At 58.9% G+C, this 57,671-nt stretch carries 48 protein-coding genes (2 of these 48 cut by a window edge); 26 read left to right on the top strand and 22 right to left on the bottom strand.

The window, feature by feature from the left end:
- Window positions 1–55, top strand: partial view of a lipoyl synthase gene (lipA, locus tag OIS53_RS16455; protein ID WP_413775197.1) — the final stretch only. Its footprint begins 848 nt before the window's first position; the window shows 55 of its 903 coding nt (coding positions 849–903); its start codon lies beyond the left edge, outside the window; its stop codon occupies window positions 53–55.
- Window positions 56–356: 301 nt separating this feature from the next.
- Here the strand turns inward: lipA and OIS53_RS16460 are convergent, their stop codons facing one another.
- Window positions 357–956, bottom strand: coding sequence for a DUF4136 domain-containing protein (locus OIS53_RS16460; protein ID WP_264679666.1), 600 nt, complete (start codon window positions 954–956; stop codon window positions 357–359).
- Window positions 957–1,227: 271 nt separating this feature from the next.
- The gene (gene gcvP / locus OIS53_RS16465; RefSeq protein WP_264679667.1) at window positions 1,228–4,155 is read right to left on the bottom strand and encodes an aminomethyl-transferring glycine dehydrogenase; all 2,928 of its coding nucleotides are present in this window, start codon (window positions 4,153–4,155) and stop codon (window positions 1,228–1,230) included.
- Between the two features lie 211 nt (window positions 4,156–4,366).
- Here gcvP and OIS53_RS16470 point away from each other — a divergent pair, with 211 nt between their 5' ends.
- Window positions 4,367–5,590, top strand: a complete 1,224-nt coding sequence (locus OIS53_RS16470) for an NAD(P)-dependent oxidoreductase (RefSeq protein ID WP_264679668.1) — start codon at window positions 4,367–4,369, stop codon at window positions 5,588–5,590.
- 225 nt (window positions 5,591–5,815) lie between these two features.
- On the opposite strand, the gene OIS53_RS16475 is transcribed toward OIS53_RS16470, so the two are convergent.
- Window positions 5,816–6,643: a DUF1206 domain-containing protein gene (locus tag OIS53_RS16475; protein WP_264679669.1), complete on the bottom strand. Its 828-nt coding sequence runs from the start codon at window positions 6,641–6,643 to the stop codon at window positions 5,816–5,818.
- A gap of 174 nt (window positions 6,644–6,817) precedes the next feature.
- On the opposite strand from OIS53_RS16475, the gene OIS53_RS16480 reads away from it, so the two are divergent.
- Window positions 6,818–8,425, top strand: coding sequence for a hypothetical protein (locus tag OIS53_RS16480; protein WP_264679670.1), 1,608 nt, complete (start codon window positions 6,818–6,820; stop codon window positions 8,423–8,425).
- 69 nt (window positions 8,426–8,494) lie between these two features.
- Here the strand turns inward: OIS53_RS16480 and OIS53_RS16485 are convergent, their stop codons facing one another.
- Window positions 8,495–8,857 (bottom strand): hypothetical protein, encoded by a 363-nt coding sequence (locus OIS53_RS16485; RefSeq protein ID WP_264679671.1) that lies wholly within the window; start codon window positions 8,855–8,857, stop codon window positions 8,495–8,497.
- 274 nt (window positions 8,858–9,131) lie between these two features.
- Between OIS53_RS16485 and OIS53_RS16490 the strand changes: the two genes are divergently transcribed.
- Window positions 9,132–9,551, top strand: a complete 420-nt coding sequence (locus OIS53_RS16490; RefSeq protein ID WP_264679672.1) for a DUF6799 domain-containing protein — start codon at window positions 9,132–9,134, stop codon at window positions 9,549–9,551.
- 153 nt (window positions 9,552–9,704) lie between these two features.
- On the opposite strand, the gene OIS53_RS16495 is transcribed toward OIS53_RS16490, so the two are convergent.
- Window positions 9,705–11,711 (bottom strand): WG repeat-containing protein, encoded by a 2,007-nt coding sequence (locus tag OIS53_RS16495; protein WP_264679673.1) that lies wholly within the window; start codon window positions 11,709–11,711, stop codon window positions 9,705–9,707.
- Window positions 11,712–11,852: 141 nt separating this feature from the next.
- Between OIS53_RS16495 and OIS53_RS16500 the strand changes: the two genes are divergently transcribed.
- Both OIS53_RS16500 and OIS53_RS16505 read left to right on the top strand, forming a co-directional pair.
- Window positions 11,853–12,257 (top strand): hypothetical protein, encoded by a 405-nt coding sequence (locus tag OIS53_RS16500; RefSeq protein WP_264679674.1) that lies wholly within the window; start codon window positions 11,853–11,855, stop codon window positions 12,255–12,257.
- 255 nt (window positions 12,258–12,512) lie between these two features.
- Complete coding sequence (locus OIS53_RS16505; protein ID WP_264679675.1) at window positions 12,513–13,544, top strand: hypothetical protein; 1,032 nt, start codon at window positions 12,513–12,515, stop codon at window positions 13,542–13,544.
- Between the two features lie 9 nt (window positions 13,545–13,553).
- Here OIS53_RS16505 and OIS53_RS16510 read toward each other — a convergent pair whose 3' ends face one another.
- Window positions 13,554–14,075, bottom strand: coding sequence for an RlpA-like double-psi beta-barrel domain-containing protein (locus OIS53_RS16510; protein ID WP_264679676.1), 522 nt, complete (start codon window positions 14,073–14,075; stop codon window positions 13,554–13,556).
- Window positions 14,076–14,858: 783 nt separating this feature from the next.
- Between OIS53_RS16510 and OIS53_RS16515 the strand changes: the two genes are divergently transcribed.
- The 4 genes from OIS53_RS16515 (at window position 14,859) to odhB (ending at window position 20,368) form a co-directional block, all read left to right on the top strand.
- Entirely contained in the window at window positions 14,859–17,774 is a 2,916-nt protein-coding gene (locus OIS53_RS16515) for a 2-oxoglutarate dehydrogenase E1 component (RefSeq protein ID WP_264679677.1), read from the top strand.
- 144 nt (window positions 17,775–17,918) lie between these two features.
- Window positions 17,919–18,242, top strand: a complete 324-nt coding sequence (locus tag OIS53_RS16520) for a nucleotidyltransferase domain-containing protein (protein WP_264679678.1) — start codon at window positions 17,919–17,921, stop codon at window positions 18,240–18,242.
- Complete coding sequence (locus tag OIS53_RS16525; protein ID WP_264679679.1) at window positions 18,229–18,642, top strand: HEPN domain-containing protein; 414 nt, start codon at window positions 18,229–18,231, stop codon at window positions 18,640–18,642. Before OIS53_RS16520 ends, OIS53_RS16525 begins: the two co-directional genes overlap by 14 nt.
- Before the next feature lie 34 nt (window positions 18,643–18,676).
- On the top strand, window positions 18,677–20,368 hold the full coding sequence (gene odhB / locus OIS53_RS16530) for a 2-oxoglutarate dehydrogenase complex dihydrolipoyllysine-residue succinyltransferase (protein ID WP_264679680.1): 1,692 nt from the start codon (window positions 18,677–18,679) through the stop codon (window positions 20,366–20,368).
- Window positions 20,369–20,522: 154 nt separating this feature from the next.
- On the opposite strand, the gene OIS53_RS16535 is transcribed toward odhB, so the two are convergent.
- The 6 genes from OIS53_RS16535 to OIS53_RS16560 form a co-directional block, all read right to left on the bottom strand.
- Window positions 20,523–22,106: a SusD/RagB family nutrient-binding outer membrane lipoprotein gene (locus OIS53_RS16535; RefSeq protein WP_264679681.1), complete on the bottom strand. Its 1,584-nt coding sequence runs from the start codon at window positions 22,104–22,106 to the stop codon at window positions 20,523–20,525.
- 30 nt (window positions 22,107–22,136) lie between these two features.
- Complete coding sequence (locus tag OIS53_RS16540; protein ID WP_264679682.1) at window positions 22,137–25,346, bottom strand: SusC/RagA family TonB-linked outer membrane protein; 3,210 nt, start codon at window positions 25,344–25,346, stop codon at window positions 22,137–22,139.
- 481 nt (window positions 25,347–25,827) lie between these two features.
- Window positions 25,828–26,196, bottom strand: a complete 369-nt coding sequence (locus OIS53_RS16545) for a group III truncated hemoglobin (RefSeq protein WP_264679683.1) — start codon at window positions 26,194–26,196, stop codon at window positions 25,828–25,830.
- A 154-nt stretch (window positions 26,197–26,350) separates the two neighbouring features.
- Window positions 26,351–26,755, bottom strand: a complete 405-nt coding sequence (locus OIS53_RS16550) for a group III truncated hemoglobin (RefSeq protein ID WP_264679684.1) — start codon at window positions 26,753–26,755, stop codon at window positions 26,351–26,353.
- Between the two features lie 66 nt (window positions 26,756–26,821).
- On the bottom strand, window positions 26,822–27,760 hold the full coding sequence (locus OIS53_RS16555) for an EamA family transporter (protein WP_264679685.1): 939 nt from the start codon (window positions 27,758–27,760) through the stop codon (window positions 26,822–26,824).
- 94 nt (window positions 27,761–27,854) lie between these two features.
- Window positions 27,855–28,841: a type VI secretion system baseplate subunit TssG gene (locus OIS53_RS16560; protein ID WP_264679686.1), complete on the bottom strand. Its 987-nt coding sequence runs from the start codon at window positions 28,839–28,841 to the stop codon at window positions 27,855–27,857.
- A 239-nt stretch (window positions 28,842–29,080) separates the two neighbouring features.
- Between OIS53_RS16560 and OIS53_RS16565 the strand changes: the two genes are divergently transcribed.
- The 5 genes from OIS53_RS16565 (at window position 29,081) to OIS53_RS16585 (ending at window position 34,609) form a co-directional block, all read left to right on the top strand.
- A complete protein-coding gene (locus OIS53_RS16565) occupies window positions 29,081–29,929 on the top strand; it encodes a TssN family type VI secretion system protein (protein ID WP_264679687.1) in 849 nt (282 codons plus the stop codon).
- 172 nt (window positions 29,930–30,101) lie between these two features.
- Window positions 30,102–31,235: a hypothetical protein gene (locus tag OIS53_RS16570; protein ID WP_264679688.1), complete on the top strand. Its 1,134-nt coding sequence runs from the start codon at window positions 30,102–30,104 to the stop codon at window positions 31,233–31,235.
- Window positions 31,236–31,271: 36 nt separating this feature from the next.
- A complete protein-coding gene (locus OIS53_RS16575) occupies window positions 31,272–32,183 on the top strand; it encodes a type VI secretion system transmembrane protein TssO (protein ID WP_264679689.1) in 912 nt (303 codons plus the stop codon).
- 18 nt (window positions 32,184–32,201) lie between these two features.
- Window positions 32,202–32,627, top strand: coding sequence for a GPW/gp25 family protein (locus tag OIS53_RS16580; protein ID WP_264679690.1), 426 nt, complete (start codon window positions 32,202–32,204; stop codon window positions 32,625–32,627).
- Between the two features lie 128 nt (window positions 32,628–32,755).
- Complete coding sequence (locus OIS53_RS16585; protein WP_264679691.1) at window positions 32,756–34,609, top strand: type VI secretion system baseplate subunit TssF; 1,854 nt, start codon at window positions 32,756–32,758, stop codon at window positions 34,607–34,609.
- A 117-nt stretch (window positions 34,610–34,726) separates the two neighbouring features.
- On the opposite strand, the gene OIS53_RS16590 is transcribed toward OIS53_RS16585, so the two are convergent.
- Entirely contained in the window at window positions 34,727–37,261 is a 2,535-nt protein-coding gene (locus OIS53_RS16590; RefSeq protein ID WP_264679692.1) for an ATP-dependent Clp protease ATP-binding subunit, read from the bottom strand.
- 345 nt (window positions 37,262–37,606) lie between these two features.
- Between OIS53_RS16590 and OIS53_RS16595 the strand changes: the two genes are divergently transcribed.
- The 3 genes from OIS53_RS16595 (at window position 37,607) to tssD (ending at window position 39,993) form a co-directional block, all read left to right on the top strand.
- Entirely contained in the window at window positions 37,607–38,047 is a 441-nt protein-coding gene (locus OIS53_RS16595; RefSeq protein ID WP_264679693.1) for a hypothetical protein, read from the top strand.
- 58 nt (window positions 38,048–38,105) lie between these two features.
- The gene (locus OIS53_RS16600; protein ID WP_264679694.1) at window positions 38,106–39,479 is read left to right on the top strand and encodes a DUF5458 family protein; all 1,374 of its coding nucleotides are present in this window, start codon (window positions 38,106–38,108) and stop codon (window positions 39,477–39,479) included.
- 109 nt (window positions 39,480–39,588) lie between these two features.
- Window positions 39,589–39,993 (top strand): type VI secretion system tube protein TssD, encoded by a 405-nt coding sequence (gene tssD, locus OIS53_RS16605; RefSeq protein ID WP_264679695.1) that lies wholly within the window; start codon window positions 39,589–39,591, stop codon window positions 39,991–39,993.
- A 33-nt stretch (window positions 39,994–40,026) separates the two neighbouring features.
- Here the strand turns inward: tssD and OIS53_RS16610 are convergent, their stop codons facing one another.
- The 7 genes from OIS53_RS16610 to OIS53_RS16640 form a co-directional block, all read right to left on the bottom strand.
- Window positions 40,027–42,087, bottom strand: a complete 2,061-nt coding sequence (locus OIS53_RS16610) for an RHS repeat domain-containing protein (RefSeq protein ID WP_264679696.1) — start codon at window positions 42,085–42,087, stop codon at window positions 40,027–40,029.
- Window positions 42,088–42,096: 9 nt separating this feature from the next.
- Window positions 42,097–42,399 carry a DUF6531 domain-containing protein gene (locus OIS53_RS16615; RefSeq protein ID WP_264679697.1) on the bottom strand — a complete coding sequence of 101 codons (303 nt, stop codon included), beginning with the start codon at window positions 42,397–42,399 and terminating at the stop codon, window positions 42,097–42,099.
- 134 nt (window positions 42,400–42,533) lie between these two features.
- On the bottom strand, window positions 42,534–43,205 hold the full coding sequence (locus OIS53_RS16620; RefSeq protein WP_264679698.1) for a hypothetical protein: 672 nt from the start codon (window positions 43,203–43,205) through the stop codon (window positions 42,534–42,536).
- Window positions 43,206–43,347: 142 nt separating this feature from the next.
- Complete coding sequence (locus OIS53_RS16625) at window positions 43,348–43,608, bottom strand: hypothetical protein (protein ID WP_264679699.1); 261 nt, start codon at window positions 43,606–43,608, stop codon at window positions 43,348–43,350.
- A gap of 375 nt (window positions 43,609–43,983) precedes the next feature.
- Window positions 43,984–44,454 carry an SUKH-3 domain-containing protein gene (locus tag OIS53_RS16630; protein ID WP_264679700.1) on the bottom strand — a complete coding sequence of 157 codons (471 nt, stop codon included), beginning with the start codon at window positions 44,452–44,454 and terminating at the stop codon, window positions 43,984–43,986.
- A gap of 1 nt (window position 44,455) precedes the next feature.
- Complete coding sequence (locus OIS53_RS16635) at window positions 44,456–46,162, bottom strand: polymorphic toxin-type HINT domain-containing protein (protein WP_264679702.1); 1,707 nt, start codon at window positions 46,160–46,162, stop codon at window positions 44,456–44,458.
- Between the two features lie 13 nt (window positions 46,163–46,175).
- The gene (locus tag OIS53_RS16640; RefSeq protein ID WP_264679703.1) at window positions 46,176–47,993 is read right to left on the bottom strand and encodes a type VI secretion system Vgr family protein; all 1,818 of its coding nucleotides are present in this window, start codon (window positions 47,991–47,993) and stop codon (window positions 46,176–46,178) included.
- A gap of 92 nt (window positions 47,994–48,085) precedes the next feature.
- Here OIS53_RS16640 and OIS53_RS16645 point away from each other — a divergent pair, with 92 nt between their 5' ends.
- From OIS53_RS16645 to OIS53_RS16680, 8 genes are all read left to right on the top strand, one after another.
- A complete protein-coding gene (locus OIS53_RS16645) occupies window positions 48,086–49,132 on the top strand; it encodes a hypothetical protein (RefSeq protein WP_264679704.1) in 1,047 nt (348 codons plus the stop codon).
- 748 nt (window positions 49,133–49,880) lie between these two features.
- Window positions 49,881–50,699, top strand: a complete 819-nt coding sequence (locus tag OIS53_RS16650; protein ID WP_264679705.1) for a hypothetical protein — start codon at window positions 49,881–49,883, stop codon at window positions 50,697–50,699.
- Between the two features lie 119 nt (window positions 50,700–50,818).
- Entirely contained in the window at window positions 50,819–51,289 is a 471-nt protein-coding gene (locus tag OIS53_RS16655; RefSeq protein ID WP_264679706.1) for a hypothetical protein, read from the top strand.
- A gap of 389 nt (window positions 51,290–51,678) precedes the next feature.
- Entirely contained in the window at window positions 51,679–52,191 is a 513-nt protein-coding gene (locus OIS53_RS16660) for a CHAP domain-containing protein (protein ID WP_264679707.1), read from the top strand.
- 4 nt (window positions 52,192–52,195) lie between these two features.
- On the top strand, window positions 52,196–52,891 hold the full coding sequence (locus tag OIS53_RS16665; RefSeq protein WP_264679708.1) for a hypothetical protein: 696 nt from the start codon (window positions 52,196–52,198) through the stop codon (window positions 52,889–52,891).
- A gap of 288 nt (window positions 52,892–53,179) precedes the next feature.
- On the top strand, window positions 53,180–54,586 hold the full coding sequence (gene lpdA, locus OIS53_RS16670) for a dihydrolipoyl dehydrogenase (protein WP_264679709.1): 1,407 nt from the start codon (window positions 53,180–53,182) through the stop codon (window positions 54,584–54,586).
- A gap of 85 nt (window positions 54,587–54,671) precedes the next feature.
- Complete coding sequence (locus OIS53_RS16675; RefSeq protein WP_264679710.1) at window positions 54,672–55,061, top strand: HEPN domain-containing protein; 390 nt, start codon at window positions 54,672–54,674, stop codon at window positions 55,059–55,061.
- Window positions 55,058–55,396 carry a nucleotidyltransferase family protein gene (locus OIS53_RS16680; RefSeq protein WP_264679711.1) on the top strand — a complete coding sequence of 113 codons (339 nt, stop codon included), beginning with the start codon at window positions 55,058–55,060 and terminating at the stop codon, window positions 55,394–55,396. Before OIS53_RS16675 ends, OIS53_RS16680 begins: the two co-directional genes overlap by 4 nt.
- A 181-nt stretch (window positions 55,397–55,577) precedes the next feature.
- On the opposite strand, the gene OIS53_RS16685 is transcribed toward OIS53_RS16680, so the two are convergent.
- Complete coding sequence (locus tag OIS53_RS16685; protein ID WP_264679712.1) at window positions 55,578–56,900, bottom strand: serine hydrolase domain-containing protein; 1,323 nt, start codon at window positions 56,898–56,900, stop codon at window positions 55,578–55,580.
- A 223-nt stretch (window positions 56,901–57,123) separates the two neighbouring features.
- Window positions 57,124–57,671 carry the end of a T9SS type A sorting domain-containing protein gene (locus OIS53_RS16690; protein ID WP_413775198.1) on the bottom strand. The gene runs 781 nt beyond the window's last position, so 548 of the gene's 1,329 nt are visible here — the last part of the coding sequence; its start codon lies beyond the right edge, outside the window; it ends in the stop codon at window positions 57,124–57,126.

Here is a 57,671-nt window from a genome sequence, read left to right on the forward strand (position 1 = left end):
CCCACTCGTGCGCAGCTCCTACCACGCCGAGCGCCACGTCAACGTGCCGATTTAATTTTTCCTAAGTATCACTACTGATGGAAAAGGCACTGAAACAAAGGATTCACGAAGTAGTAGACCAGCTGCCAGCAGATTCCATGCTGGATGATCTAATGTTGCAGCTCTACGTTTTGCGTTCCATAGAACTGGGTTTGGCAGACCAAGCAGCCGGGCGGTTAATTCCCCACCATCAGGTCAGGGAGTACATAGATAAACTTCGCCGTAAGCAGTGATGGACAGACCTGATACTAGTCAACGAAAAAGCCCTTTCCTACTACAGGAAAGGGCTTCTTTGTGAGTTGAAGTCAAGGGCAGCCTTACCGGCGGGCTTGCTGATCGTGGGGCGGGTAGTTACCCAGAATGCTGTTGACGATGCGGTGCACTTCAGTTTCCGAAATGGTTTGCTCGTCGAGTTGGGCTTGGCCCTGGCCGCGCCACGCTAGCTCCTTGCGGCGGGCATCCACCAAGTCGATGATGACCGTGCCGGCTTTGTAGTCGGTGACGGGGGGCAGGCCGCGGCCGTACCAGCCGCCGTAGCCGTACCAGAACGGGTAGCCACCGAAGGCGCCGGGGTTAGCCCGCTGCTTGTCTTCCACACGGGCGCTGTAAGCCACGTACACGTCCGGGTTCTTGTCGGTGAAGGTGAGGCCCTTCTGTGCCAGCTCCCGCTCTACCGCCGCCCGGATGCGCTTGTCCAGGAACGACTGGTAGCCCTGAGCCGGGCCGCCTTCGGTGTCAGTGGGCTGCTGGGGGTACCAGGCCCAGGTTTTGTAGGTGCGGAAGTTGACCGAGTGGTCGAAGTCTGTATTCACTCCCACGCGGGCCGTGGAAGCGCAGCCGCTCACGCCGAGCAGCAGCGAAAGACCCAGCACTGACAACGCCAGCGGCCGAGCCAGAAAACGGGAAATGCGGTTCATATAAGAGGGAAATCAGTGAATGAAAAGCCAAGCGGCAGCAGACGCTAAGTGCTTCGTTTGGCGTCGTGATAAGAACAGTGGCGCCTGGGCCGTCGTTCCCGAAAATACGCGGCATGACGAATAATTTTGCTGCCTGTTTGACCACCGAAAAAGCCTTGGGAAGGGGCCAATCTGCACCACAAAAAAGGCCCCGCAACCATCGTTGCGGGGCCTCTGTGCTTTTGAGAAGTAGGGCTAAAAATCTAACTTCTCATGTCTCACTGTCTAAGCTCTAATACGAGGGGCCTTTGTCGGTTTCGACCAGCTTCTCCTCGGCGTCGGCGTACTGTTCGATGGGTGTGCAGGCGCAGATGAGGTTCCGGTCGCCGTAAGCGGAGTCAATGCGTGACACTGAGGGCCAGAACTTGTTGGCGCGCACGTAGGCGGTGGGGTACACGGCCTGCTCGCGGGAGTAGGGGCGGGTCCACTCGTGGGTGAGGGCAACGGCGGCGGTGTGCGGGGCGTGCTTGAGCACGTTGTCTTTCTGGTCGGCGCGGCCGGCTTCCACCTCGGCAATTTCCTGGCGGATGCTGATCATGGCCTCAATGAAGCGGTCCAGCTCCTCCTTGCTTTCCGACTCGGTGGGCTCCACCATCAGCGTGCCGGCTACCGGGAAGCTTACGGTGGGGGCGTGGAAGCCGTAGTCCATCAGGCGCTTGGCAATGTCCTCGACTTCGATACCGGCCTTCTTGAACTGGCGGCAGTCTAGAATCATTTCGTGGGCGCAGCGGCCGTTCTGGCCGGTGTAGAGCACGGGGTAATGCGCCTCCAGGCGGGCCTTGATGTAGTTGGCATTCAGGATGGCGATGCGCGTGGCCTGGGTCAGGCCTTCGCCGCCCATCATGCTGATGTAGGCGTAGGAGATGGGCAGGATGCTGGCCGAGCCCCAGGGAGCCGCCGACACCGCGCCGGCCGTGCGGCCATCGGCGTCTACCACGGCGTGGCCGGGCAGATAGGGCGCCAGGTCGGCTACCACGCCAATGGGGCCCACGCCGGGGCCACCGCCGCCGTGCGGGATGCAGAAGGTTTTGTGCAGGTTGAGGTGGCACACGTCGGCGCCAATGGTGGCCGGTGAGGTCAGGCCCACCTGGGCGTTCATGTTGGCGCCGTCCATGTACACCCGGCCGCCGTGCTGGTGGATGGTCTGGCAAATGTCGATGATGGTTTCCTCATACACACCGTGAGTGCTGGGGTAGGTCACCATCAGGCAGCTGAGCGTGTCGGCGTACTGGGCGGCTTTGGCCTTAAGGTCCTGCACGTCGATGTTGCCTTCCTCGGTGCTTTTCACCACCACCACCGTCATGCCGGCCATGACGGCCGAAGCGGGGTTGGTGCCGTGGGCCGAGGCCGGAATCAGGGCCACGGTGCGGTGCTGGTCGCCGCGGGCGTCGTGGTAGCCTTTGATGGCCAGCAGGCCGGCATACTCGCCTTGGGCCCCCGAGTTAGGCTGCAAGCTCACGGCCGCAAAGCCCGTCACTTCGCACAGCCAGGCTTCCAGGTCCCGGAAAATCTGAGCGTAGCCCTGCGCCTGCTCACGCGGCGCGAAGGGGTGCAAGCCCCCGATTTCCGGCCACGTCACCGGAATCATTTCGGCGGTGGCGTTGAGCTTCATCGTGCACGAGCCCAGCGGAATCATGGAGTGGGCCAGGCTCAGGTCCTTGTTTTCGAGCTGCTTCATGTAGCGCAGCATCTCGTGCTCGGCGTGGTGCGAGTTGAATACCGGGTGGGTCAGATACTCACTCCTACGAATCAGACTGTTAGGCCAGTTCACCGACACTTCGGCCGGCAGCTCCAGTGCGGCCTTGCCTGTGCGGCCCAGCACCTTGCTGAACACGGCCACAATGTCGCGCACGTCTTCGATTTCCGTGTTCTGGTGCAGCGAGATGCCCACGCGCGGCGTGCCGTGCTCCTCGAAGTAGCGGAAGTTGATACCCGCCGCTTCGGCTTCCCGGCGGATGGCCTGTTGCAACTCCGGGCTTTCGAGCTTGATGTCGAGCGTGTCGAAGTAGAACTCGTTGCGCTGGTCGAGGCCCAGGGCTTTCAATTCTTGGTCGAGCACCTGGGTGGCGGCGTGCACGTTGGCGGCAATCTGGCGCAGGCGCTCCGGGCCGTGGTACACGGCAAACATGCCGGCCAGCACCGACAGCAGCACCTGGGCCGTGCAGATGTTGGAGGTGGCTTTTTCGCGGCGGATGTGCTGCTCGCGGGTTTGCAGGGCCATGCGGTAGGCCTTGTTGCCGGTGGCGTCGATGCTCTGGCCGATGATACGGCCGGGAATCACGCGCTTGAACTGGTCGCGGGTGCTCAGGAAGCCGGCGTGCGGGCCGCCGTAGCCCATCGGCACGCCAAACCGCTGGGAGTTGCCCACGCAAGCGTCGGCACCCATTTCGCCGGGGGGTGTGAGCAGGGTAAGGGCCAGCAAGTCGGCGGCTACAGCCACGAACAGGCCTTGGGCGTGGGCTTGACCGATGAAGTCGGTGTAGTCGTACACGGCGCCGTCGGCGGCCGGGTATTGCAGCAGGGCGCCAAACAGGGCCTCTTCCGAGAGGTCGGCGGTGCGGTGGTCGCCTACCACCACCTCAATGCCCAGGGGCGTCGCGCGGGTGCGCACCACGTCGATGGTCTGGGGCAGTACTTGCTCGGAAATGAAAAACTTGGTGGCGTTTTTCTTCTTGGTCTGGGAATGAAACATGTGCAGCACCTCGGCGGCGGCGGTGCCTTCGTCGAGCAGGCTGGCGTTGGCAATTTCCAGCCCCGTGAGGTCAATTATCATCGTCTGATAATTGATGAGAGCTTCGAGGCGGCCCTGGGCAATTTCGGCCTGGTAGGGCGTGTAGGCCGTGTACCAGCCGGGATTTTCGAGGATGTTGCGTTGAATAACGGGCGGGAGCTGGGTGTCGTGGTAGCCCAGGCCGATGTAGTTTTTAAACAGGTGGTTTTGGCCGGCAATCTGCTTGAACTTCGCCAAAAAAGCCCGCTCCGTGAGGGCAGCGGGCAGGTTCAGCGGCTTCTTCAGGCGGATGGCAGCCGGCACAGTTTCGTCGATGAGCTGGTCAATCGACGCCACACCGATGGCGCGCAGCATGTCGGCCACGGCCGCGTCGTCGGGGCCGTTGTGGCGGTCCACGAACACGTCGGCGGGCTTGGTCTTCAGCAACATAAATGAGTGGGTAAGGGTGGCGAGTGGGGCAGCCCGGTGCGGGCTCCTACAAAGGTAGCGCGAAAAGGCTTCACCCTTAAACCGATAAGTGGGCAAATGTTTGGCGTGGGAAGTCCTCCCGAATAGGGAGCACGGGGCGCAGCCGCGCGCCATCAGCAGCATCGGTTCAGTCGGGCGCCTTGCTACCTTTACTGTCCCAACCACCCCCACCATGCGCCCTCTCACCATTGGCCTCATCTGCGAAGGCAAAACCCCACCCGACAAGCGCGTACCGCTCACGCCCAAAAAATGCGTGGAAGCCGAAAGCACGTATCCCGGTTTGCAGATAGTTGTGCAGGAAAGCGCCATTCGGTGCTTCAAGGACCAGGAGTACCGCGACCTGGGCATTACGGTGCGGCCCGATGTGGCGGATTGCGACATTCTGATGGGCGTGAAAGAGGTGCCGGTCAACCAGCTGATTCCAGGCAAAACCTACCTGTTCTTCTCCCATACCGTCAAGAAGCAGCCCGCCAACCGGGAGCTGCTGCGGCAGGTACTGAAGAAGAACATTACCCTTATCGACTACGAGCTGCTGACCAACGAGCAGGGGGAGCGAATCGTGGCGTTTGGGCGCTGGGCCGGCATTGTAGGAGCCTACAACGGCCTGCTGACCTACGGCCGCAAGCATGGCCTCTACGAGCTGAAGCCGGCCTGGCAGTGCGTCGATATGGAGGACATGCAGGAAGAGTTTTTTAAGGTGAAAAAACTGCCGCCCATTAAGATGGCCGTGACCGGTACGGGGCGCGTGGCCCAGGGCGCCGTGGAAGTGCTGAACCGCATGGGCCTGCGGCAAGTAAGCGTATACGATTACCTGTACCACGACTTCCGGGAGCCCGTGTACACCCAGCTGCGCAGCAGTGACTACAACCGCCGCCGCGACGGCCGCGTCTGGGACACGCCCGACTTCCACCGCTACCCCGAGGAGTATGAGTCTACGTTCGGCAAATTTTTGCCGGTGACAGACCTGCTCATTGCCTGCGCCTACTGGCACCCGGCGGCCCCGCGCCTGTTCGAGGAAGCTGACACGCGCCGCCCCGATTTCCGCATCAACACCATTGCCGACGTAACCTGCGACGTCAACGGCTCTATCCCCACCACCAAGCGCGCCAGCAGCATCCCGGCGCCGGCTTACGACTACAACTGCCAGACTGGCGAACTGGAGCCGGCGTACTCGGGGCCGTCTAACATCACCGTCATGGCCGTGGACAACCTGCCCTGCGAGCTGCCCCGCAACGCCTCCCGCGACTTCGGCCGCCAGCTACTCGACAACGTGTTTCCCCACCTGGTGGGCGCCGCCGACGGCCACCTTGACGACGTAGTGGAGCGCGCCATCATTGCCCGCGCCGGCCGCCTCACCGAGCGGTACCAGTACCTGAGCGACTACGTGGCGGAATGAGAAGTGAGAGGTAAGAGGTGAGAAGTGAGATAACGACAGCCTCACCATGTCGATGGTACAACGTCTGTTGAACGATTCAAAGTCCCAGCGGGGCAATACATACAGGTGGTAGTGGGGATGACCGGCTAAGACTTTGCTGTTCTGCTGGCTTAGCCTTACTGCCAACATGCCGCCCCGGTGGGACTAGCTGTCTACTGTCTCACTTCTAACCTCTCATTTTTAAGTTTACACGCCGCGCAATACGGGGTAGCGGGCCTGCACCAGCATATACACGCCGTAGGCCATCAGGCCCAGGGCTACAATGCCCAGCACGGCCGGGCCCATAGTAGAGAGCAGGTCGAAGGCTTGTTCGGTGTCGCCGGCGGCTTGGGCGCTGGAATGGCGGCCGGCCTGCACAAAGAAGTAGCCAATAAGGGCCATGACGATGCCGCGGGCCGTGTAACCCACCTGCCCGGTGCGGTACACGATGCTGCGTTGCGCGGCGGGCAACTCGCTAGCATTCACGTGCTTCTGAAACGAGCCCGAGTAGGCCCGGTAAATCTGATACAAACCGCCCCCAATAATGGCCACGCCCACCAGCAATATCAGCCACTCGCCGGCTGGCCACGCCAGCACTTTAGCTATCAGCGTCTGTTGGCCGTTGCTGGCACTGCTGGAGCCGCGTAGGGCCAGTTGAGCCGCGTACCAAGCCAGACTAGCGTACAGCAAGCCGCTGCCGGCGTAGCCCAGGCGCCGCCCGATGCCTTTAACCCCGGAGCCCTTGCCTTCCGTGTCGCGCAGGGCTTGGGTGAAGCGCCACACGATGTAGCCCAGCAGGCCGAATGCAATGAGGCCCAGCAGCAGCGGTCCGCCGGGCAGGCCTTGCAGCGTCTGCACGGCTTGCTTTTTGTCGGCGGTTTGGCCGCCTTGCTGGCCGGTGGCTGCCAGCAGGGCTAGCAGCCCCAGCAGTATATACACCACGCCCTTGGCAGCAAAACCAAACCGGGCCAGGGCCCGCAGGCCAGAAGAAGCGGTGGCGGGCACGGCGGCCAGCAGCGTATCGGAAGTTGCCATGTTCGACGGTTTAGGTTAGTGAGCTGAATAGGCCGGATACGTGTTCTGGCTTATATAAGGTTGAGTTAGCCGCCTGCCCGCCGCTTTAGCCCGAAGAGAAACTGCCGCTGCTCAGCGGGTGCACCAGCCCGTACAGCCAATGGTATGTGCATAGGAATAGATAATCAGCTATACTTGAAGAAGTTTATCGACTGTTTTGTGATGGATGATTTACGTACGACGCTGGCTACATTTTCCCTAGATGACCGGAAAGAATTTCGGCAGTTTATTCAGCGCCAGCGCCGCAAGGCCAAGGGCCGCATGGACGTGCAGCTCTACGACCTGCTGATTCAGACCCGCGAGTACACCACCGAGCAGCTGCTGGCCCGCCTCTACCCCGATGAGCCCAACGCCGTGGCCTACTACGCCCTGCGCAAGCGGCTCATGCGCCACCTCACCGACTTTCTGCTCTTGCGCCAGCGCCAGCAAGACCCCACGGCGGCTTCCTCCGTGCGGGGGCTGCTCACGCTGGCCCAGTACCTGCTGGGGGCCGGCGTGCCGCGCCTGGCCTGGAGCATGTTGCGCAAAGCCGAAAAGCTGGCCGCCCAAAACGAACAGTACGAGCTGCTCAACGCCGTCTATAACCTGCAAATCACCCACGCCGGCCCCGCCCACGCCGACGAGCTGGACGACATCATCCGGCGCCGCCACCTCAACAAGAAGTACGCCGACGAAGAAGAGCGCGCCAACATTGCCGACAGCCTGATCCGGCAGCGGCTGCGGGCGGCGCGGGCCCGCGGCCGGGGCGGCGAGTCGTTCGACGGCATCTTGCAGGAAGTGCTGCGCGAGTATGACTTGCAGGAAGCTTTTGCCCGGCGCCCGGCCCTGCTCTACCGGCTCATGTCGCTGGCCCGGTCGGCCATGCTGGTGCGCCGCGACTTTGCCACGTTCGCGCCGTTTGTGATGCGCTGCTACCACCTCATGGAAAAGCGCCACGGCTTCCAGCCGGCCCACAACGAAGCCCAGGCCGGCCTGCTCTACATGATTGCCCACGCCCTGTACCGCATCCGGCGCTTTCAGGAGTCGGTGGAGTATCTGGAGAAGCTGCGGGCTGTGCTGGAGGCGGGTCCGCGCCGCCACCAGGCCGATATGCTGCCCAAGCACACCTTTCTGCTGGCCGCCAACTATGGCTTTCTACGCCGCAACACCGAAAGCATTGCCTTGCTGGAGCAGGTGCTGCGCGAGCCGCTCAGCTCCCGCGACCAGCTCACGGCCCGGCTGGGGTTGGGCTTTCATTATTTCGCCGAGGGTCAGTTTCAGAAAACCAACCAGGTGCTGCAAGCCATTGGCCGCTCCGACCACTACTGCGAGCAAGAAATGGGCCTGGAATGGGTGCTCAACCGCAACCTGGGCGAGATGCTGGTGCAGCTGGAGCTGGGCCACCCCGACCTGGCCCTGAACCGCCTGCGGGCTATTGAGCGCATGCTGCGGGAGCGGGCCAGCCCCGATGGTGGCCCCTACGGCTACGTGCTGGCCTACCTGCAACGGGTGCGCGAAATCATCGACGACCCCGCGGCCGCCAGCCGGCCGGCCTTCGCCGAGCGGGTGAGCTGCATGCCGTCGTTTTTGCCCCTGGAGCAGGAAGACTTGCAGGCCCTGAGCTTCTACAGCTGGCTGCGCGCCCGCATGGTGGGGCGGCCCTACTACGAAGTGCTGCTGGAGCTGGCCCACAGCCCGGAGCCGATAGGGTCGCCGGGCACTTCCGTCCACGGCAGCCCGGCCAAAAAACAAGCCCACTCCTGAGCAGGAGTGGGCTTGCAGACTTCCAGCAGCCGGCAACAAGCGGCGGCGCTGGCAATCGGTGCATAATGCTTAGTCTTTCTTGGTAGCAGCGTTCATTTCGGCGGCAGCCTCACCGGTGGCAGCTTCGGTAGCGGCTTCGGCTTTGTTGGCGGCGGCTTTGGTTTCGGCAGCGGCTTTGTCAGCAGCGGCTTCGGTTTTGTCGGCGGCGTTTTCTACGGCGTTTTCCGTGGCCTGGCCAGCTTTCTCGAGGGCGTTGTCGGTGGCGGCGGCAGCGTTTTGGGCTTCGGCAGCGGCAGCGTCGCCGGCGTTTTCGGCGGCGGCTTCGGTGTTGTTAGCGGCAGCTTCGGCGTTTTCTTTGCCTTCCTGGGTGCAGGAAGTGGCGGCAAACGAAACAGCGGCGGCAACAAACAGGGACTTGAAAATGGCTTTCATGGGAAGTCAGATAAAAAGTGAAAAACGGCGGGCAGCAGCCAGCTGCCACTCGGCGCTTAATCGGGCAGGGTGCCAGAAGGTAACCCGCCCGACTGAGCAGGACCGGGCAAAAAATCCTGGCCCCGCCTTTGCTCCAGGGCCAACCTCCCTCCGCCAGTCCGCGTAGCGCGAGGCCAGCGCCCGGAGTGGTTCTGCCTGCATCTGTTACTTTATGGAAGGTTTATACTCCCACTGCCTCGGGCGGCCCCGCCTCGGCGCTGTAGCTTTACTGCTGTTGCTGCTTGTTTCAGCCGGCTCGGCCGCTGCCCAGGCCGACGACGGCTTTCGGCGGGTAGATGGCACCATGTACGTGGTGCGCAACGGCCAGCAGCGGCCCATGACGCGCGACGCCCGCCTGCCCAACGGCCGCACCATCACTCGCGACGGCTTCGTGGTGGAGCGCGACGGCCGCCGCACCGAGCTGCCCGAAGGCCGCGGCTGCACCCTGTTGGGCGAGCCAGTGGCCATTGCCACCGGCCCCGACGGCCGCCTGGCCCTGGCTTCGCCCGAACGCCCGGCTACCCGCCCGGCGCCGGCTGTGCTGGTCACCAACGAATCGGTACTGGCCGAAGTGCAGCGGTGGTGGGGCGGCAAAGGCAAGGGCAAAGGCCGCTACAAGAAGTGGAAGAAGCGCGGCCGCAAGGACGATGACTGAAACCACAGACCACAGATGAAACGGATTTTGAACGGATAGCGCAGATGAAACCATAGATGAAACAGATTTTGAACGGATAGCGCGAATGCGGACCTAAGAAGACGCCTGCATCTGTGCTATCCGTTTAAAATCCGTTTACTCTGTGGTCTGTGGTTACTGTTCTACCTCCTCACCGTCGCGGTTTAGCAGGAAGCTGCGGCCGTTGTGCAGCACCCGGGCGCGGCCCTGGGTGTCGAAGTCGGCGGCGGTGCGGTAGCGGCCGAAGGGGGCGGTGCCTTCCGTGGTATCGGCCAGGTAAGCAGGGCGGATGTAAGTGAAGGTGCCCTGGGTTTTGATTCGGGCCAGGCCCTGGTCAAAGGAATAGGCTTCCTGAAAAATAACCGGTGGCTTGGCCGGCTCATCGGGGCCCGTGATGTAGTGCCAGCCCCGGTGGTCGAGCACGGCGGCATAGCCTTCGGCAAAGTCGCGGGCGTTGTAGTAGTAGGCGCCAAATTCTGCGCCTTGCTCATCCAGAAACGTGTACAGCTTATCCACCCGGGCGCGGGCGTAGCCGCCGGCATACGGATACAGGGCGTCGTAGGCGGGCGGCACCACTTCCTTTCCTTCGGCATCCACGAAGCCAAACACCCCATCCTGTTCCACCACCGCCCGCTCATTCCGGAACTCCCCAATAGAGGCGTAGCGGGCCGGCAGCAGCGTGTCGCCGCCGGACGTGAGCAGGCCCCAGCGTTGCCCTTGCCGGAATGGTGTGGGCGCCTGGTTGGTGTTGCGCAGCAGCAGCCACACCACAAAAACGAGTAGCAATCCACCCAAGCCAGCAAGTAGCGCGGGCCGCGGTACCTGGCCCACCTTGCCTAGCAGCTGAACGAAGCGGTGCCCGAGGCCTTGCACATCTGGCAGCCAGCCGCTCACAGCCTCGGCGGGCCGGCCAATGGTAGCCTTTGGTGGGGAAGAAGGTTGCGGCGAAACGGCGGCCGCCGGGGCAGGCGCCGGGCGCACGGGTTCAGGTGGTACGGCAACTGGTGCGGCGGTGGCAGACGGCATTGCCGGAGCTGCCGGAGCTGGAGCCGCTGCCGGCGTTGCTGATAACCGGTTGATGAGGGCATCAAGCTGCTGAATCTTCCGGTCCAGCTGCTGGTTGCGGGCTTCCGACTCGGCCCGGTAGTCGCGGATAGTGGCTTCTAACGCTTCTTTTTCCTGGTTCTCAACGCTCAACCGGGCTTGTAGCGTGGCCGTTTCGGGGGCGACGGGTGGGGTGGTGGCCAGCTCTTCGCGCAGCCGATAAATAACCAGTTCCCGCTCAGCTTCGCGGGCTTCCAGGGCTTGCAGCTGCCCCGACAACTCAGCCTGTAAGCTGGCCCGCAACTCTTCCAGCTGGGCTTTTTCCTGGTTACGGGCCGCCACATCCGCCACTTCGTAGCCCGTGTCGGTGCGGTCCAGCTCATCGAGGTCTTCGGCCCCCAGCCAACGCCAGAGTTGGCCGGCTTTCTGGCGCAGCAAGTCGGTGGGGCCAGCCGGCACTGGCGCCGTTTCTGGCTCCGTAACGGGAGCTGCCTGGGCCTGGGCGCCCAGCTCGGCGGCCAGCTGGCGCAGGTCGGCGGGGCTCAGGTCAATTTCGGGGGTGGCCAGCTGGGCCAGGCGGCGGGTGAAGCGGCTGGGGTCGGGCAGCAGATGAAACGTGGACGCCGCCGGCACCTCACTCATGCGCGCTTCCACTTCCGGCCCAAACCGAACGGGCTCGGCAAACACCACCAGTCCGCTGATAAATTGTAGGTTGGCCGTTTCGGCGGGCAGCTGCCCAGCCAGCCAGCGGGCCAGCGCCTCGCGCTGGCGCTGAAACTGCTGGTAAGGGTTGTCGTCGGCGCCGTCGTTGGGGCTGGTGCCGGTGAGCGGGGTCCCGGCGAGGCGCCAAGCACTGAAGCGAAAATCGGGGATGTGCAGCAGGCCGCCGCCCGGCACCAGCAGCAGCAGCGTGATGCTATGTGGGCGCAGCACCACGGCATCGAGCAGCACCTGCTGCCCGGCGGCTTCCACGGGTAGCTGGCCCAGCAGCACAGTGTCGGGAGCCGCGGCGTCGGCGGCCAGGGCCTGCGCCAAGGCTGTAAACTGGTGGTGGCGAACCGAATCAGAAAAAGGAGCGGAGAGGTAAGTGTAGAGCATAGGCAAGCCGCCTCGCCCCGCAAGTTTCCGGCCAGACCACGCCTTGCCAACCGCCAAAGCAGGCGGGCTGGGCAGGAAGTCAACTTTTCTGGGGCCGGGCAAGTATAGGCCAGTACGCTCGCCCCCTAATTCTTTGTTTCTATGGATTCCACTGCCTCCACTTCGCCCACCACGCCGCCCGTTCCTAACGTGCCGCTCGACGTAACCGACCAGCAAAACTCAGCCCTGCTCGACGATACCCTGGCCCTGCTCAGCAATGGCGTGCCCGAGAAAAACGACCAGCACGGCCTGCAAGAAATTGAGCGTTGGGAACAAGTGCTGCGCGCTTCTGAGCGTACCGGTCTGGCCAAAATCATTCAGGAGCTGGTAACGCTGCGCGAGCAGCTGACTACCGCCGACACCTCGCCCCACGCCCTAGCCGAGACGCTGGCGACTCTGGGCGCCGAAACCTCCAAAGTAGCCGACGAAACCACCGATGGCTACAGCGGCCCACTAGCTCAGCTCGGCAAACAGCTCATCAAGCTCGGCTCCGCCTTGTCGCGCTAGCCCAAACAACCTGCGGCTTCAATATCAGACCGTCCTGCTCCATCGGGTATCCACTTGCCGGGGCACGACGATTTAATGCTAACGTACTGTAGCTGAGTTTTTTGAACAAAGCTGCAAAACCCCACGCCCTGGTCATTCGCAGCCGGAGCGTGGGGTTTTAAGTGTCTTGCCACAGCAGACCTGCATGTAGAAAAGCAGGCAGCTAGCCGTTTCTGCCGGAGCCGCGCCGTAGCTTTGCAGCCTCAGCTACTCGCCATGCCTGCTCAGCCTCAACCTGCCGCCCACCTTACGCTGTATGACCCGTTCGATACGATGCGGTTTGGCATGCAGCAGTGTTTCCTGTGCGGAGCGCCCACCACGCCGCCCCACGACACGGTGCCCGTGTTTGGAGACTGGCTGATGACGCGCTACCACCTGCACGAGCGGCAAATCCGGCTGCTCGATCTGAGCATTGTCGCGTATCAGGACCTGCGTATTGCCTGCTGCCCGCGTTGCCGTACCCGGCACGTAGAGCCGCTGGAAGCCCAGATAGAAGCCACGGCGGCACGCGGGGTGGCCGGCTTCCGGGAGTTGGATGAGCAGCTGCTGTTTTTGTGGCTGGGAAAAATGTTCTACGGCATCCTGGTCACCGAGCTGCTTCAGGAGCTGACCCCCCTAGCCCGGCCGCAGTATCCATTGGCCGAAAACGCCCAGCTCCTGCGCCGGTTCCAGGCATTTTTCCAGCCGTTGCAAGCCTTGCGCGTACCCATGGAGTACGACGACTTCACGCCCGGCTCCGTGTTCATCCTCGAAACCGACCCGCGCGAAGACGACCTGCCTTTCGCCTACGACGATGACCTGAGCACCCTGGCCTTCAGCATCAAGCTGAACGAAACCGTGCTGGTGGCGTGCCTGGTCGACAACGGCATCATCCGGCAGGCCATGGGCCGGGTGTACCAGGATGCCTACCGGCCCCTGCACCCCGTGCAAGTGGCTGAGTTCAAGGCGCGGGTGTACTACGCCGCCTACCTGCTCAACGTCATTCCCGATTACTTCCCGCGCCCCGTGCGCCCCGGCGACACGCACGTTGTGCTCGACACGTTCATCGACGATATCAACGTCGGCGTGTTCAACCCCTGGGAGAACAGCGCTTATGCGCAGTCGTTGCTGGAAATGTGGAAACGCTGGCAGATTCCGCTTAGCGACATCCTGCGCGACCCGGCTCAACCGCTCACCTTCCTGTATGATGCGGACGGACACCCCCGCACGCTGCACACGTACGGGCCAGAGAAGCCGGAAGCCATGTAGTTCTAGGTATTAGCCGGCGCGCCAGAGCAGCGGCGCCGTAAATCTGGAGAGCTTGATGCCGGTCCAGCGGCCTTCTAAGCCATTTTTGCACTCCCGCTCACTCACCAGCACGTCCACGCAGTGGCGGTGGCGGCGGTTCATGGTGTCGTGGATGATGTATACGCCATCGAGGGCGTCGGAAATGCCGGCTACGCGCACCGTGTCGCCGTAGCGGAAAGGGCCGCCCCAGTGCGAAAGCAAGTCGCGGGAGACGGCCAGCCAGCGGGTTTTGCTGGAATGGCGGGTCGGAATCCGGGAGCCGTCGGCAGTTTCCATCGGCTCCGCATCGGTTTGGCCCGTCTCGGGCCAGTACGTAGTTGCCGTAACGGTATACGACAGGTTCTTGGGGGCCTTCTTAGTAGGCATTACCGGTACCGCAACGGGGACCGGACGGGGGCTCAGGCTGGCAACGGTGGAGGGCAGGGCCAGAGCTGGGGCAGAAATCGTGCGGGGAGGAAACAGGAAGGTCAGCAGGAATAAGGCAATGGACATGAGTTAAGGGTTCGTGAACTCTCGCTTAGCCCGGAGAGGATAGGCAGCCGGCCCGACTCGGCTAATGGGAAGAGCAGCCTGGTAGCCTGTGCTACAGAGTTGCCCCGGTAAGTATAGTTAGTGGCACAACAGCCAGAAACAGCCTGATTTACCGCAAAAACGGGTGTTTAATTTAATAATTATTATAAAAGGTTGTACTTGTAAAATAACGGCGTGTAAGAGGGCTCCAAAGGTAAGGCTAATTTTGGAAATGAATGACTGTGCAGCTTGTGATAGGCTGTAGAATATCCGAGGCGACTGGACACCTCATGTAGCACTGGTATGTGCCTCCGCTAACCAGTCAGGCATGTAAGCGTATAGTCTGGACACGGTGTTCAGCTTACTAATTAAGCCCCGAGTATATATTTCCAGCTTGTTTACCGTCTGTTTGGTACCAACCTATTAAAGGCTACGTGGACGCCAGATGAAGCAGGACGTTCTTCCTTTTGCTGTTTCTAATAGCTGTCCATACAGCCTAGCATGGGTGTTCCGACCATGGCGTTCCAGAACCTAGTTTATAAGCATATTACTGCAAGTTGCAAAGTCTGGCAGGTAGGAGATATTGATTTGATGATAGAAATAGCTTCTGGTTTTATTTAATAGATTGGGGTTCAGCGAAAGGAGACGCCTCTGTATGCAAGCACACGGAGCTGAGAAACAAGTAGATTTGCATATGCGAATGCATAGTTTGGCTTTGCACTTAGGCTGGTTACCTTTACACCTGACTACACCAGTTCCCACCACATGGACAACTACACTTATATAGCCAACGCTGATGTTGCAGCCATTGAGGAGCTGTACCGCAGCTACCAGCAAAATCCGGAATCCGTCGATTTTGGGTGGCGCAAGTTTTTTGAGGGCTATGACTTCTCGCAACAATTTCCGGAGGGCGACGATGCAGCGCAGGTACCCGGCTCGGGAGTGCTGAGCACGCCCGCCAGCACCGATAATGCGCCCGTCATCCGGGCCGTTGACACGGTAGCGGCCGATAAGGAAACTCAAGTACGCAACCTGATTCATGCCTACCGGAGCCGCGGCCACCTCGTGGCCCGTACCAACCCGGTGCGGGAGCGGAAAGACCGGAAAGCACGCCTGAGCTTACAGGACTTTGGCCTGAGCGAGGCTGACCTGGATACTACCTTCAAAAACGGCGAAGTACTCGGCTTGGGGCCAAATGCTACGCTGCGCGACATTGTGGCGGCGCTGCAAAAGATATACACCCGCAGCATCGGCTTCGAGTACATGTACATCCGCGACCCGCAGGTGCTCGACTGGTTCCGCGAAAAAGTGGAAAAGGACTCGCTTAGCTTCAAACCCAGCCTCGACTACAAAAAACGCATTCTGAGCAAGCTCAACGAGGCGGTGGTGTTTGAGAACTTTCTGCACACGAAGTTTCTGGGGCAGAAGCGCTTCTCGCTGGAAGGCGGCGAAACCACTATTCCGGCCCTCGACGCCATGATTCGTAAGGGAGCCGAGCTGGGGGTGGAAGAGGTGATGATTGGCATGGCCCACCGCGGCCGGCTCAATGTGCTGGCCAACATCATGGGCAAAACCTATGAGCAGATCTTCTCCGAGTTCCAGGGCACAGCCGTACCGGACCTGACTATGGGCGACGGCGACGTGAAGTACCACATGGGCTACAGCAGCCAGGTAGAAGCCGCCGGCCACACCGTCAACCTGAAACTGGCGCCTAACCCCTCACACCTGGAAGCGGTGAACCCCGTGGTAGAAGGCTTCGTGCGCGCCAAGCTCGACCACGGCTACGCAGGCGACTACAACAAGGTGCTGCCCATCCTCATCCACGGCGACGCTGCCGTGGCGGGCCAGGGCATCGGCTACGAGGTGACGCAGATGTCGCAGCTGGAAGGCTACAAGACCGGCGGCACGCTGCACTTCGTTATCAACAACCAGGTGGGCTTCACCACCGACTTTGAAGACGCCCGCTCCAGCATCTACTGCACCGACCTGGCCAAGATTATTGATGCGCCGGTGATGCACGTGAACGGCGACGACCCCGAAGCTGTGGTGTTTGCCGTGCAGCTCGCCACCGAGTACCGCCAGCAGTTCCACGCCGATATCTTCATTGATATGGTGTGCTACCGCCGCCACGGCCACAACGAGTCGGACGAGCCCAAGTTCACCCAGCCCACGCTCTACAACCTCATCAGCAAGCACCAGAACCCGCGCGAGGTGTACAATGCCATGCTGGTGGAACGCGGCGACGTAGATGCGGAGCTGGCCCAGCAGATGGACAAGGAATTCCGCGACACCCTCCAGGCCCGCCTCGACATGGTGAAGCAGAAGCCGTTGCCCTACAACTACCAGCCTTTGGAAAACGAGTGGCGCAGCCTGCGCCGCTCCCGTCCCGAGGACTTCGACCAGTCGCCGGCCACCGGCATCAGCGAAGAGGTGGTGCAGCGCGTAGGGCAGGCCCTGACCGCCTTGCCGGAAGGTTTCCGCCCGCTGAAGCAGATTGAAAACCTGCTGAAGGAGCGCCGTAACATGTTCTTCGAGCCATATAAGAACTGGGCACGCCTCTCGGACGAGTGGATGAAGGAGCTGGCTAAGCCCTACGAAAACTCGCGGGTACTGAACTGGGCCGCCGGCGAGCTGCTGGCCTATGGGTCGCTGCTGGCCGAAAACCGCATCGTGCGCCTGAGCGGGCAGGATGTGCAGCGGGGCACGTTCTCGCACCGCCACGCCGTGCTCCACGACGCCGAAACGTCGGCCCCGTACAACTCGCTCAATCACCTGGACGGCGAGCATGAGCAGCTGCGCATCTATAACTCGCTGCTGAGTGAGTATGGGGTGCTGGGGTTTGAGTTCGGCTACGCCATGGCCAATCCTACGGCCCTGGTTATCTGGGAAGCGCAGTTTGGCGACTTCGCCAACGGCGCCCAGACCATGATTGACCAGTTCATTGTGAGCAGCGAAAGCAAGTGGCAGCGCATGAACGGGCTGGTGATGCTGCTGCCCCACGGCTACGAAGGCCAGGGCCCCGAGCACTCCAACGCCCGCCCCGAACGGTTTTTGCAGCTGGCCGCCGAAAACAACATCATCGTGGCCAACCTGACTACGCCGGCCAACTTCTTCCACGCCCTGCGCCGCCAGCTGACCTGGGAGTTTCGCAAGCCGCTGGTGGTGATGTCGCCCAAGTCCATGCTGCGCCACCCGCTGTGCGTGTCGCCGGTGGAAGAGTTTACCTCGGGCACGTTCCGCGAGGTGCTGGGCGACGCCTACGCCGAAGACAAAAAGGTGAAACGCGTGCTGCTGTGCACGGGCAAAGTGTACTACGACCTGCTGGAAGAGCAGCAGAAGTCGGAGCGCCGCGACGTGGCGCTGGTGCGCCTGGAGCAGCTGCACCCCTTCCCCAAAAAGCAGCTCGACGCAGAGCTGGCCAAGTACCCCAAAGCCAAGGTGTACTGGGTGCAGGAAGAACCCGAAAACATGGGCTATTGGAACTTCCTGCTGCGCTTTATGCGCCGGGAGCTGGAAGACGTGATTTCGCGCAAGCCCTCGGCCTCACCGGCTACCGGCTACAACAAAGTGCACGTGAAAGAGCAAAAGGACCTGGTGGCCCGCGCCTTCGACAAGCCCCGCGAAGCCGTAGCCGACGATACCATCAAGGAAACCGCCGCCAACGCCCAGAAAACCGAGTAAGCCCGACCACAGATGAGAACGGATAAATGAACGGATTGTAACGGATATACAAACCGTTGTAAACCCACCTGCTTCCCCTCATCCTTTATTCGGCCGTCTGTAATCTGTTTTCATCCGCTTTACTATCCATTTAATCTGCGGTTTATGATAACCGAAGAGCAAATCCAAAGCATTGTTCGCCGTATCGTGGAAGGCTACCAGCCCGACCGGATCATCCTGTTTGGCTCCTACGCCTACGGGACACCTACGGAGGACAGTGATTTGGATTTGCTGGTTATCAAGGCGGGCATCGGCGAAAGCCGCATGGAGCGTGGTGTAGCGGTGCGGCGGCTGCTTCGGGCGACGGATATGCCTCCGATGGATATTCTGGTGCGCACCCCGGAAGAGGTAGCGGAAGCAGCGGAGGTTCGCTTCACTATTGAAGCTCAAGCGTTGAAATCAGGACGAATGTTGTATGCCGCCGCTTAGCTCAGCTGAACTAGCATATGTGCAGCAATGGCTAGAAGTAGCCGACTTGGATTTAGCGGCGGCTGAGCGTATGTATGTTGATAATCCAGCTGCTTTCGGCTATCCTATTCCCTTTTCCTGCCAACAAGCAATAGAAAAATATTGCAAAGGAGTGCTGCTTGCTGAAGGCAGGGTCTTTCGTAAAACGCACGACTTACCATTCTTACTGCAACAACTGGCACCTACAGTCCCATTTACCGATGTCAAGTTGGATGAAGCTGACTTGCTTTCGGATTACGCAGTAGATGTCCGCTACCCACCTCATACTCGCATAAGCGTACCTGAAATGCAAGAAGCTCTGCGTATTGCTAGATACTTTCAGCTTCGTCTGCGGCCACTCATTTTGGCTGTTTTACCATAATCACCAACCCGCAACCCTTTCAACACTCCCACCTATGGGTCTGGAAATCAAAATCCCCGCCGTCGGCGAGTCCATTACCGAGGTTACCATCGCCAAATGGCTTAAGCAAGACGGCGCGGCCGTGAAGCGCGACGAAGTCATTGCCGAGCTGGAATCGGACAAGGCCACGTTTGAGCTGCCCGCGGAAGCCGATGGTACTTTGAAAATTCGCGTAGCCGAAGGCGAAACCATTGGTATCGGCGCCGTTATTGCCGACATCGAAGGTGCAGGCACCAGTGCAGCTGCCCCGGCCAGTGTACAAAACGACTCCGCAACCCGCGGGGCGCAAGAAGGCGCCAACGGCACTGCGGCGGCAGGTTCCGACCCCATCACTCAAGGCGAGCAAAACCCCGAAGCCAGCAACCAGAGCGGCTATGGTGGCTCCCAGGCTGGCTCGGCTGATACGCCCACGCCGGCTGCCGCTCCGGCCGGTGCCAGTGGCGGTGCTACCGTCGAAATGAAAATTCCGGCCGTGGGCGAGTCTATTACGGAGGTGACAGTGGCCAAGTGGCTCAAGGAGGATGGAGCCCAGGTGCAGCGCGACGAAATTATTGCCGAGCTGGAATCGGACAAGGCTACGTTTGAGCTGCCCGCGGAAGGCACCGGCACCCTGCGCCACGGGGCCAAGGAGGGCGAAACCATCGGTATCGGAGCCACTATTGCCCGCATCGAGGGCGGCAGCGGGGCACCAGCCGCTGCGGCTCTAGTTGCGGCGCCAGTGCAGTCGGCTGCGGTAGCCGCCTCGCCGGCTGCCAGCAGTCAGCAGTCCTACGCCACGGGCACCCCTTCACCGGCTGCCGGCAAAATCCTCGGCGAGAAAGGCATTAACCCCGCCGACGTGCAGGGCACCGGCCGCGACGGGCGCATTACGAAAGAAGACGCCCAGAATGCCCAGGCTCGCCCAGCCGTACCTGCTGCTGCGCCGGCTGCTGCACCCGTTGCCCAAGCCAGCAACCAACAGCCGGCAACCAGTCCGCAACCCGGCAACCGTACCCAGCGCCGGGAGCGGATGAGCAACTTGCGCAAAACGGTGTCGCGCCGCCTGGTGGCGGTGAAAAACGAAACGGCCATGCTCACCACCTTCAACGAGGTGAACATGCAACCCATCATGGACCTGCGCGCCAAGTTCAAAGACAAGTTCAAGGAGAAGCACTCGGTGGGCTTGGGCTTTATGTCGTTCTTCACCAAGGCCGTGTGCGTGGCCCTGCAAGAGTGGCCCGCCGTCAACGCGCAGATTGATGGCACTGACATCGTGTACAATGACTTCTGCGACATCAGTATTGCCGTGTCGGCGCCGAAAGGGCTGGTGGTGCCAGTGATTCGCAACGCCGAGCAGCTCAGCTTCGATGGTATTGAAAAGGAAGTGGTGCGCCTGGCAGGCCTGGCCCGTGACAACAAGCTCACCATCGAGCAAATGAGCGGGGGCACATTCACCATCACCAATGGCGGAGTGTTTGGCTCTATGATGAGCACGCCCATCATCAACGCCCCACAGTCGGCCATCCTGGGCATGCACAACATCGTGCAGCGCCCCGTGGCCGAAAACGGGCAGGTGGTGATTCGCCCGATGATGTACTTGGCCCTGAGCTACGACCACCGCATCATCGACGGCCGCGAATCGGTGTCGTTCCTGGTGCGCGTGAAAGAGTTGCTCGAAGACCCTACTCGCCTGCTGCTCGGTGTGTAGGCATAGGTGTTGTTGACACAAAAAACGGGCTTCTGCTTTTGTAGGAGCCCGTTTTTTGTTGGGAATGGTATTAGAGAAATCTGTCGAAAAGAAAAAGGCCCTGTTGAAGATTCAACAGAGCCTTTTTGCTTGGCTTACAACTGCGCCAATAAGCTTACTTTACGTCCCACCACACCGGGGTAACGATGTCGCCGGGGGCCAGGCCAGTGCTGCTCACATTCGGGTTGCGCTGCAACTCGGAGTCGGGGTAGGGCAGGCGCTTAATAAGGCGGTTGCCACCTATGAAGTTTACCAGCGGTGCGCGCAGCGGAATGGGCGGCTGGCCCGTCGAGCTCAGAATACCGTCGGTGCGGCGAGCTTCCGCCCAGGCCTCAAGGCCGTTGGTGCCATACAGGGAAATCCACTTTTGCCAAATGATGCGCCCTATTCTGTCGGGGGTGGTCGTAACGCCCACCAGATTGAAGCGAGGGTTGGCAATGTAGGTGTTGTACTCGGCGGCGGTGATGCCGTAGCGGCCCATAGCCCAGGCTACCCCGTTGTTGTAGAGGGTAATGGCTTGAGCACCTTCCGTGCTCCAGCCGCGCACGGCAGCTTCGGCGCGCAGGAACAGGCTCTCTTCGTAGGTCAGCAGCAGCGTAGGGCGGGCCTTGGCAGGAGCATCGGTAGCCGGAATGCCCGGAAAATCAGCGGCGGGCCGGTTGTTGGCGTTGGCAAAGTTTTGTCCGAAAAACCAAGGGCCAGGCGTGCTCCAGCGGAAGCCATCAGACGAGCCCGGCTCCCGGAAGAAGAAGTCGAATACAGAAGGGGTGCTCAAGTCCCAGTCGACAAAATACACGCGGAAACGCGGGTCTACCAGGCCCTGAGCCGGGTTGATGATTACCGACGACCCCAGCGTGCGGCTCACGGCCAGCTGATTAGGCAGGCGGGAGTTGGCCTGATAAAACGGGTTTTCGGCACCAGCGTTGGCCGTGTGGTTGAACTGGAAATCCTCGCCGGAGAGCATAAAGTCGGTGGTGGTCAGGCGGCTGAACAAGCCAGCTACTCCGGCCTGGGCTCCCGCGGGGTCTACCTCGCTGGTGCGCAAGTACAGCTTCAGGCGCAGCGTGTTAGCCAGTCGTACCCACCTGTTCATGTCGGCTTCGGTGGCGGCGCGGTAGTGCAAATCGGCTAAGCCGGGGAAGCGGCCCTGCTTCTTGCCAATATCGGCCACGGCCTCGGTCAGCAGCGTGTGCAGGCCGGCGTAAATGTCGCGCTGCTTGTCGTAGGCGGGTGTGATGGTAACCTCAGGCTGCAAGGCCTGCGAAAAGGGCAGGTCACCGTACAGATCCGTCAGCACCTGAAACGTGTGGGCCTTCAGAATCTTGGCAATGCCCACCATCCGCCACTCACCGGACTTGGTGCCCTCCTGGATTACATACTCAAAGTCGCGCAGGGCTCCGGCATACAGAGCCTGAAACTGAAAGCCGTCGAGAGTGCCGGAGCTAAGGTTATACTGGTCGTAGCCACGGTACTGAGCGCCCATGGCGCCCATATGCTGGGCCAGAATCTCGCCCAGAATATTGTACTGCCCGCCCATGATAAAGCTGGCCGTGCCCTGCCCGGAAGGCAGCACCAAGCTTACATCAGCAGTAGCGGGGTTGTTGGGGTCTTTGTTGATATCGAGCAGTTCTTTTTCGCAGGCTGTCGAGCCAAGCAGCAGCCCCAGGGCCGCCACCCAGCGGAGAGTAGTCAATTTCATAGATTGTCTGATACGCAAGGAGATGAATGCTTACAGCGTCAGCTTCAGGCTGGCACCGAAAGAGCGGGTGGTGGGAAACGAGAAATACTCGAAACCCTGGTTGTTGCCCGTGCCAAAGGAGCTAACCTCCGGGTCGATGTGGGGCTGCGACTTGGGCGTCCAGAGCATGAGGTTGCGCCCAATCAGGGCCACCTGAATGCTGCCCAGGCGCACCTGGCGGGCCAGTTCTTCGGGCAGGGTGTAGCTCAGGCTGGTTTCGCGTAGCTTCAGGAAAGAAGCATCGAACAGGGAGTTTTCGCCGGTGTTGGCGTACTGCTGCCAGTACAGCCGGCCGCCATCCCAAACCGAGTTGCCACCGTCAGCAATTTTCGTGTTGGGCGAGTAGGAGCCGTCGGCATTCTGGATAACGGAGTTGGGCACCACAAAGGGCTGTCGGTCGTTGGCAGCGGTTTCCTTAAGCGTACCAACAAAATATCCATCCCGAACAGTCTGGGAGTAAAACTTACCGCCTTTTCGGGCGTCGAACAGCACATTCAGCGCCACTCCTTTATAGCTCAGCGTAGTAGAAACCCCGGCCAGGAAGTCGGGCTGAATGCTACCCAGGGCCTGACGGTTAGGGTCGATACGGGGGAAGCCGGTTCTTTCGTCCACTACAATGCGCCCTTCTGGGTCACGCAGCATCTTGGTGCCAAAAAATGTGCCGTAGGGCTGACCTACCTGGGAGTTCAGGGCTACGTTGCTGCCGCCCAGCCCCCCGATAACGATATTGGAAGTGGTGCTCGATACTTCCGTTACTTCGTTGCGGTTGCGGGTGTAGGTCAGGTTCAGGTCCCAGCTGAAGCCGCTATCCGTGCGCACGGGCGTGGCAGCCACAGCTAATTCAATGCCCTTGTTCTCCATCACGCCGGCATTAACGGCCTGAGAAGTGAAGCCCGTGGTGCTCGACAGCAGCAGGTCGACGTAGATTTTCTTGCTCCGCGAGTTGTAGTACGTAGCGTCGATTCCCAACCGGTTATTAAAGAAACTCAACTCCGTGCCTACCTCGTAGGCCGTGGTTAGCTCGTTCGTCAGGTTAGGGTTGCCGATGAAGTTGCCGACCTGGAAAGCCGGCACCGTGCCGTAGGGGAACTGCAGCTCCCCACCGAAGCCGTCGTCGATGCCGCCGCGCACGAATACAGTCCGCTCACGGTAGGGCTGCACCACTTTACCTACCGAGGCTACGTTGGCGCGCACCTTGCCGAACGACAGAATGCTGTTCTGGATTTTAAAGGCTTCCGTGAAGATAAAGCCCAGGTTGGCGCTGGGGTAGTAGAAGGCCTTACGCAAGGTCGAGGACCGGTCCCGGCGGCCCGTCAGGCCCAGGTAGAGGTAGTCGCGGAAAGACAGTTGTACGTCGGCGAAGTAGCCTAGCAGGCGGGTTTTAGATTCGCCTTTGGTAGTGCGCACACTAAGCGTGTTGCTCAGGTCGTAGAAGTCGGGCACTACTACGCCCAGGCCGTTAGCCGTTGTGCGCTCAATGGCTTGTTGCTGGTAGTCAACGCCGAAAATGCCCTTGGCGGTAATGTCAGGCGTTATCCGATGAACCACATTCGCCAGCAGGTCAGTAGTGGTGTTGCGGCCGTAAATATTGTCCTCGATGTACCGGCCGGCGGCATTGCCAACCGTTCCCTGCGCAATCTGCTGCCGGCGGCGGTCCGAAAAGAAGTCGATGCCCTGGCGTAGGGTAAAGCCCAGCCACTGCAAGGGCTGGTAATTCACCTCTGCCGTGCTCAGCAGGCGGTCCACATTGTCGGTCAGGCGGTTTTTATCGAGCAGGAAGTAGGGGTTGTTCCGGAACCCGGCCAAGTGGAAGTTCTGGAGATTATAGCGCGAGTCGTTGTAATCCTTGGCCTCCGTAATGTCGATATTACGAGGAACGTTTATCAGCGACTGCATAATACCGGCCAGCGACTGGCCCTGAATACCCCGGTCGCCGCCCGACTTGATGTAGTTGACCGTGCCGCTGATGCCGAGCTTTTCGTAGAGGCGTGTGCCGCCGTTCAGGCTTACCGTCGTGCGCTTGTAGTTGTTTTCCGGAACAAACGACGAGGTGCGCGCATCCGCCACCGACACGTAGTAGTTCGACAACTCGTTGGACCCCGCAAACGAGATGGCGTTGTTGTAGGTCACACCCGTTTCAAAGAAGTCACGGATGTTGTCGGGCTTAGCCGATAGCCGCACGGAGTCGGCCGGCTGGCCGGCCGAAAAGCGCTGGCGGAAGGTGCGCCAGTCGGCTACGTTTTGACCCTGAATGCGCGGCCCCCAGCTCCAGTTGGTAGTTGGGCTATACACTTGCCGGCCTGCCAGGGGGCCGGCCGTAATTGTGCTTCCCGCCCCGTAGGTATTCTGGAACTCAGGCAGGCGATTCACGCGCTCAAACGTTACGGCACTGCTCACAGCCACCTGGGGCCGGCCTTTCAGATTCTGGCCCTTTTTGGTGGTGATGATGATGGCGCCCGAGGCGGCCCGCGAACCGTACAGAGCCGCGGCAGCCGGGCCTTTCAGCACCGTAATCGACTCCACAATGTTGGGGTCGATGTCGCCGGCTCGGTTGGTCAGGTCCACGCCGTTGTTCAGGTCGCCGCCGGTGTTGCCCGCCGAGTTCAGGGCCGCGTTGCTGATAACGTTGCCATCCACCACGTAAATGGGCTGGTTGTCGCCGGTGAACGACTGGGCACCCCGGATTACTACGCGCGTAGCGCCGCCCGCTGCCCCGGTAGCCCCGGAAATCTGCACACCCGCCAGGCGGCCCTGCAAGGAGCGGAGCAGGTTCGGCTCACTGGCGCGCGTAATGTCCCTGTTGTTCAGGGTCTCAACGGCGTAGCCCAGCGTCTTGCGCTGGCGCTCAATACCCAAGGCCGTTACAACTACCTGGCTGAGCTGCTTGGTGTCGGCCGCCATGCCCACTTCCATCTGGCGGGCATCGTCCAGCTCGCGCTCCACGTTGATGTAGCCGATAGAGCTGAACACCAGCGTGCCGCCGTTGCCCGGCACTTCCAGTATAAAGGTGCCATCCGAGTTTGTGGAAACCCCCGTGCCAGAGCCCTTGAGCAGCACCGTAACGCCGGGCAAGCCTTCCGTGGTTACCCGGTCAAATACGCGCCCCGAGATAGTGCGGGTTTGGGCGTACGCAGGTGCAGCTAGCAGCACCACCCCAACGGCCGATAACGCTGATACGTTAGAAAGTAACGTTTTCTTCATGCAGAGTATTTAGGCAAGAGTTACACAAGTGAGTAAGCGGCCACGCGAGGGTGCCAGGCAGGAAATTCCAAAATTGAGACGCAAAGAAAGCTATTAAACATATCGTATACAGCTTACCTTCAGAAGCAAAGAAATAAAAATAGAGGGTGTTATCCTCGAAAAATTAAAACTCTCTCAAAAATAGCACATGCCGCCAGCGTAATTACTGCTATTTGACGGCTATACTATAGAAGATGTATATTACTCGGCGAACAAGCCGGAATAGCCGATGAAGCTCCAAGATTTGGAGCCGCTGTCCAAGACTTGGAATACCGTAAGCCGCGGGGTCTACCTGATTCGGTCTAACTGCTTTATGCACAGCGGCCAGCAGTTGAAAGCAGAGCTGGCCGGGCAGCACGAAAAAGCCCGCCGGATTCGCGTCCAGCGGGCTTTCTAATGAGTGGGTGGATGAGGAGAAAAAAGATCGGGGGTGGGAATACAGTTAAGCGCCGCGGGAACGGGAAGCTAGGGTAGCTACTTTATGCTTGGCTTGCTCGGCATTGGAGCCAGCAAAATTCTCTTCCACAGAACGCTCCAGCAAGAAAACCCACCGTTGGAAGTGGGGGCCCTTGGTGGGCAAAGCGGAATGCAAAGGAATCGGCTGTCCTTCCTGGTAGCGGGAGGTACCCAGCAGGGCGCTGCTCCAGTAATCGTAAAGCGAGGTAAGATGGCGAGGCCAATGAATCTGAGCTACCGCGTGGCAGAGGGGCGCCAGCAGCTCATCATCGTTGGCTTTGCTAAAAGCCGAATCAACCAGCTTCTTAATGTCGCCTTCAGTCCGCAGATCAGGCAGGGTCAGGGAAGATGCCATAGCAGGGTGGGATTGGGACTGTAAATACGCAGCGAATTTACGCAGGTTTCAGAAATTTCGCTCTTGTATTCAAAATGTTTTTTAGCCGCCTACTGCCACCTGATTAGCAGAGGCATACCATGAAAAAAACACGTAATGCCGACTTCCGGCTACCTTACAAAACATGGTAAGGATTGTGAGCCTGCTGCACGCGGTACTCGAAGATGGCGGCCAGCGTACCGGCCTTCTGGATGGCCAAATTGGCAGTAGGACCAGCGAAATGGGCATCCACGTTTTCAACAAACAGCGTTAGCCAGTGCCGGAAATGGCGGCTGTCGATGGGCAAGGTCAAGTGCTTGGGAAACGGCCGGCCCCGGTAGCGGCTGGTACCCAGCAGCAGGCTGCTCCAGAAGTCGTACATAGTAGCCAGGTGGCGAGGCCACTCGTTCTGCACCACTGCGGCGAAGATGGGCCCCAGCAATTCGTCGGTGCGCACCCGGCCGTAAAAGGAGTCGACCAGCCGCTGGATGTCGTCTTCGGTGGAAATGTCGGCAGGAGTAGGCGCTTGGGCAGTACACATGATGGAAGGCAGCAAGCAGTAAATGAGAGGGAAATACCTTTTAACCCATCAGCCCTGGTGTACCGTTCACGTCTTCGGCTCGGCGGCCGGCTTGGGGCGCCCGCCCAGCACTACCAGCGCCACGGCCACCACAATGAGCAAAGCCCCGCCGAGCATAGGAGGGCTCAGGGCTTCGCCCAGAAAAGCCCAACCCAGGAGTACGGCTACCACGGGGTTAACGAAGGCGTACGTACCCGCCAGGGCTGGTTCCACCACCCGCAGCAGCCAGATATAAGCCGAAAATGCTACGAACGACCCAAACGTGACCAGGTAAGCAAAAGCCGCCCAGGCCGGCCCGCTGATACTCCGCAGGTGAAAGGCTGCCGCCTCGCCGTGCAGCAGCCCGGCCAGCAGCAGGAAAAACCCGCCGCAGAGCATCTGCATGCCCACTCCCAGAAAAGGAGAACCACTAATCGGGTTTTTCTTGGAATACAACGAGCCCACCGACCACATAAACGCGGCCAGCAGCACCGCCGCCACCCCCAGGGCCGCGTGGCCCGGCACCAGCACGGGCGCGGCGCTGCGGGTACCGACCAGCAGCGCCAGCCCGGCCAGGCCCAGCCCTAAGCCCAGCAGTACCCGGGGTGTGGGCCGCGGGCTGATACCACTCAGCCAGCCCAGCAGCGCCAGAAACATGGGCACCGTAGCTACCAGCAGCGCCGCCAGCCCCGACGGAATATACTGCTGTGCAAAGGTGGTGCCCCCGTTGCCGAACAGCGGCAGGCAGAAACCCACTACGGCCGCCCGCACCCAGTCTTGCCGGGTGGGGGCCGGGGCGCCGCTGAGCCGCAGCATGCCGTACTGCAAGGCCCCGGCTAGTAAGTAGCGCGTAGCCGACAGCAGGAACGGTGGCCACGACCCCAGAGCTATTTTGGTGGCCAGGTAGGTGGAACCCCAAACAAGATACAGCGCCAGTAACGCCAATAGCACCGTAGCCGAAGCGGGGCGGGAAGAAGAAGCAGACATGAACAGGAAGCAGAAACCGATGCAGCCACGAAGCTACGGGCATTTCAGCGCGCACCTGGTTCAGTAGCCGTGGGCTGGCGCGTTGTTTGGCTGCTTACAGATGGGCCGTGGTGTAGCCGAGGATGGCCGTGTCGCCGGAGTCGGACAGCACGAACATGGCCGATGCGGCGGGTTGCAGCTCGTAGCGCAGCACGGTATCGGTTTCAAAAGCCACGAAGTAGCGGCACAGCAGCTGTAGGGCCCGCGCCTGCCAGGTATCGGTAAAGAACAGCTCCAGGTCGGCGGGGGTAAGGTCTTCGAGGGTAACTTCCAGGGCCGGTAGGGTTTCCTGGTAGAGGCCGCCCAGCACGAAGGTGCGGCCCAGCTCTACCCCACCCAGGGTGAGTCCCCCGGCTGCCTGTTGCGGGCTGGCGGAAGAAGGCGCTACCGTAACCGGGTGTTGCAGCGGAGCTATGGTGCGCAGGCGTACGGGCCGCTCCAGCACCCGCTCAAAGCACAGGCGGGTTAGCCGCAGGTCGCCCACGATGCGGTAGGCCAGGGGCAACAAGTAGAGCAAATGCAGCACCTGGGCGGCGGGGAGCTGGTCGTGCAGCTCCCAGAACCGGGTCAGCACTTGGTTGTACCAGTGCGCCGAGAGGTTGGCCAGGTAGCGGCGCTCCTCCTGCTCCAGCAGCACCCGGTGGCGGAAAAACTCCTGCTCGAAGGGCAGAAAAAACAAGCGGGTAGATTTTTCGCGGCGGCGCTGAATCCGGATGTCGGCTACCATGGCGCGGGTGTCGAGACCCGTAATCGGCTCGGTAGGGTGGTGAAACACCTCCTGGGGCAAGGCATCGTACAGGCCTTCGCGGTGCACGTCGATGGCCAGGCGCGGCGAGGACCGGCGGCCCGTGGTGTGCTCCTCGGCCACGGCGCCCAGGTCGCGGCGGTAGCGGCGCGCAAACAAGCCCACTGGCTTCAGCACAAAATCATCGAAGGCATACCCGGAGTCGAGCAGGTCGGCCAAAATAATTTCCAGCCGCAGGTCCAGGGGCTGGCGCCGCAAATAATCGAAGAGTTGGCGGAGAGAAGTGGGAGCAGACACGGCACAAAGCAAAAACAGACGACAACAAGTACGGCAAAGAAGGGCAAAAAAAGCGTGCTGCCGAGCAAAACACGCACGCTGTGGCGGCGGGCTGTGGCATGGTAAGCATTTTTGCGGCAACTTACGCCCTGGTGCGCTACTGCCGCCGGCTCCGCCCCTGGGCGCGAAGCGGGTGGCGGGGGCCGGGCTCCGGCCCACACCCGCATACCGGCCGCCGGGCCGCAACCGTTTTTAGTTTTATGCTCCTACCCGATCCGAAGTCCCACGCTCGTAGCATGGCCTCTAGTGCGTTGTCGAATGCCCGCTCGGGCCTACAGCGCAATCCTACCTTTATCAGTGTGCTGCTCTACCTGCTGGGGTGGGCGGTAGTGTTTGCCCTGGTGGGGCTGGGGGCCGTGTATAGCCCCCTCGAGTTCAAAACCACCTTTCTGCTGGTGCAGGCGCTGCTGCTACTGCTCGGCGCGGTTCATACCCTGACGCTGGAGCAGTTTCTGCCCTGGTACGACAAAGACAACCTGACCCACGGCGGCGTGATGACCGGCCTGACCTGGGGCGCCGGCGTGCTGAGCATACTGGCCTTATTCTGGTGGCGCTGGTTTCCGGCCAACAGCCCGGCGCCGGCCTCGTTTGTGGCGGCTACCTTTCTGTTTCCGCTGCCCTACGTGTTTTGGCAGGCCTGGCAGGCCTGGCGCCGCATTCCGGCGCCGCAGTACACGCTGTGGCAGTACCGCCCCGGCTCCACCGGGCCCGACCTGGCCCGCATGGACCTGAGCAACTTCATGGTGGTGCACTTCTGGATGTCGCGGCGCTTCGGCGAGGAGCTATACCACGACTTTTCTTCCAAAGCCCCCTACGAAATGCGCCTGGGCGACCTGTTCCACATCTTCATTACCGATTACAATGCCCTAAAGCCGGAGCAGGCCCTGCAGTACGTGGATGAGCAGGGGCAATCCTACGGCTGGCTGTTCTACGCCAAGCAGCCCTGGTGGAGACGCCGCCGCTACTACAACCCCGACCACACGTTCCGCGACAATTTTCTGCGGCAGGGCAGCATCATCGTGGCCCGGCGGGTGCCCCTGGCCAGCTAAGCAGGGCCGGGGCCAGAATGTCCGGGGGCTTGCCTAATTTACCGGCCCCGAGAGGACAAGCCACCAACACCGCTCCTCCAACCGTTTCTGTTCTACGTATTTGCGCTTTTTGTTGAGTTAACTACCTATGCTGCCCGAAATCAAACACTATCCTGTCAATTGGGTAGATGGGATGAAAATATCCCGCCGCCACTTCACCGAGTTCGAACAGTTTACTACGGAGCACCTGCGCGACGCTGCGGCCCTGGGCCTGAGCGCCCACCGCTACGGCCTGCTTCCCGCCGACCCGCAAGGCACTCCTTCTCTGGAGCTGCTGCTCAGCGTAGACCAGCAGCAGGGCGTGCAAGTCCGCCTCACGCACTGCCGGGCCATAACGGCGGGTGGGGCCCGCATTGAGCTGGTAAGCGGCAGCGAACCGCTCACCTTCCGCACCAGTCTGTCGGTCCTGCTGGCAGAATTCAACCTGACCCTGACTGAGCAGCTGCGCTTTAGCGTGGTGGTGTCGGTGAACCCCTACGTGCGGGTGCCCGCCGGGCAGCCCGCTCCCGAGGAAATACCGCCCCGCCACCCGTACACCCTGCCCGAGTACCGCCTCAGCGTGGTGCCCACCCAGCAGCTGGCCAGCAATACAATCAGCTCCTACCACCTCGTAATTGGCGAGCTACTTTACGCCGAAGGTGCCCTGCGGCCCGTGAGCCAGTATATTCCGCCCTGCCTGGCCCTGGTAAGCCACCCCACGCTGCTGCGCTGGCTGCACCAGTTTGAGCACGTGCTCCAGGAAATCGAAACCGACGCCTTCAAGGTAGTACACAAGGTGAAGCTGCGGCCCGATAAGAAGTCGGAGCTAAGCGCCCTGGTAATGCAGCTGGCCGAGCACACGGCCTTCGGCCTGGCCCAGCAGTTGCCGGGCCTGCACTTCACGGCCGCCCAGCTGCCGCCCGTGCAGCTGCTCCAGTCCCTGATGCAAGCCGCCAAGTACCTGCGCACGGCCCTCGACTGCCTCACCGAGGCCGAGCGCGAAGAGCTGCTGAAGTATATAGAGCAATGGTCGGAGACGCGGCCGGCCACAGTGCTCAACGCCCTGCGCGAAGCCACTACCATGACCTACGACCACCACCGCACCCACGAGCTGCTGCACCAGCAGCTGGAGCTGTGGCAGCTGGTGGCGGCTATTTTCCGCCAGCTCACCCAGCTGGAGTTTATCGGCAAAAACAAAGAGGGCTGGAAACCCTACATCAACGAGAATCCCCTGGCCGATGCCCCGGCCCAGGAGAAGCCGGCGGCCACCCGCTGGAACCCGTTCTAACGTCCTTTTCTCGTCGTTTCGCCCCGCCTTTCCCCCATGAAGCCCCTTAACCAAGCCGAACGCACCACCAGTCTCTGGAAGTTTACGCTGCTGTACCTCGTTGCCCTGGCTATTCCGCTGGTGGCGTCTTACTTCCTGTTTTCGGACCGGGCCATTGCCGAAGAAAACCGGGAGCTAAAGCGGAAGCTGGACCTCAACGAAATGGAACAGCGGAAGCTGCTGACCCAGCTGGACACGCTGACCAACCAGCTTCAGCGCATCGACGCCAACGACCGGCTGATGCGCACCGAAGCCAACGACGTAGTGCGGGCCGAGCTGGCTAAGCGCACCACCGACAACCTGACCGTAGTAGCCTTCAACCTGAACGAGCTGCGCCGCGACACCGCTCAAATGCGCGTGGCCACCAACAAGCGGATTGCCGGCAACGTGCTGCGCGACTTCGACCTGTTCCGCAACAACCGCAGCACCATTGACTTCCTGCGCGAGGAGCTGGAAAAGCGCGGCATCGACGTGACGAGCCGGGAGCAAATGGCGGGTGAGCTGGCCCAAACCAAGCAGATGCTGGCTACCTACCAGGCCGCCGCGGCCAACCGCCCGGCCCCCATGCCCAGCCTTGGTGGCGGCGGCGGGGGAGGTGGCGGCGGTGGGGGTGGCGGCGGAAGCAGCAGCGCCAAAGTAGCCGACTTGCAGCGCCGCCTCCAGGAAACCCTGAACAACTCGGCCCTGCTGCGGGACCAGGTGACGTTTGCCAATGCCGACTGCCTGCGCCTGCGGGCCCTGGACAAGCCCCGGGACCAGAAGCGGGAGATGCTGGAGCAGGCCCGCAAGGGCTTCGTGGAGATTCTGCAGAATCCTAGCTCCGAAGATATGCGCACCAGCGTCAACCAGATGATTGATGCTATTGACAAGGAGCTGGGCCGCCGCCGCGGCTTGTTCAGCGGCAACTAAGCCAGCGGGCTTTAGCTTATGAGCGACGCATATTACCGCCTGCCTCTCAACTTCGAGGACTTGCTGCAACGCCGCCACCTGCCGCGCTGCTCCGAGCAGGAGTCTATTGCCCAGCACCTGTACCTGATGTTGACCACCTACTTCGGCGAGGCGCGCTTCGACCGGACGTTTGGCTGCGTGGTGTGGGAGCAGGACTTCGAGGCTCTGACCAACCTGCGCTGGCGCGATGCCGTGCAGCGGTCCGTGGAGCGCACCGTGCAAGAGCACGAGCCCCGCATCGACCAGGTGAAGGTAACCGTGGACGTGGAAGACTACGAGCTGCGCGACGGCCACCAGCGTATCCGCAAGCGCCTCGACGTAACCATCAGAGCTGTGCTGCTGCACACCAACGAGCCCTTTGCCTTCCGGGCCAGCCTGTTCGTGGCCCCGCTATCCATCGACTAGAACAAACGCGCCGGCTAGCTGCCAGCATCTCGTGGCCCGTGGCTGAGCCAGCAGGTTGCCCGCTACGCTGCTGCGCTGCCTGGCCGCATCGTCCACTTCATCCTTGTACTACTGAGTTCTATTGCTAGATGAAACAGCCCGCACCCGATTTCTCGAAAGCCGGTATTAAGAGCCGCCTCACGCAGAAGGCCGCCGAGCTGTGGGGCTATCAGGAAGCCGATATGGATGGCTTCGACCCGCTGGTGCACCTGCTGCTGGAGGCGTGCGCCGTGGAGTTTGAAAAGATTGGGCAGGAAATCAACAACACCCAGTTTCGGCTGGTGGAGCGCCTGGCCGGCCTGCTCAACCCCGATGTGGTAGACACGCCCCGCCCGGCCCACGCCGTGGCCCAGGCCCGCGCCCGGGAGCCCCAGCTGCTGCTGCCCTCCGATGCCCAGTTCGTGTTTCAGCCCGCGGCTACCATGGGCCGGCAAGTGGGTGGCCACCCGCTCTACTTCTCGCCCCTGCAACCCACCCGCCTCACCGACTGCACCGTGCGTTGCCTGGCCACCGACGAGGCCATCTGGCAGGTAGAAGCCGGCCAAAAGCAGCTGCTGGCCCAGGTGGCGCAGCCGATTCCGGCCGAGCAGCGCCGCCTCTGGATTGGGCTCAGCATGCCTTCGGAAAGCACCCCGCTCACCGATTTGTCCTTTTACTTCAACTGGCCCAACGAGCCGCGCCGCGAAGCCTACGCCGCCTTCCTGCCCGGCGAAACCTGGCTGCTGGGCGAGCAGACAGTGAGCGTGGCATCAGGGTTTGCGTCGGTAAGCGAGTCGGGCTCCGTGGAGGCCACGCAACTGCACGAGGAGTTTGACGTGCTGCTGCGCCTGGAGCAGCACATCCGCGCCCTGTACGCGCCTTTGTTTGTGCACTTGACGGCCGCCCCGGCTGGCCGGCCCACGGCCCAGCTCTACCCCACTGCGCTGGCCTCGCGCTTCTCTCCCGACGAGCTGCGGGCCCTGGCTACGCCGCTGGTGTGGCTGGAAGTGCGCTTTTCGTCAGCCCTGCCGCCAGAGGCGCTGCGCAACGTGGTGTGCGAGGTGAACTGCTTTCCGGTGCTGAACCGCCGCCTCAACAAGCGCCTGTTTCGGTTGCAGCAGGCCCTGAACATTTTTCCGCTGGAAGCCGAAGAAGCCTTTCTGGCCATCCGGGAGGTGTATAGCCTCAGCAACGTGGTGTACCGCTCCACTACCCTCAGCGGCCTGCAAGACACCAGCACCGACACTTACACGCTGCGCGCCCACGGCGTGGGCCGCTTCGACAACCGCAGTGGGCAGGAGGCCCTGACCGAGCTGCTGGAGCTGCTCCGCGACGAAAGCCGGGCCTTTGCCGCCACCGGCACCGATTTCATTTCCTCCACCCTACGCGAGCTAAGCCAAAGCCTGGCCCGCCTCGAAGACCGGCTGGCCAATCGCCCCGCTTCCACCGAGGCCGTGAACCCCTACCTCGTGCTGCGCCCCAAAGACACCAACGACAGCGTGTTCATTGAGTACTGGTCGTGCGACGGGGAGGGCGGTAACCGCCTGCCGGCAGGTAGTGCGCTGCGGGTCTACGATGGGCATTACCTGGAAGAAGTGCGCCTGCTCACTACCACACAAGGCGGGCGGGAGCGGCCCCGGCCCGAGGAGCGCATCTTTGCTATGCGCCGCAACCTGCTCAGCCGCAACCGTATCGTCACGCTCGAAGACATCAAGGCCGCCTGCCAAGCCGAGCTGGGCAACCGCCTGGGCGCCGTACGCATCGAAAAAGCCTTCCGGCCCGGCCTCACCCCCACCGCCGGCTTCGAGCGGTGCATCCGCGTCACGCTTACGCCCACGGCCGGCAGCCGCCTCACCCCAGCCGAGTGGCAGCGGGCCGCCGAGGAACTGCAAGTAACCCTGGCCAGTCAGTCGGCCATGAACCTGCCCTATGAAGTGCAGGTAGGCCCCGCGGCTGCGTTGTAAACGCTGTAGCGCGGGCCTCAGCCCGCCGCTCCAGGAGTAAGGTTGTCAACCGGTGTAATTGAGCACCTAGTACAACCTATACCTCGGAGCGGCGGGCTGAAGCCCGCGCTACAGCGTTTACTCGGCCACTTCAGCGGCTGCACCGGGCTGCTCCACGGGCTGCGTCACCTGCCAGGTTAGCTCAGCGGATTCCGGCTCTTTGGTTAGATGAATAGCCGAGCCCTTGCCCACTTCGCCGGAGATAATCATGCGCGAAATAGGCCGGCGCAGCTGCTGCCGAATCACGCCTTTGATGGGGCGGGCGCCGTAGCGGGGCGTGAAGCCGGTGAGGGCCAAGTGCGTACGCACCTCGTCGGAGAGGTGCAGCTCGATGCCTTGGCGCCGCAGCTGCTCCACCAGCGGCCGCAGATGAATGTCGAAGATGCGCACCACGTTTTCTTCCGAAATCGGGGCAAACGGCACAATCTCGGTGAGGCGGGCCAGAAACTCCGGCCGGAAGTAGCGGCCCATGGTGTCCATCAGCTCCGAGGTAGCCGGCACCTGCCCCGCCCCAAACGCCGCGCTGATTTGCTCACTGCCGATGTTGGACGTAAACAGAATCACGGCGTTGGAAAAGTCGCCCTCCCGCCCCAGCCGGTCGTGTAGGCGGCCTTCGTCCAGAATTTGCAGGAAGATGTCAAACACCGAGTTGTGGGCCTTCTCTATCTCGTCGAAGAGCACCACCGAGTAGGGCTTCTGGCGGATTTTGTTGACCAGCAAGCCGCCTTCCTCGTAGCCCACGTAGCCGGGAGGCGCCCCGTAGAGCAGGGCCGCCGAGTGCTCCTCCTTGAACTCCGACATATCAAAGCGAATCAGGAACGATTCGTCATTGAACAGAAAGTCAGCCAGGGACTTAGCCAGCTCGGTTTTGCCCGTGCCCGTAGGCCCCAGCAGAAAGAAGGAGCCAATCGGCTGCCCGGCCCGCGTGAGGCCGGAGCGGGACTCTAGGATGGCTTCGCACAGGGCCTTCACGGCGTGGTCCTGGCCTACCACGCGCTTCTGCAGGGTCAGGTGCATGTTCAGCAGCTTCTCCCGCTCGTTGCTTTGCAGCTTGCCCAGCGGAATCCCCGTCTTGCCCGACACTACCGCGGCAATGTCCTGGCGCTCCACACTGTCCTTGGTGGTATCGGCCAGCTCTACCAAAGCCGTCAGCTGCTCCCGGAGGTAGTCGGCCAGCTCCCCGCTGGTTTCCAGGGTTTCTGGCTGCACTTCATTTTCCAGCTGGTTCAGCCACAGGTGGCTTACCTGCTGCTCTACCCGGTACTGAAACCAGCGCAGCTCCTTGAGGTAGTCAGCCTCAGGCAGCTCGGCGGCGCGGCCGGTCAGCTCATCCAGCTCCTGGCGGAGGGCCTGCACTTCAGCCACAGCCGTGGCGTCCATCATCCGAATGGCGGCCATGGTGCGGTCCACCAAGTCAATGGCGGAGTCGGGCAGCTGCCGGTCTTTGAGGTAGCGTTTGGCCAAGCGCACGGCTTCGGCGGCCGTGCCTTCGCCCACGCGCAGGCCGTGGTGAGTGGCGTAGTGAGGCAGCACGCTTTCTAGCATCCGCTCAGCCACCACCGGGCTGGGCTCCTCTACGCGCAGCACCTCAAAACGCCGGTTGAAGGCTTCGTCGGCCTCAATGTACTGGCGGTATTCGTCGTTGGTGGTGGCCCCGATAACCGTCAGCTCCCCGCGGGCCAGCTCCGGCTTCAGCAGCTGCGCCACTCCCGAACCAATGGAGCCCTTGGGGTCCAGCAGCACGTGCAGCTCGTCGATGAACAGGATGGCGCGCGGGTACTGCTTGATTTCGCGCACAATCTTTTTCATGCGGTCCTCCACCTCGCCTTTATAGGAGGCGCCGGCTACCAGCGTGCCCAGGTCCAGCTCCAGGAGCACCACCTGCTGCAAGTGCACGGGCACCTTTTGCTGCACAATCTGCTGGGCAAAGCCCTCCACCAGCGCCGACTTGCCCACGCCTGGCTCGCCCACCAGCAGCACGTTGGGCTTGGTGCGGCGGCCTAGAATTTCGGCTATCTGCCGGGTTTCCCGGTCGCGGCCCACAATGGGGTCCAGCTTGCCGGCGGCTGCCTGAGCGGTTTTATCTACGCAGTAGGTGGCCAAGGCTCCGGCCTGCGCCGCGCCTGATAGGGAAGACGCAGCCTCTCCGCCAGCACCGGTTTCGGTAGCGGGGCCAGGGAGGTGGGGCGCCTCCTGCTGGGCAGCATCCAGCACTTCCTTCTGCGTGAGCGGAAAGGAACGGAGCTGCTCGGCCGTAAACGCCAGCCCCGGCCGCAGCAAGGCGGCCAGCAGGTCTACCGGTTCGGTCCAGGGGTGGGAGAGTTGCAGGGCTACCAGGTCGGCTACTTCCAGCACCTGCTGGGCCTCGGCCGAGGGAGTAGGCTGCTCCGTGGGCCTGGCCGTCCGGGGCATGCCCTCAAGGCGCACCTCGGCCCACTCCCGCATGTAGTGGATGTCTTTGTCCAGGGTAACTGCCAGCCACGAGGCTAGCCCTACGTCGTTGTGCAACACGGCCAGCAGCAGGTGCGGCGCCGCGTACTGGGCGTGGTAATACTCGTGGGCTACGGCCTGGGCAATGTGCACGGCGCGCTTTAGTTCTTCGGTGTGGGGCACGGGAACAGGGGTAGATGGAATGAAAACTTCATGATAGGATTTTGGTCGGGAAGACCAGAATTTTAGAAAGAAAAACTAATATAGCGGCCGCAAAACGCCCGGCTACTCAGGACCGTAAGCAATATTTCCCCGGCACTCAGTGGCGCTGGCGCTTGCTGCCGGCAACGTGTCGTAGCGTGCCGCCGTCCGCAAATAGTCACTTTTTTTAATTTTTCGCTATCATTCGCCACGAGCAGCAATTTTCTCCTGGTAAATTAGAAGGAGTTTCGCGGTTTGTGGTACCTTACGCTGCCAACAGCTACGTTAGCGACGTGTTTCTCAGGAATTAACCTCAAGTATCATCCTATGTACAACTACGGAATCGGAGGCCAGGAGCGGAAGCTCGACAATGCCCAAGAGTCCATTTCGGACATTCCGCTGAACCGCACGCTGCTCGTGCAGAAGCTTACGGCTGATCCGCCCCTTCGCCCCGACATTGTAGATGGTTTGCGGACACCAGAGGCCGTTTTCGCTCATTTTAAGCCCGAAGTTGAAGTTGATTTTGAGCGTGAGGATGGCACCGTGGTTCCCGAAACCCTGCATTTCAACTCGCTGGGTGACTTCGGGAAGAAAGGCATCATCAACCAAAGCGACTTTTTGCAGGACCTGAACACCCAGGCCGAAGACCTGCAAAAGCTGCTGCGCCAGCTCAAGTCCAATAAAATCCTGCGCTCCGCCCTCGAAACGCCTGAAACCAAAGCCGCCTTCCTGGCCGCTATCCAGGCAATGATCAGCGAGCTGGACTAATTTTCTGCCCCTCGCGCCGGCTTCCCTTTCCACCTTTACCCTTGCCGGGACCCTATCTATGGCTACCGAACAACAAAACGCTGCGGCAGCTGCTGCGGCGCGTGAGCGTGAACAAGCTCCGTCGCTGGAGCAAAATACCCGTAACCTGGCCAAGTTTGGCGGGTTCGATTTGCTGGAAACCACTATTGAGGGTGCTTCCAACCTGAATCCTGAAAAAAAGGCGCGCAAGAAAATCTTCCTGACCGAAGAAACGAAAAAGGAAGACCGCCAGCAGCTGAAGAAGCGCCTACAGCTCTGGCATCAGATGCTGAGCAGTGCCGACTCAGTAGCCGATGCCGTGGAAAAAGGGGAAGCCCAGGTGGAATCGGCCAAGCAGCAGCTTACCGATAACCTGCGCCGCGCCCTCGAAAGCACCCGCGACCTGGAGCAGGCTTACCGCTCCGTGGCGTTGTTCTTCAAGAACACCGACCAGAGCGAGGTGAAGAACATCTCCATCATGAACGCCGACAAGGACCAGCTGCAGGACCTGGATAATACCACGTTCATTGACGCCGTGTCCAGCGCCCTGGAGCAGAACTACGACCGCCTCGATCTGCGCGACAACTACTCGCTGCTGGTAGTGCCGGGGTATCTAGGCTCCAATAAAGTCTTGGAGAAGTGGTCGAAGATTGCCCACAAAAACAAGGTTATGATGGTAACCGACTTCGAGCACTTCGATACGCCCGACGACGTAATTGAGCTGTTTGAGGAAGCCAACCTGACCGGTGCCGAATCCCACAAGTCCAACGTAATCATGGCGTGCAACTGGCTGGTGGGCCGGGGCAAGATCGAAGAAGTAGGCGAGGAAGAAGACTTGTTTGTACCTCCATCATCCGCTTTGGCTGGGCGCATTTATAGCACCCTGGCCTCGCAGGTTACGGCTGGCCGCAAGCACGGCGCCCTGAGTGAGGTAGACGGCGTGCGGTTCCCGCTCCGGAAAACCGAAATTGCCAACCTCGAGAAGCTGGGCCTGGTGCCCATGGTCAACGAGTATGGGCGCGTGATGGCCTTCTCGGCCAAAACGCTCTTCAACGGCGACAACATCGGCTTGCAGACGTATTCCGTAGTTCGGGTATTTGATTACGTCATCAAGGTGCTGATGGACTTCCTAAACCGGCGTGCGTTTGAGAACTGGGATCATAACATGCGCACCGACATTCAGGCACAAATCGTCCGCTTCTTGGATGGCATCACCGGGCCTGGCAAATTGATAGAAAAGTTCTCTATCAAGAAGTTTGAGCGTGATCCTAAGCAAAAAGATCGTATCTTGCTGGACATTCATATGGTGCCATATTTCCCGGCCAAAACCTTCCTGATTTCCCTGGACGGCACTAAAGGGGATGATCCGGATGACCCTAACCGGGAATGGAGCAGCCAGTATCAACAGAGTTGATGCCTTTACAGTGAAATAGATAATCCTTCTAGGATATCTGACGTAAAGGCACTTAATAAAGCAGTAGTACCATTTCTAACTTTCCTTTCACCTTAACCCTTATTTTAGTATGGCTTCTTTCAAAGCAACCTTTAACGGTGCAGGCAGCGGCGACTGTGAAGTTGTAAGCTGTCAGTTCTCCATTCACCAAGAAACTGACGCAGCTGGTCGCGTATCTTCTAAAGCGAAGCCTGGCTCAGTTATCGTGGAGATAATCGCCACCGATTCTACCGCCCTGGCCGCTTGGGCTGCTGATTCCTACAAGCAGGAGTCGGGCATCACCATCAAATTCGACAAGGCCAACGAAGCTGGTGTGTTGAAGACGGTGACTATTGACGAAGCCTACTGCGTAAATTACGTAGAAAACTTTAGCGCTAAAGGCACTAGCACCGACGCTTCGATGACTGTCCGCCTCGAAATCACGGCTAACAAAATTAACCTGGCCGGTGTAGCTCTGGATAATAAGTGGGTATAAACTCACTTCTTATTAGCTAACAAAAAGCCTTGGCTACTTAAGTAGCCAAGGCTTTTTTGTATGCATCTTCCACTCGTAGCGCGTGCCGCCGGCTTGGAGCAGCTGCCCGGCTGGGCCGTAACGGCGGTCCTGGCGTTCGGCGGTGCGGAAGAGGTTGCCCACCGCGTCGGGCTGGCGCAGCTGCCGGGTGCCGTCGCCGAAGGTGGTGGCGGTTAGGTTGCCCCAGGCGTCGTGCTCGAAGCGCGTGAGCCCGTGCTGGCTGTCCTGAAGCTGTGTGAGCCGGTCGTTTTCCTGCCAGGCGTAGGTGCGCACCCGGTCCGAGGCCCGGCCCACCCCGGTGCTGATGCGCTGCTCAACGGGTCGGCCCAGTTGGTCACGCCTCCAGCGCTGGTGCACCCCGCCGCTCAGGCTGCGCTGTAACTCGAGGCCCTGCGCATCACGCGTAAACAGGGCCTGCCAGTTCCCAGCACGCATCTGTTCCACGTCCCCGTTGGCGTCGCGGCCCAAGTGATCTGCCTCAAGCGAAGAGGTAACCAGCAGACGCCGGCCTAGCGCGTCGTACTCGCTCGTAACGGTGTGCGTGCCTTGAATTTCTTGCAATACTTGGCCCAGAACGTCACGCTTGAACTCGACACTGATCGTGTTATTCGTGGCCGCCAGCAAGGCACCATCCTGGCGGTAGCGGTATGTTTCAGTGGTGCCGTCGGCGTAGATAACCTCCGTCACGCGGCTCATTGTGTCGTAGCTGTAGCGCGTACGCTGACCCGTAGCCAAGGTCTGCTCCTGCACCCGCCCGCCCGTGTCGCGGCGGTAGCGGCGTGCCAGGCCGTCGAAGCCCGTTTCGGTTACCACGTCGCCCGCGGCGTCGAACTCGAAGCGGTAGGTCAGGCCGTGCTCATTTACAATAGCCCGCAGTTGCTCCTCCGTGTCGTGCAGAAACTCGACGGCCGTGTCAGCTTCGGCGCGGCGGATCATGCGGCCCATGCCGCGGTAGGCGTACTGCACGTCGTGGTGGCGGTCCTGGGCACGCACTACGTTGTTGAGGCCGTCGTAGACAAACGTGCGCACGTTGCCGTCGGGCTCGTACACCTTCACCGGCCGGCCCAGCAAGTCGTACTCGCGCCATTGGACGTTGCCGCGGGCATCGGTGAGCTTAAAGGGGCGGCCCCAGCCGTCGAGCAGCCAAAAGCTGGTGCCCTGCGGCGTGCGGGCTTCGCGCAGATTATAGCCAGCGTCGTAGAGCAGCTCGACGCGGCTACCGGCGGCATCCATGATGCGGTGCAGCAGGCCGTGGGCGTACTCGAACCGGTCAGTGTTGCCGGTCGGATCGGTGCGCTGGGCTAGCTGCCCAACTTCATTGTACTGCCACTGCCATTGCCCGCCCACGGCATCGGTGACCTGGGTGCAGCGGTCCTGCTCATCGTAGGTAAAAGCTAACTGGGCGCCGTCGGGTAGTACGGTGTGGACCCGGTTGCCCCGCTCGTCGTACTCGTAGGTGGTAGTATGGCCCAGGGAGTTGGTTTCGCGCAGCAGCTCGTTGAACTCGGTGTACTCGGCCAGCGTGACACCGCCGCGCGCATCGAGGGTTTCGGTTACCAAGCCGTTTTCGTTGCCCTGGTAGGTGGTGTTGTAGCCTAGCGAGTTGGTCACGACGGTGCGCCGGGCCGCCACGTCGTAGTTGAGCTTGTGGTCGTAGATGCCGCCGTCGCCCCAGGTGCGGATGCAGCACGCCTCCGGCCCGGTACCGTTGTATTCGAAGTAGAAGCTCAGTCCGTTTTTGAAGGTTTCCCGCACCATGAGCCCTTGCTCGTACTCATAGGTGGCGGCCTGGCCTAGCGCGTCTTGGCAGCGCACCAGCTCGCCAGCGCGGTTGTAGTCGTATGTAACTAAAGTTACGGTCTGCTTGGGCTCAGTCGGGTGCGGCGCCACGATGGTGTGCAGGCGGCCATGCTCGTCGCAGGTGACGCGCAGCTGCCGCCCGGCGCTATCCGTGATGCCGGTTAGGCAGCCTCCGTCATCGTAGCTGAAGGAAATGGCGAAGCCATTGGCGTTTTCCACCGCCACCAGCGGCGACACGCCGTCGCCCCGGTTCACCCCGAAGCGCTAAATCAGCTCAGCGCCGTGGTCGAGCACGGCGTAGCCGCGCACGTCGTGCAGCAAGGTCATCTTCTCCCGCCGGTTGTAGTCTCGCTGGCCCACGGGCACCATGTTGAAGGCAATGCCCCGCCCATCAGCAGCTCGCATGGCCACGGCGCTTTCCTCGGCGTCGACGCACAAGGCTAGGTCGTAGGCGTGGTGCCAGCCGTGGCCCAGCGGCCCTTGGTAGATGGAAGTGGAGTACCAGGTATGGGTAGCTGGCGTACAAGCAAATTCGAGGGCCCTACGACATTCAGGGCGGCAGCACATATTGCCTTACTATTTCAGCTAGTCATCGAAAGTGCGCACACCACTTGATTGGTGAGCGGCTTTGTTTCGCTTGAGACAAGCTCCCAGCGAATCGCATTGCCAATGCTGACACTCTGGTTTTAATGTCATATGAGTTAATATTCTTCTATTCCCATTGCGGACCATTCGTCTAAAATATCCCAAAAATCTGCGAAATCCGGTTCCTCATCATCCCACCAGACCAAACCAGTTGGTTCAGGTGTATTGAAATTCCAGCAAAGATATCCGCCGGCGCTGTTAGAGAACACGCAGAGGATTTTGTCTAGTGAAAAATCAATCGTTATATCATCTAAAATGCCCCATTCCATGTCCGATAGACTGAAAAATTCATCTAAAGGCAGCAGGCCCAGCGCATGTGATTCTGCTTCGTACCAGCCATTATGCACCTGGCTGTAGAATTCTTGAAATTTATTTGGCCAAGGAAATTTATTTATATTAGGGGGAACTTCATAAGCTAATAAAGGAGTATGCCCGATGTAATTTATATAATCGCCCTTAGGATTTTTAAAAATGTACAATAAAGCGGCCTTATTCTCGTGTTCTATCAACTCAATAGTGACTAAGCGTTTCCTAAATACTTCAAGCAATACGCTAAACTCTTCATCGTAATATTTGCTCCATGTAGCAATAATATGCTTGATTCTGTGCTTTGGAGAAAGGTTAATCAGTGGGTGCCATTGTGCAGGCACAATGATATGTTGGGGTATTTCCCCAAACACTGTAAACTCACCTATGTGTTTCTTGAGATTTGAAAGATTTTCGTTCATTTTCATTTGAACCTATTGTGGCTTGTTTTCTTAAGTAAAAAAATCCTAGATATTAATTAAGGTACTGTTGCAGGAACGTTGGATTTCGCTAGGTCTTTTATATGCTTCTGAATCTCTTTTTCTAAAACCTTCCCTTTTGCTATCATTTTTTTCTGAACTTATCATCCACCTTTATTTTTCCTTTCTTATATTCAGTCCATTCCTGAAAACTCTTAGATCCTTTCGATGTATTTGCTGTCTCACTTAGTCCAACAAAATTCTTTTCATAGTTAAGGACCGCTATCTGTTGAGCTTCAGTTAGTTTATCAAAATCATCCATTTGAGTTATTTTATCCATAGGAACTATATGGTCAGCATGCATTCTCTTATCTATTTTCAATCCTGGCAAAGCAGGATCTTTCATTCCTTTTTTATACTTTACATTTACTTTGTCGCGTATACTCTTATTCGGTGTTTTTTTCTCAATTTCTTGTACAGATCATCCGATATTTTTCTTAAACACACGGTAGCGTTGTGGACGACCAGCATCCACCAGCTGACCAGATACGTGTGCCAGTCGGCAACCTCGAAATCGAGCTGGTGGTCTGCCCGATGTAATAAAGGAAACTGCTTCACTCAGATGGGCAGTGTATCTACCTTCTAAGTGAAGCAGCTTCTCGTTTGTAAACAGCTGGATTGCTTAACCCTTTAGTTGACAACCTAAGGAAAAACCATAACCATTACAAAAAAGTTAATAGCTAAATTTAGTGGCAATATTACTAATAACACTTATTATATTTTACTCTATCCAGTGTATCTCCTGCTCATCAAATATTTTGCCGCTAATACCTAATAAGATGTTGCTTATTCCTTCTACAAAAGAATTGCCCATCCAATATAGATTATCGCCAGCCATATAAACTTTATGGCTCGAATCTACACATAAAAATAAGGATTCATCACGAATGTAGCCAATCGGATATAATGTTGTTCCTATTAACTCAGAGTAATAGTGAAGTCTACCATCTTCGCTGCTTTCTTGATCTGCCCAACTAGGATCAAAATCAATGCTGTTGCGTCCCATGTTAACTCCTGCGCCTGTTGAACGAACGAACAATTTTCCGTATTCATTCAACAGCATTTGTGTGTCTATAGGATAATTTACATCGCTAGGATAGTCGATAGTTTCTCCTACGTTTCTGCCAGGAAACCATCCTGCTTGCCTTAACAAGGACAATACCTCTTGATTAAAAAATGCATTTTCTGTCATGTTATTCCAAAGTCTTAACTACATCTTCAATACCAAAGTGGTCTAGCAAAACTTTGCAAGACTTACAAGCGCATTTCGGAAATCCATGCTTAGCATTTCCAGCGCCTTTGACCTCCATTGCAACCGACTTAGCACCTTTTATGTCTTTCCCAGAGTTAAGAGCTTCAGTAATAATCTGCGGCTCGGCACATTTTCCGTGTCCCGCTCCTCTTAGATTTTCTGGAATATCATCAAGGACTTTTTTAACGTCATCATGCAAATTATTTGGTAAAACTCCTTTGGGTAGGTCTAAGCCAGCTTGGCTGTGCGCAGAAATGACAGTTCCATCTTTCAACTCCATGGCTCCTGCTACCCCAGGGCGAGCTTTGCTCCTAATTTTTTGTGCGATATCAGCCATTTCTTGAGAATGGCCCACCACTTCCTCTGTTACAGATTCTGTAAGTTGTTTTCTATGTTTATCTATCCATTCGCGAGCAGCTTTCTTTGCTGCTTCAGTTAATTCTTTTAAACACACGGTAGCATTGTGGACGACCAGCATCCACCAGCTGACCAGATACGTGTGCCAGTCGGCTACCTCGAAGTTATAAACGGTGGTGGACTGCTCGGTTTGGTGAGCGACTTCGCGCAGGGGCATGGTTTGCCCATCGGAGCGCAGCAGTTCAGTACCTACTTCTAATCGACCGGCTTCGGTCCAGCCCTGACCGGTCCGAAACGGGTGTTCCGGCGTGGCCCGGAGCGTGTCGGCGCCGAGCTGTAACTCTATTACCGCATCGGCCTGGCGTTGCGTGGTGTGGGTAACAGGCTTCAGGGCTAGGTCGCCCGTTTCTTCGTGCCAGGACCACACTAAGTCGCCGACCTGAATGTCTTCGATGTTCTTGAAGCCATCCTGCACAGCAATGGGCGTACCGGCCGGAAAGCAGGCTGTGACGCACAGGCGGGGTACCTTCTTGCTAAAGGCTTTCAGCGCGGCTGGCACGCCCTTCTTCAGAGCTACTGACTTGGCTAACAAGGCGGCCATCTGCTTTTTGGCCATGCCAGCAGCTACTTTCGCACCAGCCTTAATCATCGTGCGCACTCCAGCCTTCGCACCGGCCATTGCCACGGTGGCCGTGCCGAAGCTAAACACGCCGGCTACGACCGAAGCCGCGTCCCATAATAGGAACCCTGCGTTCATGGCCATGCCTAACTTGTCGCCGGTTTGCACGGAATGGATCAGGTCGCGGCCCGAGCCCCAGATGGGAATGGCGCCTTCCAGCAAGCCGGCTTCACCTACCGAGTTCTTCTCCAACTCGGCTTGCTTCAGGGCATCATCTGCTTCCTGCTTGGTCTCCTTAATCTGCTGGCTGATGTCAGGCGGCAAAGGCACCTGCCCCGACGTCATGAACTCAATCTTGCCTTGCCCTACTGGGCACTGAATGCAGGAACGAAACAACAAGGCTTCCGCGCCGCCTACCTTGGCTGGGTACGTATCCTGCCATAGGGTAGGAGCAGGCACACAGGGTGTAGGCGTACCGCCGGCCATTTGCGTTAGCTTTTGGCAGATAACGAAGGAGGGAATATTAACTAACGGCACTTTATCCAGCGCATTGCCGGCTTGCAGTCCCGCAATCTTACTGGTGCGCGGGGTAGCCTTAAATGGCATAGGCACTGTGCCCTGGCTACATTGCATTAGCGCCCCCGTAATGACGTATTCGAGAGGATGCGACATACGGCAGGCAGGCTTAGATAACGTCCGTGTCAGAGGAAATCAACTTGGCCTGGCCGCCTGCCTTCATATTCAGGTTGCTGCTGATTTGCGCCTGCATGTTGTTGCCGACTTCCAGCGCCAGGTCTTTGGCTTCCAAGCCAATATTCTGCTTGGCCGTGAGCTGCATGTTTTCATCAGCATCCATCGTGATGTTCTTGGCGTGCATCACAATCTCGCCCTTATCACCGGCCTCGAGCGTGATGGTAGAACCGAGCACGGTCACGGGGCCGTTACTCTTGATGGTAACGCTACCGTCGCCTTGAAAGCCGACCTGAATAGCCGTGCCTTTGTTGTTGGAGTTGGAAATGAGAATAGTCTGCTGACCCTGCTTATCCTGCATGACAAACTTGTTACCACCCGCCGTTTGCATGCCCTTCATCAGGTTGCCATCGGGCGAATACTTGGCGCCCTGCTGGTTGTTGGCGTGAAACATATTGCCCAGCACAAACGGCTGCTCCGCGAGGCCTCCCTGGTAGCCGACGAGCACCTGCGAACCGACTTCCGGCTTCATCAGGTGGCCTTTGCCATGGCCGCTATAGGGCGTAAGCAGCCGAATCCAGTCGGTTTCAGCCTGCTTGGGGTTGTCGACGGGCCAGTGGTAGCGCACGCGCAGGCGGCCCAGCTTCTCCGGGTCTTTGTCGTCGATGACTTCGGCTAGCTCGGGCGTGCCGCGGGGCGGGTTATAGCCAGGGCGAATGGGCGGCACGTCCAGAAAATGCGGAATAGCCGTGAAGTTGTTGCTGTAGTTGCCCTCCGAATCTACCTGATGCGAGATGGTGATGATGCGGTACTTGCCAAAGCTTTCGGTGGTGATATGCCGGCTGCCCAAGCCTTCGCCACTCACGTTAATTACCCCACCAAGACGCAGGGAAGGATTGTCGCTGTGGCCCTCAAAAGAAATAAGCTCAGCGGCTGTAGTGGCTTTCATCGCCTTGGCTTCCTCATCCAACTCGCTTGCACTGGCAATGAGCATTTCGGCCGATACGTGTAGGTCGTCGGCAAAAAGCTTTTCAGATTGCTCCAGTGCAAAGCTACCGAAAGGGTGAGCCTGAATGCCGGGCACTTGCTGGCTCTTCGTGGAACTATTAAATTTCTCGTTTTTCTGGTAGCTATAGTCATATAGCTTAGCCCTGGCTGGCCGGAGCGAAAGACCGAAGCGGAATGTGTTGTAGGCTCCATCCGCCACAAAATTTACTTCCTCATCGGTGGCAGGTGCCCCTAGGTGCAGGGTTTCACCATCATAGTAAAACCACTCGCCGTACTCAGCCGCCAGCCGGCTGAGAAAGTCGAAGTTGGTTTCGTCGTACTGCGCTACGAACGGAATGGGGGAGGTGTGGCGGGGCTTGACTGTATGCTTGAGCAGGTTGTTAGGGTAAGCCTGAAGCACCATGCTGAAAATAGAAGCCAACGTCTGTTTAACAAACGTGCGGCGCTTCATGCCGTCCGTAAGCAGGTAGCAAGGACTGTACCCCCAGGCCACAATGCTCCCCACGTAGTTTGTATCCTTGCTGGTGGACAAGTCAGTCACGAGCCCTTTAAACAGGAGCTTCTGGCCCTGGTTGAAATAGTATGAGTCAGCCGTAAACTCTATACTGAGGGGTTGTCCAAGCAGGCGTTTGTGCGCCTGCGAAAAGAAAGGCACTCCCGCGCCTTCCACATTATCGAAAGGCACGGTTATCTCGAACTCATGATGCCCGAATAAGTTTTGGCGCAGCGTTACTTGTTGAAGGTCGGCGGCGGGAGCCAGCAGGCTACCACCGCACTGAATAGAAGCGGTAATTTGACGAGACATAGCAAATAGTGGAAGGAGTGAAACAGAGCCAAGATACAGAACTTTCTATTCTTTGGCCGTTCATCGACTAAATTCGATAGTTTATCGAGGATGTGTATCTTGCTGAAGCCTGGCAGCAGGTAACCAGGTATTACGATAGTTTTTCTGTTAACGGCTGTCTTTCTCGCGTTATGCCTTTCCAAGACCAACCAAATGGTACTCGCGCTAAGGCGCATCAGGCCATATCGAAGCGTCCGGCCGCGCCTCAAGCTAACGGTACACGAGCTAAGGCTCATCAGGTTGTTTCGGGCCACGCGCCCCAGCAGCAGCCCACCGGCACCCGCGCCAAAGCCGCGCAGATAGTGCAGAACCCAGTATTAAATGGGCCACATGTGCGCGAGGCCATCCGAATTTTTGTGTTTGTCGAGCCTAATGACCGGAAGGCCATTATCACCTATAGCAAAATTATGCTGGCACGACGCGGCGATGCGGAGATACGCACGGAAATCAGCACAACTTCGGTAGTAGGGGTTTTAGTAGATAGAGATAGTAATGGTCCAGTGGAAATTGCTGTTACCGGTCATAGCGGCCCTCAACGAGTGTGTGATTACAGTAGTATACGCCGCGAACAAGCTCATTTAGACTTAAAGTTGTTCAATGAGTATGTGCGCAAGGTGAAAGCGTACCGTGACAGTATAGAGTTTAAAAAAGACTTAGACCATAAGCACCTGCCTATCTTGAAAGTCACCGAATTCAATGAGGATATGACCACGGCAACGTTGGCCGGTACGCTGCCGTTTGGCCTGAGTGTCAAGCCGGCTAGCGTTGCGCAAAACGTTGCCCCGCAGGCGGCTGCATTTACTCGCTGGACTGCCACACGCCTAAGCCGGCTGATGGGAAAGGAAGTTGGATCCGGTGCCGTAGCCGAGCTAGCCATTAAGGCGGCTCAGGCCGTGGGCTTGCCCAAATCCATTGACAAGTTGCAAGCACAATGGGGCGGCAACTACGCTGACCCCCGAGAGCGTCCGCTGTGCGTGTATGCCGACCTGCGCATGGGAGGCCATAGTATCTATCAGCGTGACGTAAGCCCAGCGTGGGTAAAGACAGCGCACGAGTGGCTGTATAAACTCGTCTTTGGCACGTTAGGCAAGATGCTATGAGCCAGCCCGCACACACGGATTGGTCGCCTGGCATCACGTTGCGGCAGGTATTGATAGCACTGGTACTGCTTGGGTCCTGGGTCCTTATCAACCAGGGCTGCAAGCGCTGGGCGGCTGCGCGCACCCGGCAGGCCAACGCTGAAGCCGCCGCTCCCTTCCTAGAGCCGCGCAATGCGGAGCGACGGCGCGTGGGCTTGTGGCCTATTACGCCTGTCTTGTCCGAACGGGGTTATACTGGTGATAGTATCGCCCATCTCCTAACAGAATCTGCTAAGTCGTCGCATCGGTTTGGCCCCTATATTGAGAGCAAAAATGTGGTGTACTCTTCTGATAAGCAGCGCTTATTGCGGGAACTAGAAGACATTGTATTGACTCCTGCTCACCGCAGAAAGAGTCAATGCCCTGAATTCGTGCTTAGCAGGAAGTACTCCTACGTTGATGCTACCCAGGGCCGTAACCCGTGGACGATTACCTTGGAAGATTATTGCGGCGATGGTGTGACGCGGTTTGCTCTCACATACGCTGAAGCGGACAGCGTGCTAACCTACTGGCGCAACCAAGCCGTACGAGATTCCCTCGCGGCACTTGCCGCCAAACCATGAGCCAGCCTTGTTCAATTGGCAATACATGAATCTAGCAGGCGAAAGCCCACCAGATTATATCGGGCCACACGCCCCAGCAGCAGCCTAATGGCACCCGCGCCAAAGCAGCGCAGATTATCAAGAACCCACTGCTCGACGGGGCACACGTGCGCGACATCACGCGCATGTATGTGGCGGTGAACGGAGGCAGCAACAAGGTCACGGTAACTTTTCTCAAAGCCTTGATTGTGAATAAAGGTAATGTGGAACGGCGCGTGGATACTGTTATTACTGCAACAGTGGTCAACGAGTTGGGGCAGAAGGCCCGCATAGAAGACCTGTGTACCGTCACGGTTTCCGAGCGTGTTGGCGGACGCTCTTCCTGCCCCGTAACCAAAAGCCTACGTACCAATCAAGCCGATGTAAATATTGAAGTACTGAGAGCCTACTTGCAAAAGATTATCGAGTATCGCGACGCGCAAGGTACTGACTTAGGCGACCCTTTGCCCCTAGCAGAAGCGAAACAGCAGCAAAAGGACTTAGCCAAAGCTACAGCTCTAGGTATGGTGCCGGTGGCCTTATCAGGTGTTGCAGGACATACAGTTATGAAAGCAGCTTCGCGCCAATTGGTGCAAGGGCGGCGTGCCCTACGCTGGACGGCTGCTGAGCTAACAAAACTAGCTCAAAAAATAGGCAGGGCATATCCCAAGGGCGGTGGTGTTACAGATAAGGATATTATGGACAAAGTGTCCAAAACTGGCAGTGTATTGGGGGCGGCTAATAGTGTTGAGGGGGCTCAAGCTCAGCTACTGGATGATTATATCGACCCACGTAAGGAAGGCAACCGCATCTGCGTGTACTCAGACATGAAGATGAACGGCTACAACTTGTATCGTAAGGACGTGAGTCCGGTGTGGGCCAAACAAGGTTTACATGCCCTTTACAAATTTGTTTTCTTTGCACTTGATCACAACCCATTTATCTAATGGCCTATGAGTATCACAAGCCCTCAGCCGAAACTCCGCCCTGGTGGGTTGAGTGGGGCTTGCCTGTCTTAGTGCCAGTCTTAGTATTAGCTCTGCTCATTAAGGGTTGCAACGCGGGCGTGGACTACTACCGCCAGCGCCAGCGCGAGGCGCGCGGGGCGACTGTGCTTGAGCCGCTCAACGAGTGGCGCCGCCACATCGGCCTAGCCCCGGTCACGAAGACGTTACCCGCCCGAGATTTCGACGGCGACAGTCTAATTCATTTATCTGCTGCGCGGTATGCATACACTCGTTACTATGGTCCCTACGTGGGTGGCAAGCACGTGCGCTATGCTGGCGAAGCCCAGCGCGTGTTATGGGAAACAGAAAACATCTATCTGTGCCCAGCTCGTTGCCAAGCGCGAGGACGGCGCGAGTGGAAGCTGGAACGCACTTATACTTTTGGAAAACAGCCTGCATTGACCGTTATTTTGGAAGACCATACCGGCGCGTCCCGTTCACTCACGCGCGCTAAGGCCGACAGCGTGCTGGCGTACTGGAAAGCGCAGGGCACGCGCGACTCGTTAGCGGCAGTGGCCGCAAGGCGGTAACGTAAGGACTTGTCATCCAAACCCACCCCGCAGTGCCCGCGCCGCCGAGCTAACTAGGCCACGCGCCCCGGCAGCAGCCTAATGGCACCCGCGCCAAAGCAGCGCAGGTAGTGCAAGCCCCTACTTCGCGGCACGCTGTCGTGCAGGGAGGCGTCATTCTTACGTCTGTAAACAGTGCCGCAGCAATAATTAAAGCCGCTGAAACTGTTGCTTATGGCCCAGCTAACCGAGTTAGAGCAGCTCGGAGAATGATAGGTGTTCCATACAAGCAGCAAACTGGTGTAGCCCTCCGCGCTGGTTCTACACCAGAAGCGCTACAGTATATGGACTGTTCAGAGTTTGTCTCACGTGTACTAGCGGTTGATGGAATCACAAAGGGAATTCTCCCCATGAACACGGGAGCTATAAAGACGTTGCTTAGTGATTCAGGCAGGTTTGAACACTCTCCTGACAAACCCAGGGTGGGTGACATTGCTTTATGGGAAGGCCATGTAGGCATCGTTTCAGCTGTAGGCAAAGGCAACACTATGAAGCTGGTTCATGCTAGTGGTAAAGGAAAGTTATCAGGAGAAAATCCTTATGCCATTAGTCCAGCTAAGTATCGTTCCAGTACTTTTTATGGTTATTATCGCCCCATCCATGAAACAAAAAATCATGTGGCAGGCTCGCCTTCTTCGGATCAATTCATCACATCAAAAACACGTAGTGTAGCCACCAAAAACCAGAAGGGAGTATACAGATCAGGTGCAGATGGAACGTTTCCTTTGCAAGAAGTAATAGTGCGACCCTCATCAGGTCAATTTCCAAGTGAGCCTGTAAGTTTACCTAGTCCCGTAGTCCCTAAGCTTAACGTTCCAGTTCCACAGGTTTCTTCAACTCCAACAAAACTTCCTACAAAATAACAGTATGCAGAAAAATATGTGGATACTTGCGGGAATACTACTAGTACTTTCTGCCTGCAACGACAATAAGAATACAAAAGAAACCGACTCTTCCTTAGAAGAAGCCACTAAGCAGCTTCCCCAACAAGCAACTACTGAAAAGGCGAAGGTAACCGCTTCATTAGAACGCCCTGATACAGTTATTTATTCCAAGGATAGTTTACAATATTTGGTATTTGATAGCTTTGAATTGGTTTCTTATCAGGTAGCTGCTGATACACTTCAACTAGTGTCAACCAGTAATTTCCTGTATTATCCTTTTGGTCGTTATTCGGCGATATCTGCCTTTAAAGCAAAAAATCCTTTATTTACTTTCGTAAAAGAAACAGATCCAACGGACAACACAGTTAATCTATATCGAGGTATTTATGACAATAATTTTATAAAATTGTTTTTGGATGACGAAAAAGGTGCTTTAGAAGTCGTGTCAGGCCGTGTTAATGACTCGAAAATCAGACTCAATGAGGGTATTCTGGTGGGTATGAAGAAGCGAGAATTTTTTTCAAGAATATTTAAGAAGCCAAGCATTATTGAAAAGGCAGATATAAAAGTAGTAGAGTTGATATCCGGCTTAGAAGGTATACATCATTACTATACTTTCAGGAATGATACTTTAGCGCGCATAGATTTTAATACTAACTATCAATTCAATAAACTCTAGAAGTGTGAAGCAAGTTATTTTTAAAAGTTTTTGGAATTAAAGTGAGACCCGCGCCTCGGCAGCCTTCTGGCGCGTGGGCCAAAGCAGTGTAGGGAGCCGCAGCTTTTGCGCAGCTGAACAAGCCGTGCGGTATACAAAGGCCACGGAGCACGTAACGACTCCCGACGAATTGAGGGTTTTGGGCGGCGCCACGGGCTCAGTAATATGACCCAGCGGCCGGCGGCTTCGTGCTCCAGTGGTTCTTGCGTACCTTCGTGCCGCTGATTTCCACCGAACGCACCCTTCTGCATGAACCAATACGACGTTACCGTCATCGGCTCCGGTCCCGGCGGCTACGTGGCGGCTATCCGCTGCGCCCAGCTCGGCCTCAAAACCGCCATTATTGAGAAGTACCCCACCCTGGGCGGCACCTGCCTCAACGTGGGCTGCATCCCTAGCAAAGCCCTGCTCGACAGCACCGAGCACTACCACAACGCCCACACCACCTTCAAGGAGCACGGCATCGAGCTGAGCGACCTGCGGGTGAACATGAACCAGCTGATTGACCGCAAAAACGGCGTCGTGAAAGCCAACGTGGATGGGGTGGCGTTCCTGATGAAGAAAAACAAAATCGACGTGCTGCAAGGCGTCGGCTCCTTCATCGACAAAAACCACCTCCGGATTACGCCCACGGGCGGCGGCGAGGAGCAGCAGATTGAAACCAAGAACGTCATCATTGCTACCGGCTCCAAGCCCACGGTGCTGCCGTTTATTCAGCAGGACAAGCAGCGCATCATCACCAGCACCGAGGCCCTGAACATTCGGGAGGTGCCCCGTCACTTCATGGTGATTGGGGGCGGCGTGATTGGGCTGGAAATGGCGTCGGTGTTTGTGCGCCTGGGGGCTAAGGTGTCGGTGATTGAGTACGCCGACGCCCTGATTCCGAGCATGGACCGCAGTCTGGGCAAGGAAATTCAGCGGGTGCTGAAAAAGACCGGTGTGGAATTCTCCCTCAGCCACAAAGTAACCGGCGCCACCCGCGAGGGTGACTCCGTAACCGTGACGGCCACCAACCCCAAGGGCGAAGAAGTGAAGTTCGAGGGCGACTACTGCCTGGTGGCCGTGGGCCGGGTGCCCTACACCCAGGGCCTCAACCTGGAAGCCGCCGGCGTGCAGATGGAGGAGCGGGGCCGTATCAAGGTGGATGAGCACCTGCAAACCTCGGTGCCCGGCATCTACGCCATCGGCGACGTGGTGCGCGGGGCCATGCTGGCCCACAAAGCCGAGGAGGAGGGCGTGTTCGTGGCCGAAACCATTGCCGGCCAGAAGCCCCACATCAACTACCTGCTCATCCCTGGCGTGGTGTACACCTGGCCCGAAGTGGCCGGGGTGGGCTACACCGAAGAGCAGCTCAAGGAAATGGGCAAGGCCTACAAGTCGGGCCAGTTTCCGTTCCGCGCCTCGGGCCGCGCCCGCGCCTCCATGGACCTCGACGGCTTCGTGAAAGTATTGGCCGACAAGGAAACCGACGAAATCCTGGGCGTGCACATGATTGGCCCGCGCATTGCCGACCTGATTGCCGAAGCCGTAACGGCCATGGAATTCCGCGCCTCCGCCGAAGATGTGGCCCGCATGAGTCACGCCCACCCCACCTACGCCGAGGCCATGAAAGAAGCGTGTTTGGCAGCTACCGAGAACCGGGCGCTGCATATGTAGAAATTGAGAGCCGATGAGGTGAGATGTATTGAGGTAACATATCCGAACGCCCGCGAATACCTTAGTACACCTCACTTATCTCCATATGAACAAGCAAGACCACATCAAGCATTGGGTTGAAACCTGCCAGGAAGATTGGTTGTCAGCACACGATCTGTTTCAAACTAAGCGGTTCTTGCAATGCTTGTTTTTTGCTCATCTGACCATTGAGAAATTGAGTAAAGCCCACTGGGTGAAAGACAACAGTACTGATATTCCACCCCGTACACATAATATCTTGCGCTTGTGGCAAGACACGCACCTACAGCCATCCGCTGATTTAGAGAACACGGCCGTAGAATTGAATAACTTTCAAATGGACGGCCGGTATCAGGATTACCAACGGGCCTCTTATCAGCGGGCAACAGAAGCATTTACCCGCGCGTTGTTAGATGACACCGACAAACTCCGCCAATGGCTACTCAGCAATCTGTGATAAACCAGGTTCGCCGCTTTGCGGAACAATTGCGTCAACAGCACATTCCATTGCGGCAGGTAATTCTGTTCGGCTCCTTCGCCAAGAACGAGCAACATGAGTGGTCCGACATTGATGTGGCACTAGTCGCCGATGGGTTTACCGGGGCTAGCTTTATCGACATAAAGCCGTTTGTTCGCACTCTAGTTGAGCACGTTGACATCGAACCCCACACCTTCTCGCCCGAGCAGTTCACCGACTGGAACCCCTTCGTGCAGGAAATCAAACGGACGGGCATTGTCATCGGCGAGTGGGAGCCGACTGCCGCGAAGAACCGGGCCGGCCACCTACCATAACTCAAGTCAAAAGGCAAGAACCGCAAAGCGGCTGAAGCTTCCGTAGCTTCAGCCGCTTTGCGGTTCTTGCTTAGTAGTATCCGTGGAGCAACTCCCACAAATGAGTAGCCCTCCGGGTGCCTCATTGGGTCGTGCCAGAGAAAGAAGGTACCTGCTACTGGTGCGAAGCTGGTACTGAGTACTATTCCCGCTTAAATAGGTAAGAGCCGCCACCCTGGCGTAAGGTAAACTCGCCTTTGGCCACGTCGAAGTCCATTTGCACGCCGGCCGGCTCATACACAAAGTGCGTGGCCGACTGCGGCGTGAGCGGGAAGGCGCCCTGGCCCGTGGCCTGGGCCATCAGCGTAGTGCCAGTTGCCGTAACGGCTACCTTTAGGGGAAATTGACTGCTGGCGTAGGTGCCGGCGTAGCGGCTTAGCTCCGTGGCAGTCAGGGTGGGGGCGGCCTCGAAAGTGGGGATGCGGTAGGGCTTGCCGAAATACACCGACAGTACCCCAATCAAAGCGTCGTTGAAATTGTAGTTGAGGCCATTGCCGCAGTACGCCACGGCCAGCTTTTCCTGCGGGAAGTACGCCAGGGCCGCGTTGAAGCCGTCGATGCCGCCGAAGTGGCCGTAGCTGGTTTTGTCGTAAAAAGGCAGGCGCATCAGGGCGATGCCGTAGCCGTCCTGCATGGTCAGCATCAATTGCAGCGAAGCCGGCTTCAGAAGCTGGCCGCCAAACAAGCTTTCCACAAAACGCGCAAGGTCGGCGGGCGTAGACACCAGCGCCCCGGCCCCGCCCGGAATGCTCATGTCGGTTTCGGGCTCCGGCAGCCAAGCCGCGCCATTCCAGCGAAACGAAGCGGCCTCCTGCGCCTTGGCCCTGATGCGCCCTCCGTAGTACGTGTCTTTCAGGCCCAGCTTGGTAGCAATGCGCTGCTGTACTGCCTGCGCGTACGGCTGGCCGGTGATTTTCTCCACGATGTAGCCCAGCAGCACGTAGTTGGTGTTGCTGTAGGCAAACCGGGCACCGGGCTCAAACTCCGGCGCCGCCCCGCCCATGATGGTCAGCATCTGGGCCTGGGTCTGCGGCTGGGTAAGGTACTGCTGGTAAGCTGGGGCGCTGGTAAAGTTGGCCAGCCCGCTACGGTGGTGCAGCAAGTGGTCAACGGTAATGCGGGCGGCGTTAGGCAGCTGCGGAAACCAGGTAGCCAGCGGCGTCGAAAACGCCAGACGACCTTCCTCCACCAGTTGCAACACCAGCGCGGCCGTAAAGAGCTTGGTCACCGACCCGATGCGGTAGTGCGTAGCGGGTGTAGCCGCCGTATTCGGCTGGGCCAACCCCACCGCACGGCGGTACACCACCTGCCCGTTCTGCGACAACACCAGGCTGCCCATCAGCTTGTGGTGGTCGGCCAGAGCTGTGAGCAGGCTGTCGAGCTTGGCCTTGTTGAATTGCTGGGCCGATAGGGGCAAGGTACTAAGCAAGGTCAGGGCCGCCAGCAGCGTAATTCTGTGAAGCATACAACGAGAATTGATATAGAAAAAACGATAGATAAAAGTAGCTGTTTCCAAGAAACGGCAACCCACTCAGCTTTAAAAGGAGCTATATCCCGATTTTCTGTATCAGCTCAAAACGCCTTGACTGTGAATAGCCACAAAGCCGTTGAGGGATTAGGAACCTCAACGGCTTTGCTATGCTGATTGCAGGGCCCGGCTTCAATAGCCGGCTATTTTCGGCTCCCTACTACCGCTTTTCCACCCGCTGCATCACCGCCTGCCCGGCTGTGCTGATGCGCAGCAGGTAGAAGCCGGCGGGCAGGCCGCTCAGGTCCAGCGTGTGCTCGGTGGGGGAGGAGGCACCCACCGGCGCCGGCACAACGCGGCCGTACGTATCGACCAGCGTCATGCTTACCGGGCCAGCGGCGGCCGCCGGGTTGAGCTGCACGCGCAGGGCGTCGGTGGTGGGGTTCGGGTACACGCTGGCCACCAGCGCCGCCGCCGAGGTGCAGGCGCCCGTTGTGACGCTCAGGCGCACGGGCGCGCCCTGGGCCAGCTGGCGGCTGTAGGGCGTCACGGTGAGCGTGCGGGTGGTGGCCGTGCGGCTCCAGGCCACGGTTACGGTATTGCGGCGCGGGTTGCGGCTCTGAATGGTGCCGCCCGCCACCTGGTAGTCGTAATACGCCGCGCCCCCGCTCATGGTGTAGGTTTGGGTAAGGGCACTCGGGCATACCGTGGTGGGGCCGGCAATGGTAGCCGCGGCGGGCTTCAGGCGGGTGTCGTAGAAGAAGACGC

Origin of the sequence: Hymenobacter sp. YIM 151500-1 (assembly GCF_025979885.1) — a bacterium.
Taxonomy (GTDB): Bacteria; Bacteroidota; Bacteroidia; order Cytophagales; family Hymenobacteraceae; genus Hymenobacter.

What these genes read in the sequence shown, in the direction of transcription:
- OIS53_RS16460 (WP_264679666.1), bottom strand. Translation starts at nt 956, where the DNA reads ATGAACCGCATTTCCCGTTTTCTGGCTCGGCCGCTGGCGTTGTCAGTG.
- gcvP (WP_264679667.1), bottom strand. Translation starts at nt 4,155, where the DNA reads ATGTTGCTGAAGACCAAGCCCGCCGACGTGTTCGTGGACCGCCACAAC.
- OIS53_RS16470 (WP_264679668.1), top strand. Translation starts at nt 4,367, where the DNA reads ATGCGCCCTCTCACCATTGGCCTCATCTGCGAAGGCAAAACCCCACCC.
- OIS53_RS16475 (WP_264679669.1), bottom strand. Translation starts at nt 6,643, where the DNA reads ATGGCAACTTCCGATACGCTGCTGGCCGCCGTGCCCGCCACCGCTTCT.
- OIS53_RS16485 (WP_264679671.1), bottom strand. Translation starts at nt 8,857, where the DNA reads ATGAAAGCCATTTTCAAGTCCCTGTTTGTTGCCGCCGCTGTTTCGTTT.
- OIS53_RS16495 (WP_264679673.1), bottom strand. Translation starts at nt 11,711, where the DNA reads ATGCTCTACACTTACCTCTCCGCTCCTTTTTCTGATTCGGTTCGCCAC.
- OIS53_RS16500 (WP_264679674.1), top strand. Translation starts at nt 11,853, where the DNA reads ATGGATTCCACTGCCTCCACTTCGCCCACCACGCCGCCCGTTCCTAAC.
- OIS53_RS16505 (WP_264679675.1), top strand. Translation starts at nt 12,513, where the DNA reads ATGCCTGCTCAGCCTCAACCTGCCGCCCACCTTACGCTGTATGACCCG.
- OIS53_RS16510 (WP_264679676.1), bottom strand. Translation starts at nt 14,075, where the DNA reads ATGTCCATTGCCTTATTCCTGCTGACCTTCCTGTTTCCTCCCCGCACG.
- OIS53_RS16515 (WP_264679677.1), top strand. Translation starts at nt 14,859, where the DNA reads ATGGACAACTACACTTATATAGCCAACGCTGATGTTGCAGCCATTGAG.
- OIS53_RS16520 (WP_264679678.1), top strand. Translation starts at nt 17,919, where the DNA reads ATGATAACCGAAGAGCAAATCCAAAGCATTGTTCGCCGTATCGTGGAA.
- OIS53_RS16525 (WP_264679679.1), top strand. Translation starts at nt 18,229, where the DNA reads ATGCCGCCGCTTAGCTCAGCTGAACTAGCATATGTGCAGCAATGGCTA.
- odhB (WP_264679680.1), top strand. Translation starts at nt 18,677, where the DNA reads ATGGGTCTGGAAATCAAAATCCCCGCCGTCGGCGAGTCCATTACCGAG.
- OIS53_RS16535 (WP_264679681.1), bottom strand. Translation starts at nt 22,106, where the DNA reads ATGAAATTGACTACTCTCCGCTGGGTGGCGGCCCTGGGGCTGCTGCTT.
- OIS53_RS16540 (WP_264679682.1), bottom strand. Translation starts at nt 25,346, where the DNA reads ATGAAGAAAACGTTACTTTCTAACGTATCAGCGTTATCGGCCGTTGGG.
- OIS53_RS16545 (WP_264679683.1), bottom strand. Translation starts at nt 26,196, where the DNA reads ATGGCATCTTCCCTGACCCTGCCTGATCTGCGGACTGAAGGCGACATT.
- OIS53_RS16550 (WP_264679684.1), bottom strand. Translation starts at nt 26,755, where the DNA reads ATGTGTACTGCCCAAGCGCCTACTCCTGCCGACATTTCCACCGAAGAC.
- OIS53_RS16555 (WP_264679685.1), bottom strand. Translation starts at nt 27,760, where the DNA reads ATGTCTGCTTCTTCTTCCCGCCCCGCTTCGGCTACGGTGCTATTGGCG.
- OIS53_RS16565 (WP_264679687.1), top strand. Translation starts at nt 29,081, where the DNA reads ATGCTCCTACCCGATCCGAAGTCCCACGCTCGTAGCATGGCCTCTAGT.
- OIS53_RS16570 (WP_264679688.1), top strand. Translation starts at nt 30,102, where the DNA reads ATGAAAATATCCCGCCGCCACTTCACCGAGTTCGAACAGTTTACTACG.
- OIS53_RS16575 (WP_264679689.1), top strand. Translation starts at nt 31,272, where the DNA reads ATGAAGCCCCTTAACCAAGCCGAACGCACCACCAGTCTCTGGAAGTTT.
- OIS53_RS16580 (WP_264679690.1), top strand. Translation starts at nt 32,202, where the DNA reads ATGAGCGACGCATATTACCGCCTGCCTCTCAACTTCGAGGACTTGCTG.
- OIS53_RS16585 (WP_264679691.1), top strand. Translation starts at nt 32,756, where the DNA reads ATGAAACAGCCCGCACCCGATTTCTCGAAAGCCGGTATTAAGAGCCGC.
- OIS53_RS16595 (WP_264679693.1), top strand. Translation starts at nt 37,607, where the DNA reads ATGTACAACTACGGAATCGGAGGCCAGGAGCGGAAGCTCGACAATGCC.
- OIS53_RS16600 (WP_264679694.1), top strand. Translation starts at nt 38,106, where the DNA reads ATGGCTACCGAACAACAAAACGCTGCGGCAGCTGCTGCGGCGCGTGAG.
- tssD (WP_264679695.1), top strand. Translation starts at nt 39,589, where the DNA reads ATGGCTTCTTTCAAAGCAACCTTTAACGGTGCAGGCAGCGGCGACTGT.
- OIS53_RS16615 (WP_264679697.1), bottom strand. Translation starts at nt 42,399, where the DNA reads ATGTGCTGCCGCCCTGAATGTCGTAGGGCCCTCGAATTTGCTTGTACG.
- OIS53_RS16620 (WP_264679698.1), bottom strand. Translation starts at nt 43,205, where the DNA reads ATGAACGAAAATCTTTCAAATCTCAAGAAACACATAGGTGAGTTTACA.
- OIS53_RS16625 (WP_264679699.1), bottom strand. Translation starts at nt 43,608, where the DNA reads ATGAAAGATCCTGCTTTGCCAGGATTGAAAATAGATAAGAGAATGCAT.
- OIS53_RS16630 (WP_264679700.1), bottom strand. Translation starts at nt 44,454, where the DNA reads ATGACAGAAAATGCATTTTTTAATCAAGAGGTATTGTCCTTGTTAAGG.
- OIS53_RS16635 (WP_264679702.1), bottom strand. Translation starts at nt 46,162, where the DNA reads ATGTCGCATCCTCTCGAATACGTCATTACGGGGGCGCTAATGCAATGT.
- OIS53_RS16640 (WP_264679703.1), bottom strand. Translation starts at nt 47,993, where the DNA reads ATGTCTCGTCAAATTACCGCTTCTATTCAGTGCGGTGGTAGCCTGCTG.
- OIS53_RS16660 (WP_264679707.1), top strand. Translation starts at nt 51,679, where the DNA reads ATGAACACGGGAGCTATAAAGACGTTGCTTAGTGATTCAGGCAGGTTT.
- OIS53_RS16665 (WP_264679708.1), top strand. Translation starts at nt 52,196, where the DNA reads ATGCAGAAAAATATGTGGATACTTGCGGGAATACTACTAGTACTTTCT.
- lpdA (WP_264679709.1), top strand. Translation starts at nt 53,180, where the DNA reads ATGAACCAATACGACGTTACCGTCATCGGCTCCGGTCCCGGCGGCTAC.
- OIS53_RS16675 (WP_264679710.1), top strand. Translation starts at nt 54,672, where the DNA reads ATGAACAAGCAAGACCACATCAAGCATTGGGTTGAAACCTGCCAGGAA.
- OIS53_RS16685 (WP_264679712.1), bottom strand. Translation starts at nt 56,900, where the DNA reads ATGCTTCACAGAATTACGCTGCTGGCGGCCCTGACCTTGCTTAGTACC.